The following is a 40,496-nucleotide window of genomic DNA, read 5'->3' as shown; positions in this document are numbered from 1 at the left end:
AGGCGAGTAGTCGCGATTTCGTACTGATTTAAATACTCATCCCCTCCACCATCAAAATTGACGTTCACCGTTGCAAGCGTATCTTTAATGGTCGTATCGACGGCGTTCAGGTTATTGCCATAAATGTCAGAAACCACAGAAGTCACCGTAAGCGGCCCTTCAGCAAGAGAAGACAGATCAACGCCTGATAGGGTATAAGCCTCATTCTCTACGGTCGTTGTAACAGTAATGGAATTATTGAGGCTGTCGGTAATGGTGATAGTAACAAGCCACTCATCGCTTATCTTGAGTGCGTCACCTTGAATCGTGACACTAGGAACTTCAAACTGGTTTTCGTATCCATCGCCGCCATCAAGAATATCCACCGTTAATATAGCATCGGGATTCAACCGCTCAGGAGCCTGAGTCTCAGAAGTTGGGTTTTCTCTTTCTTGCACTGCTGGCCTAGTAACATAGCCATTAGAAACGAGTTGCTCAGGTAAAACAGCGCGAATATAGGCAACAGAACTTAACCCACCAGAAGACTCACTAAAATCTCGAACGCTCTGATTAAAAGTGGATTCAATACCGTTTTGAGAAGCAATTAAAAGATCATTCGAACTCGATTCATCCTCACTTGTTGTATCTTCATTAAATGCAATATCGAGAATGTCAGTATTAAGAACAACCACCTCTACTTCTGGAACTAATTGTTCGTTAGGCAACATTTGGATCCAAGAACCGTCACTTAAAACCGCCCAAAGAACATTACCGACTTGAATGTAGAGTATTGGCTGCATAATTCGCCCCATATGAAACAACGAACTTTAAGTATGGTCGACGAATGTGACTGTTCAAATGAAACTAGAAAAAACATGGCCCTAAATGGCTCTAATGAGATATTGAACCAAAAACATACCTCATGTATGCGAGAAAGAGCCATTGGGGTAAATTACTTCTGGCGTAACCCATCCACTGGAAATTGATTGAAATTCCCCTTGCTACAATCGGGCTTATATCCAAATGGAGCAGGGAAAGGAATCGTATCGCAGCTTGTTGCAACGGAAGATTCAAACTTTACTCTCTTTCCTATCATGATAGGAAATAACCATGTGGCATTATTTCTTAAATCAAACTCCTCTTTAGGGTCATCAATCAAATTGTATATTTCAGGGATCTGTAATGGGCGCCCTTTCTCCGGCATGATATCTTGATCAATAAAGTGCATCTTGTAATTTTCCCACTTATAAGCGTAGGTTTCAGAGCCATTGTTAACGATAAAACCATCTCGATTAGACTTTTCACTATCTCCCTTTAAAAAGGCCCACTGATCAATACTATCTATTGTTCTATCGCTTGGTAATTTGTATCCACCGACATGAGAAAGTGAGGCAAATAGATCCACAACATGGATAATTTCATCACTCACTCTGCCCGGTTTGATGTGGTTAGGCCAAGAGGCAATAAATGGTGTTCGGAGAGAGCCTTCAAGAGCCGTAAAGTACGCACCACGCCATGGTCCGCTAGAGCCTTGGTATGGCATATGCCACTCTGGACCGTTGTCAGAAAACCAAATCACTAGTGTATTGTCTTTAATTCCTGCTTTTTCTATTGCACCAATAACTTGCCCAGCTCGAAAATCTATCTCAGCTAACACATCTGAGTAATTTCCTTTGCCTGTTTTACCAATAAAATCAGGATGAGGTAGCGTCGGTAAATGTGGTTGAGTAAAAGTAATTACAGAGAAAAATGGCTTATTCTCTTTCACATTTCGATTTATAAAATCTGTGGCATGTTCAACTAGCTCACTGTCAATCGTTCTACGTGAGTCCAAATTATATTCTTTGACCCCTTTAGGATCCTGCCCTGCTCTAGCTGAAAGGATTTGAGGTTTAGGTAATATAGCTTTATAACCGGGTTGAGAGCTATATTCTGACTCATCCGTCGTATTTGCAATGCCATACCATTCATCAAAGCCTTGATCCGTTGGAAAGCGTCCTTTTTGGTCTCCCAAATGCCATTTCCCGTAAAGGCTCGTGTTATATCCTTGTTCCTTAAACTTCTCTGCAATGGTTATTTCCCAGTTCACCATACCGTAAGGCACTCCCCAAACAACCTTATCTGTCCCAGATCTAAGCGCTCGCCTCCCCGTCATGAATGAGGAGCGAGTTGGTGTGCATTGCGGTTCCACATTAAAATTAGTAAGGCGTACACCTTCTCTAGCAAGTTGATCTAAGTTTTTGGTTTCAACACCTCTGGTACTCCCATAGGAACTTAATTCCCCCCACCCAAGGTTATCAACCAACATTACTACGACATTTGGTGTCTCTTCCGCAACCACTTCTAACGGGATACATAGAAACAGGATAGTTGCTAGTTTATTTTTCATAGTGTCGCCTTTCATTGAAATTTAATCCTGTAAGTGCGTCTTATCACACTTAAAACACACTAAAGTCTAGTTCATGTTAATTAACATTTTTGAAAAACAGGGATTACTTGGAAGCAACAAAAAACCTCTACTATATTCAACTAACTACATTGTCTCATTTGGTGTCATCTCACTCGACTTCGCCATGATGAACACAATTAGTAACGTTATATAACGATAATGGATTCATTTATCGCGGAGGATTTTCATGCGAAACTCGATTAAAAAGGTAATGGCATTGGTCGGTACATTAGCTGCGTCCACAGCCTTTGCTGCCGATAAGCCCAACATCCTTGTGTTCTGGGGTGACGATGTAGGTGTATACAACATTAGTGCGTATCACAATGGTATGATGGGAGGGAAGACTCCTAACATTGATAAAATCGCCAATGAAGGTGCCATTTTCACAGACGCTTACGCACAACAGAGTTGTACTGCCGGACGAGCCTCATTTATTCTGGGTCAACATCCGTTTCGTACCGGTCTATTGACTATTGGTATGCCCGGCGCAAAAGAGGGTATTCAATCGAAAGATCCTACTATCGCAGAGTTACTTAAAAATCACGGCTATGTGTCTGGTCAGTTTGGTAAAAACCACCTTGGTGATCAAGATGAGCACCTACCAACTAACCATGGGTTTGATGAGTTCTTTGGTAACCTATACCATTTAAACGCGGAAGAAGAGCCTGAGTCTGAGTTTTATCCAAAAGATCCAGAGTTTCGTAAAAAATTCGGACCTCGAGGCGTGTTGAAGGCGACTGCGGATGGCAAAATCGAGGACACAGGCCCCCTTACTCGTAAGCGTATGGAAAACGTAGACCGAGAGTTCATGGATGCTAGCTTGGCCTTTATGGAAAAAGCAGTAAAAGAAGACAAACCATTCTTTATTTGGCATAACTCAACCCGTATGCACGTCTGGACACATTTGAGTGAAGAATATCAAGGGAAGTCAGGTTACGGCTTATACGCCGATGGCATGATGGACCTAGATGATCAAGTAGGTGTCATGCTTGATAAACTTGAAGAGCTAGGCGTAGCAGATAACACCATTGTTGTTTTTAGTACCGATAATGGCGCTGAGAAATTTACCTGGCCAGATGGTGGTACTACACCGTTCAAGGGCGAAAAAGGTACGACTTGGGAAGGCGGATTCCGCGTTCCGATGATGGTACGCTGGCCTGGATACATTAAAGCAGGAACGGTTATCAACGATATCTTTTCACAAGAAGACTGGATGCCAACTCTACTCGCAGCTGTGGGCGAACCTGATGTGAAAGAAAAACTATTGAAGGGTCATAAAGCAGCGGGCAAAACCTTTAAAGCACATTTAGATGGCTACAACCAACTTGATCTGCTGACTGGTAAAGCTGATGAAGGCGCACGCAAAGAAATCTTTTACTTCGATGCTGGTGGTAATTTAAACGCCGTTCGTTATAAAGACTGGAAGATCCACTTCAGTATTATGGAGGGTGCCATTAATGAGGCATACCGCAAAACACCTAGTTGGCCTTTGATTGTAAACCTTCGTATGGACCCATTCGAGGTCGGTCCAGATGCAGCACTTTACGTCAGACATTTTTACGCTGATCAAATGTGGATGTTCGTTCCTGCTCAAGCTATCGTGCGTAAGTTCCTAGAGACATTTAAGGAGTTCCCTGCAACGAAAGGTAGCTCGTTAAGTATTGAAAAAGTGGTAGAAACAATGACACAGCAACCTAGAAACTAGACCCTAGGTATCGAAGCTACTGTGGAATTAACTAAGGCCTCAATTGTGAGGCCTTTTATTTCGTTGCAATTGTTTGGTTGCAGCAAGTTATGGTCAAACAAAGATTATCATTTAGTGCTCTCTTTAAACACTTGATTCCAATCTTGTTTCATATCGACAAATAGCCAACCTTGCTCTTCACCTACTTTAAACGATTTATCTAACTTACCAACATGAGAATCTTTATCATACGCCCATTCGCGCTTGTCATCCGTGTGATGGATAATCGCAGAAAATCTTGGACCTGAACCTGCTTTCGTCCACTCTAGCATCTGTAAATCACCATCAGAATTACCAAACGCCATTACCGGACGTTTGCCAATGAAGTTTTGGATCGTCACAGGCTTTACTGCTTTGTCATTGACAAAGTCTATTTCCGGCATACGTTGGATGGTAGGTTTTCCATCAACACTTTGATATTCCGCCTTTAACGTCGTTCCCACGATGTTTTGCGTTGGAATGCCGTATACTTCCGGCGCCCAAACGCGCATAAATTCAATTCCGCCTCCAGAAACGATGTAGGTCTGATAGTCGTTCGCTCTTAAATAGTCGAGCAGTTCGAGCATAGGTTGATAGACCATTTCAGTGTATGGTCTACCCGTTGTTGGATGGACAGCCGTTTTCAACCATTCCTTAACTTCTTGATGAAACTGTTCAGTAGACATTCCAGAATGGGTTGCCATAACAAGCTTCATTACACCTTCGAGTCCTTGTTTACCAATCCCCTCCATGTCGCCTTTTAATGCGGAAGCAAAGGGTTCGGTTATCTTCCAATCAGGATGCTCAGAGGCCATTTCTTTTACTCTATCGATCGCAAAAAACAACTGTAGATAAACAGGCTTTTCTGCCCAAAGTGTTCCATCATTATCAAACGTCGCGATTCGTTGGCTTTCAGGCACATAGGAATCCGAACCTTGGGTCGTTGTTTTCGTAACAAACGCCACAATAGCTTGCTTAGCGTCAGTGTTGTTCCATGACGGAAGTGGATCTTGCATATCAGCAGCAACAGCGTAACTAGACAGAGCAAAACCTGTTGCTAAGACAATCGCCTTTAACTTTATAGCCATCTTAATTCCTTATATTGAGGTGCTAGGTGCGAATCCAATCAAAAGTATAGTTCAATTGAAACAGGCGCATATTGAACTGAAATATGCAACGGCCACCAGAAAGTGACAATGTCACCAATCTAATCCACTATTTTATTAAAATAGAAACATGGAATTTAACGATTAGAGTTTAAATTCATTGGCTTCAACTGATGTAGGGGCACTTTTACGTCCCTTTTTCTGATTGAGCTCTTCAATAACATAGTCGGGAGCGACCTTCGTTAGCTCTGTTAAACAGTCATCCGTTTTAGGGTTGCCGTATCTAACATAGATGTCACACACGGCATACAATTGTTCTGGAGCACCGGATATCAAATACGCTTGCTCAAAAGCGTTGACAGACTTCTTCAAGTCTAACTCTTCTTGCAGAACACCATTTAAATACCAAAAGTAACTGTTCGTCTTTGCCATCGTCGCAGCTTTGTCTATTTCAAACGCCGCTTCTTTCTTTTTGTCTAATCTAACCAAAGCGAGAGATTTAGAATAATGCAGCGAGGCATCTTCTGAATTTAGCTTGATACCCTCGTCAAGCACGTTGATAGCTTTTTGGTCTAGCTGTTGCGCTCGGAAGTTGTCTGCATAGCTTAACCAAACTTGAGGGTTGTTTGGCTCAAGCTTAGTTAACTCTGGGTATATCAGCGCCGCTTTATCCCAATCACGATGCCAACGGTAAACGTCTGCAAGTAATAACTTGGAAACATTATCGTTCTTACTGGACAAGTGTGCTGTCAGCTCTGAAACAGGCCCTTCAAGTGACTGCTGTTGCTCTGAACTCAAATTGGCGTAATCTCGAACGAGGTTAATCGCTGCTGTAATTCGCACCATGGCGGCGTCATCACTCAATAATGGTGAAATCAAACGCCAACGGTGCTCAATCATATATGGCTGTGCTCCCACAATCGCAGCTTCGCGAATACCTGCATCTTCATCCTGCAACCCACGCGCAACTGCAACCAACGCATTTTGGCTTGGATAGTTGGCTAACTCACGTAAAGCATCAATACGTTTTTCTGAAGACAACTTTTTATTTTGCGCATCATAAGACAGCTTTTCGACTCGTTGCGCCGGTGTCATTTGAGCTTCTTGTGGAGTGACAACCGTTGTCGGCGATACCTGGTCTGGGTCTAGCAATGTTGTTTCTTGTGCCACTGTTGTTTGACTCGCAGCAATGCCGATCGAGATCACGAGTAATGATTTAGAGAGCAGCTTAATTTTTTGCATTCAATAACCTATATTCTTTCATTTCCGGGCCTGTAGCAGGCGTAGTGACTATCTTAAAACTTCATTTCAAACACAGTCTGTGTTTGAGTAGCTTGCTGGCGTAGAATCTGGTCACTGTATTTACCGTGAACCACTGGGTTACCTGTCGCTCGTAAGATGTACGCCATCGACTGATCAACATGGGTAAAAAACTTCTTCCAACCCGCGCAGAGATAATTAAGACCAGGCTCACCTTGCCTAGTACGGATAAAACGGTTTTTGGGACATTCTCCAAAACATGCAAATTGATAATCACATTGAAGGCACTGTTGGGGCAGCGTACGACTTTTAGCAAACCCAAATTTCTGCTGCTCAGAGCTATAAGCGAGCGTATCGAGCTTTTCGTGATGAATGTTTCCAACCTTATATTCTGGGTACACGTAATGATCACACGCAAACACATCACCATTAGGCTCCATTGCTAAGCCCTTCCCGCAGATTTCACCTAACGTACACAGTGGGTTTTTTCTGCCCATCCAGGTTTCGATACTGGCTTCAAAGTACTGCACAAACACGTTGCCGATATCGTGTAAAACCCATTCATTGAAAATCGCGATCAGAAAATTTCCCCATGCTTCATCCGCAACGCAAAAAGGCTCAACAACGGCATCTTTATGACCTGGGATCAACCGTTTATCTCCTTGCTTTAGTTGCTCGTTTGGCTCCCAAGTTTGAGGGGCGGTTGTTCTGAATGTTTTCTGTTCAACTATTGGAATAAACTGCATTTGAGGGGAGCGTACTTCATCTCGCAAGAATCGGTACACTTCAAGTGGGTTACGGCTGGTCAAGTTGTTAACACAAGTGAGCGTAGCAAACTTTACTTCGTGCTTATGTAATAATTCAACCACATTCATAACTTGCCGGAATGTGCCTCTACCAGCTCGGTTTGTTCGGTAAGCGTTGTGCATCATTTCTGGGCCATCAATGCTTAAACCGACGAGAAAGTTGTTCGCCTTTAAAAACTCACACCATTCATCGTTAAGCAGTGTGCCATTAGTCTGGAGATCATTGGAGATCGTAATGCCATCGGGACGGTATTTATTCTGTAGCTCAACAATTGTCTTGAAATAATCCAAACCTAGCATTGTCGGCTCACCACCCTGCCAAGAGAAAATGATTTCAGGTGTATTCTGTCCCGCTATATATTGACGGATATAGGTCTCTAGCGTTTCCTCATCCATGACTGGTGAGCAGCCTGGCTTGTACTCAAGTAAATCTTGTTTGCTTAGGTAATAACAATAGGTGCAATCGATATTGCACACTGCACCGATAGGTTTCGCCATGACATGTAATCGCTTGGATGCTTTTCCATTGAACTGCGGACCTTGAGTTATGTGCATTCATCACCTTCTTAGTTGCTAGCCTGTGCCCAACGGCGTTAAGACTAATTATTAAGTTAATCGCCTAGTGTGATGATAATGTTCAATTATTCGTGGCGCTTGTTATAGTGTGTATAACTGTTTTTCATAGACTTGCCTGATAAAATTCTTTGATCATAAATGTTGATGGAGCTCCCCTATGAAGCATTCCAAAAGTAATACTCTTTACCTTGGTGCCGCTATTTCGATTTCGCTAATTATGACTGGATGTGCAACAACACAACCTAGCCCTCTTGCTCAAAAAATCGATCAAGATATGGTTCTTATTGAAGGCGGACAATTTACGATGGGCTCGGATAATCCATCAGCAAATAAATCCGAGCGCCCGGCCCGCACCGTTCGCGTGGAAGATTTCTATTTGGCAAAATTTGAGGTAACCCAAGAGTTATTCGAATCGGTTACAGGCTCTTCTCTGAGTTATTTTAGAAACCCAAATACGCCCGTGAATAACATTAGCTGGCAACAAGCCAATTATTTTATAAAGAAATTGAATGAAAAAACGGGAGAGCACTATCGTTTACCCACAGAAGCAGAATGGGAGTTTGCAGCGAAAGGGGGGAATCTAAGTCAAGGATTCACTTACGCGGGGTCTGATGATATTAACGACGTTGCCTGGTATGCCAGTAACTCAAACAATAAGGCACACAAGGTAGGTCAGAAAAAACCGAATGAGCTTGGCTTATACGATATGACGGGTAATGTTGGTGAGTTTGTTATTGATGCGTTTGATGAAGGCTATTACAAATCAGCACCAAGTGATAATCCGGTAAACGCAAAAGATGAAAAAGAAAGCCTTGCACACAAGTCTGTACGAGGTGGTAGCTTTGCCTATGATGCTGACGAATCCGAAAACTATCGTCGCGATTTTGCTAGCCAGTCAGTCATCATGTCCGACATGGGGCTGAGATTAGCGAAAGACGCTGATTAAACTAAGCAAGAAAAAAGTGGAGCGATAAAAGCTCCACTTTTGGTAATTAGCTCCTATTGACCCCGACAATAGAGGCTTTAAGCTGATCAATAGCTTGTTTAGGTGCATAGTGACTAAGCTCTTGTATGCACCTATCGAAAGCAAAAGCGACAGCACCTTTTTTATGATTTCTCGCTAGAACCTCGCATTGAGCATACAAGTGCTGTGGATTGCCACCGACTTCAAATGCTGTTTGCAACGCTTTACTGGCTTCTAGAACATCGCTTTTTTCTAGGGCTAGACCGTACACGTACCAATAATGAGCATTAGTTTCACCAATTTCTGCGGCGCGTCTAAGTAGCTTTTTCGCATCATCAGCTTTGCCTTGACGCAACAAAGAAAGACCTGCGCTGTATGGTAACGTGCTGGATTTAGGTTGAGCTTTCATCCCTTGTTGTAGCACCGTGAGCGCAGCTTCTTCTTTACCTAGGTGACGATACAAATCTGCTAGGTTAACGTAGCTATTTTCGAAATAGGGTTCGATGCTGATCGCTTGTTTATACAGCTCGGCCGCTTTGTCGATTTCACCTAAGCTGCGGTACACATTCGCCAAATTGGTTCTTCCGAAACCACGATCGGCATTAAACTCTTGAATTTCCATGTACTCTTCTAAAGGTGATTTAATGATATCTTTTTGTAAAGGGGTCATTTGTGCGTAGTTCGCTACCAGCACCGAGGCAGCTTCCGCTCTCACTGAAAGCACCGGGTCACCAAGCAATGGCTCTAGAATCCGCCACCGATCATGAAATTCATAACCAGACGAGCCTGAAATTGCCCCTAATCGAACCATTTCATTCTCATTCTTAACGGCCCTAGCCAAAGATACTGTTGTATTTTGGTCAGTGTTGCCCCCCATTCTCTCCAGGGCTGAGGCGCGAATAATGTCTTTTAAAGACGAATCCTGAGCAGAGTATGCCAACGCATTTGCTGCTCCTTGATGACCAATTGAATCCGCATAAAATGCGACAGCAAAATGTTGCTGATTACGATACTTCGAATTCGGGTACCATTCTGCTATCTGTTCATCGGCCCATTGATTGCTTTTATCTTCATGGCATGACATGCAAACATTGGGCGTTCCAATATGTTTGCTCAAATCCGGTCGTGGAATATGCCAACTGTGGTCTCTACGAGGATCGACTTGCATGTAAGTCGTTTCTGGCATGTGACAGGTCGTACATTGCGATGCTTCAGATCCAGCCTTATGAAAGGTATGCTTTTCAGGTGTATATTCAGATGCAATATGGCATTGCGAACATACTGCCTCTTCTGGGATCGTTAATTCTGCCGTGTGTGGATCATGGCAATTAGTGCACGTGACCCCCTTCTCCGCCATTTCAGATTGAAGAAACGAACCATAAACATAATCTTCGTCGTAAATCTGTCCATCATGATAGTAGAGTTCAGGTGTTATAAGACTTAAGCGATATTTATCAAAAAAGGAACCTTTAACATGATCACCTGTTTCATTTAACTGGGTTCGGCGACTATGGCATTGAGCGCATGTTTGCACTTGATTGGTTGCTTCAATTGATTTCGGCTGTAACGTACTATGGCCTTCCTCAAACACCCAGTCCGACACTGCTTTAGACAAATTTCGATCAAAGCCATAATGGCTGTCATGCTCAAAAGAAGTGCCAGCATTTTTGTATTTCTTGGCCAGTTCTATGTGCTGACTAGCGGGACCATGGCATGCTTCGCATCCCACATTAATCTCTGACCATGAGCTGTTGTAAGTGTTTTTGTCAGCGTCGTAATTCTTCTTTAGGTTCGTTGAATGGCAATCAGCACACATGAAGTTCCAATTTTGCCCGGTATTGGTCCAATAGAATTCATCCGTTGTTGTCGTTTCTGGATAAAGATGAAACCAACGCTGTCCCCCTTCAACTTTAGCTCTTGTGTCCCAAGCAAAAGGAATAAGCTGCACGCGGCCATCTTCAAACTCGACCATGTACTGCTGTAATGGTTCCCAGCCAAATGTATAGCTGATCTTATAGTCATGCCATTGCCCGTCAGAGCCTTGAATGTTGACCCAATATTCGCCGCCTTTTTTAAAAAAACGATTAGGCATTCCTTTGTGTGTTACAACATGGTTATCAAAATTACCACGCACAGAGGTTGTACTTGCATGCTTCATGGCCATATCGTGATGTGACCCTTTCCAGGCCTCCACCTCGTTTTGGTGGCAATCTATACAAGCTTGTGTGCCAGCATATTCTGGATTTAAGCCTAAAGGAATATTTGGTTTCTCTGTTAATAACTCTTGAGAAAAAGCCATAAAACTGACAACAACGTTGACCAGCAATAAAATGCGAAACCGGCCTGCCCACTGACTCATAGATATCCTTATATTTATAATGTACAACCTAAATCAATATAGACACTAAATCACTGGTTATACAAATAATTACAAGCAATACATAACGACTTTAGTATTGCTTTAGGACCGTAAAACAAGCGAGCATCCTATTGCTTTTCATTTCCATCCCCTCTTCTACTACGCAATAAAAATAAGGCTCTTAAGTGATCTAAATCTACTTTACGAATCTCTACAAACTAATAGAACAATCCTATTTCTTCTTAATTAACAAATGGTTACAACCTAGCAATAACTTATGGTTATATCGAGTATAAGAGGATTTTTCTATATACATCATTAACTTATGCAGCAACTAAGCATAAGGCTCACTTGTGCTTATCTTTACTCTCAACAATCTGGAGTTTTTATGGCAAATCAATTGAGCAAAATCGCTGTGGGCGCAGGACTGTTAGCGGCGTCCAGTGCTGCTATGGCAGCCGACAAACCGAATATTCTGGCAATTTTTGGTGACGATATCGGCTACTGGAATATCAGCGCATACAACCAAGGTATGATGAGTTACAAAACGCCAAACATCGACCGTATCGCGAATGAAGGTGCGTTGTTCACAGATCACTACGGACAACAGTCTTGTACTGCTGGTCGCGCGGCCTTTATTACGGGTGAAGAGCCATTTCGTACGGGTTTGTTAACAATTGGTATGCCAGGCTCTGACCACGGCATACCTGATTGGGCGCCAACCATTGCAGATCTGTTAAAAGAACAAGGTTACATGACGGGTCAATTTGGTAAAAACCACTTAGGTGACCAAGATAAGCACTTACCGACCAAACACGGCTTTGACGAATTCTTCGGTAACTTATATCACCTAAACGCAGAAGAAGAACCTGAAACTTATTACTACCCTAAAGACCCAGAGTTTCGTAAAAACTATGGCCCTCGTGGTGTCATTAAGTCTTATGCCGACGGTAAGATTGAAGACACTGGCCCGATGACACGAAAACGTATGGAGCACGCAGATGAAGAGTTCCTAGAGAGCTCTTTGGCATTTATGGAAAAAGCAGTTAAGGCGGATAAACCCTTCTTTATTTGGCATAACGCCACTCGTATGCACGTTTGGACTCGCTTGCAGGAAAAATACCAAGGTAAATCAGGCGTAAGCATTTATGCCGATGGTATGCTGGAACACGATGATCATGTAGGTGTTTTACTCGACAAGCTGGATGAGCTAGGTGTTGCAGACAACACTATCGTTATCTACTCAACGGACAACGGCGCAGAAACCATGACTTGGCCAGATGGTGGCGCAACACCATTCCATGGTGAAAAAGGTACAACTTGGGAAGGCGGTATGCGTGTTCCTCAACTGGTTCGTTGGCCAGGCGTAATTAAGCCAGGAACCAAGATCAATGAAATGATGGCACACCAAGACTGGTTGCCTACATTATTGGCAGCTGCTGGCGTACCTGATGTAAAAGAAAAACTGGCAGAAGGCTACAAAGCAAATGGCAAAGAGTGGCGTGTACATTTAGATGGTTATAACTTCATGCCATACTTTGAAGGTAAGGAAGAAAAAGGCCCTCGTGAGTCGCTGCTTTACTTTACGTCTAATGGTGAATTAAACGCTGTCCGCTGGAATGACTGGAAACTTCACTTTGCAACGCTTGAAGGGAACCTAAGTAACGCAGTTCGTTTTGCTCCGAACTGGCCTAAAATCATCCACCTACGCGCTGACCCATTCGAAAAAGGCCCAAGCGAATCACAAATGTACTTGCGTTGGATGGCTGACAACATGTGGCTATTTGTACCTGTACAAGACGTTGTGGGAGAGTTCTTTAAAACACTTCCAGAATACCCAATGCAACGTGGCACAGCGATGAACCCTGCTTCACTAAACTACAACTCTCTAAAAATGCAAGAGAAGCTGCAACAACTAGACAAAGTTGAACAAGAAATCAGCAAGTTTAAGTAAACTAAGTTAACGTTAGTTAATCAGTAACATAAGCCAGCAGACCATTCTGCTGGCTTATGTGTATCGCCACATAGGAACTTACTTAAATCGTCTGTTTAGACTATGCAAAAGTACAAACTGAAAAACAAAAAAGGAGAGCTAACCTGCTCTCCTTTGTATTTTAACCGTGGATAAACTAAGCCACATTAACCGATTTAGCTAAACTGCTACTTTGGAAAAACTCATCATGCAATGCGCAAATCGCGTGCTGGTATTCCTTATCACCGACAACAAATTGAACATTTACATTTCTCAATGATGAGTGCAGTGCAACTGGCGTAACGCCATTATTCATCAATGCAAGCACACCTTTCGCCAACGTCTTGTTGGTATCAATTTGAGAACCGATGGCTGAGATAAGCGCGACCATACGACCTTTAATCGAGGCATTCGGATAACGTTTCTCGGCTTTATACAATACTTTGTTTAAGCTATCAGTACTGCCACCTAGATAGTAAGTAATAGAGTTAGCGTTCATCTCTTTACCAACCAAACTTACACGAGCATCGGAGATGATTTCCATCAATTCGTAACTAACGTTATCGGCTTTTCCCACCATTGCTTGGTCAAACAAATGCAGTGCAAATACTTTTTCTTTACCTGCGATAATCTCGACTTTGTCTTCTTCCGGACGATAGCTTGAAGAGATCAAAGTACCTTCGTGTTCAGGTTCGAATGTATTTTTAATCTGTAGCTCAATACCACTTTCACGCAAACCCGCAGCGGCATTTGGGTGAATCGCTTCCATGCCAAGGTTCGCAAGTTGGTCTGCTACGTCATAGTTTGTACTACCAATTGGTAATACTTTTTCAGGGCCAACAACGCGTGGGTCTGCTGAGCTCAAGTGGTACTCTTTGTGAATTACTGCTAAATCCGCTTTTGTTATTGCTGCAATTCGGCTAAATGTCATCTCACTATAACCTCGGTCATAAGTGTGCATTAGGCCCTCTTTACAGTAAGCATAACCTGTCACGATTGGCAGTTCTTTTGATACATCGATATCAGAAAACGCGTCACTGATCGACTCATCAAGGCTTCTTGGCGCTTGATTATCCCAACCAGACAGGTCAACGAACTTAGCGTTAATACCCATATTTTTTAGTTTTAGTGCTGTGTTGTAAGCACTATGTGCCTCACCGATAGACGAGAGAAACTCTCGAATTTGAGGCAAGTACTGGCGCAACGAAAATTGACCGTACTGACAGGTTTCTAAAATATTCGCGATACAGTTTTTCGCTTCAGCAATGCGGGAGCGAATGAATTTATCCGCACGGATACGATTCATTGGGTCCGCAAAAATATTTTCATTGGTCAGCAACATACGGCTTTCAACGTACGCTAACGCTTCTTCCCATTTGTCGTCGCGTTTCGCGATAAGCTGATAAACGCCTGGTTTACTGGTTTTTTTACACTCGAGCAGCGCATCGGTCATACCACCGTATGCAGATACGACAAAAATACGATTGTATGGTGTTTTGGGACGAAGAATAATATTGTCGAGAACAGCATCAAATGCTGTCATTGATGTACCGCCGATTTTTTCTACGGTAAATGTCATGATAAGCCTTTTTTGATTGGTAACTTTAAAAAGAAAAAAGAAGAGATAGTAAAGTGTGGGGTGGCAAAGCACCCCACCATCATCTTTTAGTCAACGAGAGGATAAACACCGTTTTCATCGTGCACTTCAGCGCCAGTAATCGGTGGGTTAAACACACACGCCATTACCATTTCTTTATTCTTATAAGCTCTCAAGTAGTGCTCATCGTGTTTATCAAGGATGTATAATGTACCTGGTTTGATTGGGTACGTTTCTCCACCTACAACTTCAATCTCACCTTCACCACTCATACAAAACACCGATTCAAGGTGGTTTTGATAGTGAATATGAGTTTCTGTATCTTCATAAATCGTTGTGATGTGGAAAGAGAAACCCATGTTGTCGTCTTTCAACAACATGCGGACACTTTCCCAGTTATCTGAAACAACACGTCGTTCGCTGTTGCGGCATTCATCTAGAGTTCTGACGATCATAATTAAAATCCTTATTAAGATGCTTGTTTGAAATGTTTCGCAGCGATAGTCTCTACTGCATTTTCAAAGATGCTTAGTCCTTGATCTAGCTCTGATTCGCTGATGGTTAGTGGACAGAAGAACTTCACAACTTCATCTTCTGGACCCGCTGTCTCTATCACCATTCCATTCTCGAAACAGTTTTTCGCAATTTCAGATGCCATGTCACCATTGATACATTCAATACCAACCATCATGCCGCGGCCTTTTTTCTGCACAAACATTTGAGGAAAGCGACGAACACAACGGTCAATAACTGCACTTACCTTGTCTGAACACTGCTTGATGTGTGTTTCAAAATCATCGTTTGCCCAGTAAATTTCTAGTGCTTTTGCAGCAGTAATAAAGGCGTGATTATTGCCACGGAACGTACCGTTATGCTCGCCAGGCTTCCACTGGTCAAGCTCAGGCTTAAGTAATACGACAGCCATCGGCAAACCGTAACCACCGATCGACTTCGATAGCGTCACGATATCCGGTTGGATACCAGACGGCTCGAAACTAAAGAAAGTACCGGTACGTCCGCAACCTGCTTGAATGTCATCGACAATCACAAGAATGTCATTGGCTTTACAGATTTTGCTCAAACGTTGTAACCACTCGTTTGAAGCAGCATTTAAACCACCTTCACCCTGCACAGTTTCAAGAAGTACAGCGGCTGGTTTATCCATACCTGCAGAGTTATCATTTAGCATGGTTTCGAACAGCGCGAGACCATCTACGCCAGCGTAACCTTCAAATGGAATACGAGTGACGTTACTTAGACTAGAACCGTTACCTTGTCTGTGATGCTGGTTACCCGTTGCAGCCAGTGCGCCAGCAGTACAACCATGGAAACCGTTAGTAAACGCAACGACGCTGTCGCGGCCTTTTACTTTTTTAGCCAGCTTCAATGCCGCCTCAACAGCGTTAGTGCCTGTTGGGCCCGTAAACTGAACCTTGTAATCCAAGTTTCTTGGTTTAAGGATGTAAGTATCCAACGCTTCCAGAAACGATGCTTTCGCTTCTGAGTGCATATCCAAACCGTGAGTAATACCGTCCATTTCAATGTACTCAAGCAACGCTTGTTTTAGTACTGGATTGTTATGGCCATAATTTAGAGATCCCGCTCCAGCAAGGAAGTCTAAGTATCGTTCACCTTGTTCTGTTTCTAGCCAGCAGCCTTTCGCTTTACGAAAAACGACCGGGAAATTGTTTGAATATGAGCGTACGTTGGATTCCTGCTTTTTGAAAATATCCATGATGAGACCGTTTTTAATTCCTATTGTTTGAGGATTATTTGAGAGGAATGCGATACAAATATTCTGTATCGTGTTTGCCTTTAAAGTGGGCTTCTTCATCCAAAAATGTGCTTACTTGGCCAGAATTGCCGTTCATCGCATCTAACTTTTTGAACAGTGCCCAAGAGGCTTTATTATCTTCCGTGATGGTAGTTTCTACCGATTTAACACCGCCTAATTCCTCTCGGGTGAGAAGTTCTTTCAACATGCGGAATGCTAAACCATGACCTCTAAAGCGAGGTGAGACTGCAACTTGCCAGACAAATAAAACGTCTTGCTCGTCTGGTTTCTGATAACCGGAAATGAAACCTGCGATTTCGCCTTTTTGCTCAACCAAAATACTGGTTTTGCTGAAATGCGTAGACTGTAGGAAATTGCAATAAGATGAGTTCATGTCCAATGGAGGACAGTCTGCAATCAAGCTGTAAATGTCGTCACCATCAGAGATTTTAGGCTCACGAAAAATCCATTTTTTACTTGAGTCTTCTCCAATCTCTGGATAAAGGACCCAAGGTGCTGATGTGATCATGTGAAAATACATATCCTTTGAGGTCTAATTAAATTTCCTTTTTATTATGGGCATCCCTCGCGACTAAAAATCAAATAATCCGCCTTTTTATCGGTATTTTTGTGACACACATCACAAAAACAAACCTATTAACCAAAAGTTAAAATAGTTCGAGGTCTAATTTATTAAATAGTCACCTAAATGCGCAGTACAAAAAACAACCAGAATAAGACCGTTTTCCATGCTGTTCATTTCTCAGAGAAAAATAGAAATAAAAAAAAGCGGCATGCTTTCGCATACCGCTTTTATCAATGATTTAACTGCTGATACTAGTTATTTTGATTTCTTAGAAACCGCCTTTGGACGAGGTTCATCCATCAAACCTTTTATCAAAGATACCGTTGCAACAAGCAAAACAATAGTAAATGGTAAACCAGTCGTCACCGCCATTGCTTGAGCAGCAGCTAGACCACCACCCAACATCAATGCAATCGCAACCAAACCTTCAAACGTACACCAGAACACGCGTTGTGGCGTTGGTGCATCGACCTTTCCGCCCGCAGCAATAGTATCAATAACCAGTGATCCTGAGTCAGAAGAGGTAATGAAGAACACCACGACTAAGATAATGCCGACAAAAGATGTTATCTCAGCCAATGGCATAACATCTAACATGGCAAAAAGTTTTAAAGGTAGTTCTGCGTTAAACACCGCCTCGTAGCCATCATTAACGTATTGGCTAATTGCGTTACCGCCAAAAGCCGTCATCCATAACACACAAACTGAAGATGGGATAAGAATAACGCAAATAATAAACTCACGAACTGAACGACCGCGAGACACACGTGCGATGAACATACCCACAAATGGTGACCAAGAAATCCACCACGCCCAGTAAAACGCCGTCCAGCCTTGAGAGTAATTCACATCCTCTCGTCCAAATGGCATAGATAAGGCAGGGATATTAGCCACATAGGAAACGATGTTCTCGAAGAAACCAGTTAAAATCGCAATCGTCGGGCCAACAACAATAACAAATAGCAATAGCAGCGCTGCAAGACCCATGTTGATTTCAGATAAGATTTTCACGCCCTTATCGAGTCCAGCCACAACAGAGATTAAAGCGAGCGCAGTAATACCAATAATCAATATAACCTGCGTGGTATTGGTCATTGGGACATCAAACAGGAAGTTCAAACCCGTTGCGGCTTGAGATGCACCGTAGCCTAGCGATGTTGCTAAACCAAAAACCGTCGCTACCACTGCAAGAATATCGATAATATGACCAGTCCAACCCCATACACGCTCACCAAACAAAGGGTAAAAAATTGAGCGCATGGTGAGTGGCAAACCTTTGTTAAATGAAAAGATAGCCAGCCCAAGAGCCAAGAGCGCGTATATTGACCACGGATGAAGTGCCCAGTGATAAATCGTCGCAGCCATCCCTAAGGCCGAAGCTGCAGTTGCGTCGCCCTCTGCACCACCTAGCGGTGCCCAGTCAGTACGAACACCATTCTCAACGCTCACGCCACCAATCGCAGAACTAAAATGGGACATCGGTTCTGATACACCGAAGAATACGAGACCAATGCCCATACCCGCAGCAAATAGCATTGCCAACCATCCAGCATAGGAGTAATCCGGTGTTGCTTCAGTACCACCGATTCGTACACGGCCTAATGGTGTGAAGATCAATCCGACACAGACAATGACAAAAATATTACCTGAAGCGAGAAAAAACCAGTCTAAATTGTGCAACAAACCCGCTCGTAGGTCTGCAAAAAACGGCTCTACCTGTTCTCGGAATAATAGTGTTATCACAACAAACATGACGATTGCTAAGCCAGAAATTGCAAAAACACGGTTGTGAATATCAAGGCCAAATGGGCCTACCTTTAGCGCAACGTTATCCTGACCAATTTGATAGTCAGTATCTATTGCGTTTACTTTTCCATCGGGGCGTTGAATGCCACCGTTATTATCGGTGCTCACGGATAATCTCCTTAAAAATACGTGACCAAGTTTAAATTACTTTCGTCGGAGTTCGAGTAATGAAACGTCTTCATCACTACCAAGCACATGTTCATAAAACATTGTTCTTATAAGCGGTTACTCAATCCGCCATCATAATCTTAAAGCCCCCTATCTCTCATTGCATTTTATTGTTTTCACCATAAATAACGCCTATTGCCAAACCGAAGATATTGGCATGTTTCGATTAAAGTGATACTGCAGTTGTGCTTGAAACAGCTCCGCAGTTGCTAACGCATCCGTCAGGGCATGGTGAGGTTGATAAGCAGGGAGGCCATATCTTTCACGAGCGTGCCCTAATCGTACAGAACCGGGTTTCTTGCCTTTCAACTTATTGATAAAACCTCTGCATTCACGGCGCTGTATCGCATACTCAATATCTAACGTATCAACAACAGGAAACTGTATCCCCTCTCCGATGCTATTTAGCAAGGCATTATTAAAGAACTGCCTTTCAATGTTCTTATAGTGAACGAGAACCACTTTGCCTGACAACGCATCCAATATTTCACCCAAGATCTGAGACAGCTGCGGCGCGTTTTTAACCTCAGAGTCAGTGATACCGTGAATAATGACAGACTCGTGGTTTAACTCTCTGTTTGGGTTAACGACCCAATGAGCAGAGCCATTACATTGAACACGATCAATAGTAAACGGCACAAGTCCGATCGTGAGAATGACATCCTCTTCCGAGTTCAATCCTGTTGTCTCAAAGTCTACCGAGACAAATGGCACTTGTTCAATTGGTGTTTCCCCATTAACCATTGGTGTCGAATAATAGCGTTTGAGCCTCTGGTCTTTCGCTTCTTTAGCGAGTTGTTTGAACAACATTGACCACTCTGGCGTCTGGGATGTATCCAACAACGGCTGTTCTTTTTCTACTTTTTTTGAGAACCACATTATTTGCTACTTCTCTGGTATCGAAACTTAATGAAGTTCTGAGCGTTACTTAGAATTTGAAATGCTGCTTTTAAGTTTCGACGTTCAAATTCAGACATGTTCTCCGGCTCAATATTGTTGTCTGGCTCTTCTCCATTTTCTATATCAAGGGCTTGGTGACGAATTCGAACCATGTAGATTAGCTCCATCGCATCCCTTAAATCCAAACCTCGACCTTTCGGTAAAATGCCAGCATCATTAATGTCATCTAAACGGTCGAAAGAGTTTTGCGATCGCGAACCGATTGCCAGAGAATGCACCCGTATTAAATCGGCCAACGGAGCCGTCCCCCTTCGCTTCAAGTTAATCGAGTTGCGATGACGACCATCTTTCTCCATCACAAAGTCTTTGAAAAAGCCCAGTGGAGGCGTCCTACGTATTGCGTTATACGCCATACAAGCAAGAAAGCGGTTATTTCTTTTCGCTCGTCTCACAATAAAGCTGCTTAATTGCTCCGCCCATTTCACTCGCCCATGCACACCGAGGAGATCAAAAAAGATATTACTATTTAACAATCTCTCAGGGGTTGGATTGTCTATCCAGTTTCCAAAGCATTCTTCCCATTCTGCACGAGTTTTTCGCCATTCTGGGTTGGTAGCCATAATGCCTCCAGTACAATAAGCATAGCCGCATGCCGCTAAACCATCACAAACAAATTTAGCAAACTTTTCAAAGTACTCTCCGTGAATCTCAACGTCATAACTGTTATCGAGAATAAGCGCGTTATCTTGATCCGTTACAATTAACTGCTCATCCCTCGCCATTGAACCCATTGCGACTAAACAATAAGGAATGGGCGCTGGGCCGAACTCTTGCTCAGCTAATTCAGCGAGGCGTTGTTTGAAACTACTGCCTATAACCGACATGGCTCGACCAATCATGTGCGCGTTGGCATCTTCATTGACCATTCTTACGAAACAGTCTTTTACTTGTTCAGAAACCTGCTTGAGATCCTCGACACTGGTTTGCTGAAAAATAGAGCTCACTAGCAATAGGCTGTTCTGAGATTCGTAACGAACGATGTCCGTCATGCCAATAATTCCTATCGGCTTTTTATCTTTTAAAATTGGTAAATGATGCACGTTGTAACGCAACATGGTTAACATGGCCTCAAACACATAGGCGTTATAATCCAATGAAACCACGTCATAACTCATGACCTCACTCACTGGAATATTGGTATCAATACCTTGAGCTAGTACGCGAATGCAAAGATCGCGATCAGTCAATATTCCAAGCAGCTGTTCGTCATCTTCTTCTGTGAGCTCCTCTGTCGGGCGAATAATGAGCAGAGAGGTGACATTTTCCTCTGCCATTAGTATCGCAGCTTCCTGAATTGAAGCCGTTGCCTCCAGAGTTACTGGATCTCTTGCTAAGATTTTACGTGCCTTAGCGGTGGTAAAGTCATTGCTTTCGGAGCGGCTAGATATTGCGCTTCGCAAACGCGCGCTATCTTCCAGTTCCATGTAGTCCGCAAAGTTTTCAAACTCATCACAAAGTTCATTGAAGATGTTTTCCGGAATACAGTAAACGAGAGTGTCTTCTATCGCTTTGGCTGGCATACGTACGCGGTTGTTCATCAACAACCCCATCTGACCAAACAGTCCACCAGCATCAATCCTGTTGTAAAGTTCACCTTTACGTCGATAAATCTCTACCGCCCCACTTCTCACCATATACAAGTCGCGGATCGTATCTCCGAAGTTAAGGATTTTTGTTCCTTGTTGAAAGTATGCAACCTCGGCATTGAGAGCAATTTTTCTAAGCTGCTCTTCAGGTAGGTCATCAAAAGGTGGGTACTGGCTAATGAAATTGAGCACTTCTAACTGTTCGGCTTCCATTTTTTATTCCATACGTTGCCTAAACTACAGCGATAAATATCACCCTGAGTGAAATCAAGCAATAAATAAATCTAAGGATAACAGTACCTAACCGATTTCACAGGACCAAGCCTTAACCAAAAATTAGAGCTCTAACCTTTTTATATGTAGAGTTCTAAGCTATCACAGCTTATATCTATGCAAGCGAGTTGAGTTGAAATGTACAAAAAAATTCAAAATAAATTCAACCCTACGTCAGGGCAACGTTATGGCGGATAAAAACACATCACAAGCAATTGTTTTAAATATAAAAAATAAGAATTGAACATACCTTGCTCAACGAGTTCTCTATGCACGGCAGAACTAGTTAACCAACCCCCTTTCGTTGAAAGTTGAACTAAAATTAATTAGAGTACAAATCGTTAAACAGTTATAAACACACGAAAAAGGACAGATAACATGGATCCCATACTGGAAGTTAAGGGACTGTATAAAGTGTTTGGAGAAGACCCAGAGAGAGCCTTCTCGCTTATCGACAAAGGCGTCGATAAAGACGGTATTTTTGAACAGACAGGTTTAACAGTCGGCGTAAACGATGTATCTCTCACCATAAATGAAGGGGAAATTTTCGTAATCATGGGCCTTTCTGGCTCCGGGAAATCCACCCTTGTTCGACTTCTTAACCGGCTCATTGAGCCGACTAAAGGTAGTGTTTATCTCAAAGGAAGAGATATCGCCCACATCTCCGAGAATGAACTTCGAGAAGTTCGTCGTAATAATATCTCAATGGTGTTTCAAAGTTTCGCACTCATGCCACACATGACGGTGATTGAAAATGCCGCCTTTGGTTTAGAACTTGCCGGCATCGATGTTAATGAGCGTCAGAAAAGTGCCCTTTCCGCCTTAGAAAGAGTGGGTTTAGACCCTTATGCAGAATCTTTCCCTGACGAATTATCCGGTGGTATGAAACAGCGCGTTGGTTTAGCGAGAGCGTTAGCCTGTGATCCTGACATCCTATTAATGGACGAGGCGTTTTCCGCTTTAGACCCATTGATCCGTTCTGAGATGCAAGATGAGCTTATTCGTCTACAGAACGATGACAAACGCACAATTGTCTTCATTTCTCATGATTTGGATGAAGCAATGCGCATTGGCGACCGTATCGCCATCATGCAAAACGGTGAGGTTGTTCAGGTTGGTACACCTGATGAAATATTACACAGTCCAGCAAATGATTATGTCGAAGCATTTTTCCGCGGCGTAAACATCGCAAGTGTCTTGACAGCAAAAGATATCGCGCGCAAGAAGCCAGCGGCTGTTTTTAAGAAATCGGAAAATGACGGTCCAGGCTCTGCGATGCAGATTCTGATGGATCACGACCGTGATTACGGTATTGTCGTCGATAAATCTAGCCGATATTCCGGCATCGTATCTCTTGATTCACTACGTTTGGCTCATAAAGAAAACCGTTCGTTAGCCAGTGCTCAATTACCGGATGAAGTTACTCTTCAGCCTGATCAGTCAATTAATGACATTTTGGGTCTGGTTGCTGGTGTTCCTTATGCCGTGCCTGTCGTAGATGAGCAAGGAACTTACTTTGGTGTCGTGACTAAATCACGTCTTCTACAAACACTAGATAAGGATTAACACGATGTCTTCAGAGCAAACTAACAATGATCCCTGGTCAAATACTGCTCCTGCGCAAGATGATCCTTGGTCGCAAGGTACAGAGGCCGCGCCAAGTAATGATTGGCTCAACTCAGAAACTGTAGAGCAAGCGCCATTCGATATTATGAACCCATTCCAAGATGCGGTTTTACCCCTCGATAGCTGGGTAGAATCCGGTTTGAACTGGCTGGTGGAACATGGTCGACCTGTTTTCCAAGCAATACGAGTTCCAATCGACTTTATTCTAACGTCGTTTGAAACTGCTTTGGCGTCTACACCTGCGTCTATAATGGTACTCATTTTATTTTTGCTAGCGTGGCAGTTTTCCAATGTAAAACTTGGTTTTTCTACTCTTGTATCCCTTGTTTTCATTGGCCTAATTGGTGCGTGGTCACAAGCGATGACAACGCTAGCACTGGTGTTAACCGCCGTTTTCTTCTGTTTGCTTATAGGGCTACCAATGGGGATATGGTTGGCAAGGAGCCAAACCGCTGCCAAATTTGTTAGGCCAATATTAGATGCAATGCAAACGACTCCCGCGTTCGTTTACCTTGTACCAATTGTTATGTTGTTTGGTATTGGTAACGTTCCTGGCGTAGTAGTAACGATCATTTTCGCCCTGCCTCCCGTTGTGCGCCTGACTATTTTGGGTATTCAACAAGTACCTGAAGAGCTTATCGAAGCTGGCCACTCTTTCGGGGCAAACAAAAAACAGATGCTTTATCGCATCCAGTTACCGTTGGCGTTACCAACTATCATGGCAGGTGTAAACCAAACCTTAATGCTGTCACTTTCTATGGTAGTGATTGCTTCAATGATTGCTGTTGGCGGCTTAGGCCAAATGGTACTTCGTGGTATTGGCCGACTTGATATGGGTCTTGCTGCCGTTGGTGGCTTAGGCATCGTTATTCTTGCGATTTTGTTAGACCGTATCACCCAGGTGTTAGGGGTTAATGCGGGCAACACTAAACTTCGCTGGTATCACACAGGTCCTGTTTCATACCTATTAAAACTGAAAACAAAGACGAACCAAGACGATCTAAAACTTAGGAGAAACATCAATGAATAATTCATGGAAGAAAGCGCTCTCTGTTGGAGCTCTAAGTACTATCGCATTTTCAACTTATGGTGTGGCAAGTGAACTACCGGGTGAAGGTGTCACTGTTCAGCCTGTTCAATCAACCGTTGCAGAAGAAACATTTCAAACGTTGATCGTAAACCGCGCACTTGAAGAGCTTGGTTACGATGTTAAACCGACCAAAGAAGTGGACTACAACGTAGGCTACACCTCTATTGCTAAAGGTGATGCTACTTTCTTAGCGGTTGGTTGGTTCCCTCTTCACGCCGATAAGTACACGATGTCTGGCGGTGATGATAAGTTCTTCCGTAAAGGCCAATACGTAAGTGGTGCTGCGCAAGGTTATTTGATCGATAAGAAAACAGCGGAAAAATATAACATCACTAACATTGGTCAGTTAAAAGATCCAAAATTGGCGAAGCTATTCGATGCAAACGGCGATGGCAAAGCGGACTTAACTGGTTGTAACCCAGGTTGGGGTTGTGAAATGGTTGTTGAGCATCAGTTGGATGCTTTCAAACTCCGTGACACAGTAACACACAACCAAGGTAACTACGCAGCGATTATCGCTGATACGATCTCACGTTACAAAAAAGGCGATCCGATTCTTTACTACACTTGGACACCGTACTGGGTAAGTGGCGTTTTAGTTCCGGGGAAAGATGTTGTGTGGTTAGAAGTGCCATTCTCTTCACTTCCTGGTGAGCGTAAGGACATTGATACAACACTAGAGAACGGTAAGAACTACGGCTTCGAGATGAACTCTATGCGCATCGTTGCCAATAAAGAGTTTACAGAAAACAACCCTGCTGCTGCAAAGCTGTTTGAAATCATCAAACTAAATATCAATGATGTTAGTGCTCAGAATATGATGATGAGCCAAGGTAAGAACAGCTCAGCGGACATCGAGTCTCATGTAAATGGTTGGATCAAAGCGAACCAGAAAAAGTTCGACGCTTGGGTCGAAGAAGCGAAGAAAGCCGCAATGTAATCATGCCTTTATCAACCTCTAGAGCCAGTTGGTGTTATCAACTGGCTCTTTTTTTACACAAACGCCCCTCCCCCTTACATAGACATACCAACACTTACACTACTCGACCATAAACCCACATTATAATTCACGTTTATTTCACGCTTGCTTTGCTAAAAACAACACAACATAACAATTAAACTATTCGAATAAATATGAAAAACTTATCAAGGAGCTCTGTGTGGGGGCCTTTGCAGCCAATTGCTGCCTTTTCTTTGTTTTCGCTTCTATTTCTGTCTATCTCAAGAGTTTTGCTAGCTTTTTGGCAGATTGACCGTATTGACTCTCTAAACGACTTAATTTACATCCTAGGTCAAGGTTTGCGCGTAGATATTGCAACGCTTTGCTGGTTATTTATTCTTCCAGCACTGTTTTCAACCTTCATGCCATTAACCGGTAAGATGGGAGAGTGTTGGAAGCGAATATTACGCATATGGATGGTTTTAGGGCTTTGGGTGCTTGTATACATGGAGCTCGCAACAGCGCCATTCATTCAGGAATACGACCTACGTCCAAACCGCCTGTTTGTGGAATACTTAATCTACCCAAAAGAAGTCTTGAGTATGCTCTGGACTGGCTACAAATTAGAACTGTTTATTGGTGCGTTAGGTACAGTTTTAACCATCACTTTAGGTTGGAAGTGGAGTAAGAAACTGACCGATAAGGCGCAGCAGGTCAACTGGAAATGGCGACCACTATTGGCACTTTTCGTTGTTCTTTTTGGGGTTGCAGGTGCTCGCTCATCTTTAGGTCACCGCCCGCTAAATCCTGCTATGGTCGCCTTTTCTAACGATCCACTGCTTAACGACTTAGCACTGAACTCATCTTACTCATTGTTGTTTGCGGTTAATAGCATGAAGTCAGAAAAGAGTGCTGAGCAGTTCTACGGAAAAATGGACACTCAAAAGATGTTGGAATTAGTTCGCACTTCATCAACAAAGTCCGACTTCACCCCTTCATTACTCCCAACCATGAACAGTAACCCCGCGACTTACCAGGGTAAACATAAAAACTTAGTGATTTTGCTACAAGAAAGCTTAGGCGCCCAATTTGTCGGTGATTTGGGCGGTTTGCCTCTAACACCAAACCTTGATGAACTCATGAAGGAAGGTTGGCAGTTCACACAAATGTACGCCACTGGTACTCGTTCTGTTCGTGGAATTGAAGCCGTAACCACGGGCTTTCCTCCATCTCCCTCTCGCGCTGTAGTGAAGCTGAGTAAAAGCCAAACGGGTTTCTTTACTATCGCGGACTTACTGAAAGCTCAAGGCTATCACACGCAATTTATTTACGGCGGTGAAGCCAACTTTGACAACATGAAAACTTTCTTCTTTGGTAACGGTTTTGATCAAATAGTAGAAGAAGACGATTATAACAACCCAAGCTTTGTTGGCTCTTGGGGTGTTAGTGATGAAGATCTATATAACAAAGCAAACGAAGAGTTTGAACGCCTTTCAAAAAGCGACAAACCTTTTTTTAGCTTAGTTTTTACGTCAAGTAATCATAGCCCTTATGAGTATCCAAAAGGCAAAATTGAGCCATACGATTCAGAATATATGACGCGTAACAACGCCGTTAAATATTCCGATTACGCTTTGGGCACTTTCTTTGAAAAGGCGAAAAAGTCATCTTATTGGGATGATACCATTTTCATTGTAATTGCAGATCATGATGCACGTGTTTCTGGCGCTAACCTTGTTCCAGTTAAGCACTTTCACATTCCAGCATTGATCCTTGGTAAAGGCATTCAACCACGTAAAGATGACCGCATAGCAAACAACATAGACATGCCGCCTACACTGTTATCTCTGATTGGGGTAGATGCTAAAACACCGATGATTGGTCGTGATTTAACGAAGCCACTGGCTCGCGAAGATGAACGCGCAATGATGCAATACGACAAAAACTTTGGTTATTTAACGCGCGACAATCTCGTTGTGCTTTCCCCTGGTGAAAAGATATCGACCCTGGCGTACGACTTTAAAGACCAAACCATGAAGCCGCTAGAGGTGGACGAATCTATTATCGAGCGTGCAAAAGCAAACGCATTATTTGCATCTAAAGCGTATCAAAACAACTGGTATTCTTCCAAACACACTCATTAATACCAATGATTCCGCTGATAAAAAGGAGCTAAACGGCTCCTTTTTCTTATTCTGTCACTTACCTTCGAGAATGTTCTACTGACAACTCCTGTCGTTCCTTTCCGTTAGATTGCCCCTACTATTTCTAATTGATTAAGGAACAAACCATGCTGACTATCAATTCATTCGTTCTCTACGTTGAGGACATCCACATAAGCCAAGTTTTTTATTCGAAACTGTTCGAACGCAAAGTCACGCAGTTGTCTCCAACCTTCGCCGCTATTCCACTGACCGAAGGCTTAACGTTGACACTCAAGCAAAGAGATAATCTTTCACCCTACAGCGGAATTAGAGGTGGTGGCACCGAGTTGTCTTTATCGGTGCCCAATAGTCATATGCTAGAGCGCATTTACAAGCGCTGGAAAGACCTAGGTGTTGAGTTTGTTCAACCACCAGCGACATCAGTGTATGGGTTAAATTTTATGGCTATCGATCCAGATAAGCATCGCATTCGTGTTTTCATAAATGAATAAAAATGCGTTAAAAATGCTTTTTACCCATTCCCAATGTGACTTCAATAAATTAGACTCAAGGAAACATCAAAAGCGGCGTAGTAATAAGAAGGAATGCCCATGAGCTCAAGTATGATCCTTAGCGAATCCCTAATCGAGAGCGGAAGAGATATCCCCCTCAAAGAACTGCTTTATGCAAAGCGCGTGCTGGATAACTACATGGCAGTAGCCAAAGAAAGTAGCCCGCTTGAGCTATTAACTGAGATGAAATCGGCAGCAAAGCAAGTAGAATACTTTACAACGACGAGTAACCCGTGTGAGGCTCGTAATGTCATCAGTCAGATGATTGATAAAATCGACACCGCGGAATCTTTTGATTCGTTCAAAGCATTAGCAGGTAAGCCATCTCAAGCACTCAATGAACTAATTGAAGATCGAGCTCAGCTGATTAAACACGAACGAGAGCTCCTGCTCGCCTCAGGCTATGACGCCTCACGAATCTAATATACGAGCAGCCTTAAAGTCATAGCTAACAACGAAAAAGGAGCTCTTAAAGAGCTCCTTTTGCTTTTCAAAAATCGGATACAAAAGACTTAAAGGCCGATATCTTCCGTTATTGCTTTGATTTGTTTGAGGTCCATTTTATAGACTTCAATCATTTGATCGACCTGACTTAGTCGTGAATTAGCTTCATCATGTTTATCACACGCGTCCGACTTCACGTCCCAAGATTTGCCTTCTAAAAATACGTCACACTCTTTCTTGAGTTTCTCAATCTTAGGTAATAATTTCGACCGTTCTTTCTCGAGAGACTCTAATTCTTGCGAAATTTTCAGCTCTTTCTGGAATACTTCGCGGGACCGCTCAAACATAGTCGCTTGCATATCCGCTTGACGACTCAACTTCTCATTTTCTGACTTCGTCGTGTTGATCTTATCTGCCTGCTGCTTCAATTGAGACTCTAGTGACAAGTTGACCTTCTCGACCTCAGTCAATTGCTTTTGCAACTTCTTAAGTGCTTTCTGGTGCGCTTCGTCTTTCGCGGCAAGTAACTCACTAACTTGGTTTTGTATTTCTTGGTCAAGCGCCTCTTCACGCACTTTTACTTGAGATTCCAACTGGGTTTTATCTTGCGTTAGTGCTTGATACTTTTCTTCTAATACGTGGTAAGTCGATTCCCACTTGTTCGCAGTGACAACCGATCCAACAAGGCCACCAAATGCCAAGCCTAACACCGCAGCGATTGCGATATAGATATGCGTACGTTTGTCACGCTCTTCAATGACAACTACGTCGTCTTGCTCTTCCATTTTGTTCTGAGAACTCACCGTATACTACTCCAAGGACTCTTTTACTTTGCTAGCGGATCAATTCCGCAAACATAATTGATGCTGTATAAATCAGAAATGCGCCAATTAATGTTATAACGGTCGCTTTTTGGACTTTTTCATTGGTTCGATAACGAAACAGCACAAATGCTACTGCAATCAACACCGCAATGGCTAATAATCTGGTCATACCGCCTCCTTGTCCACTCATGAAAAACTGCCTAGGTCCGTAGACTGTTTCACAAAGATTCATTGTAACCCATTTATACGTACCATAAGGTCAACTTAGCGTAGATTTTAAAATAAGTGCTCCGATTTTAATCAATTTTGTGTCCTTAATTGAATAACTTATGTCGTAACGATCGAAACACATTTATCGTTCTGAAGTGTTTTTGGGTTCCATTCCCTAACCCAATAAATTTTATTTATGCCGTGACTCGCACAAAAAGATTGGCAAACATACCTTCATGAAAATAGATAAGGTTATTTCATTGAAAATAAATTGACATAGGGTGTTGAAATGGACCAAAAACATGATAGAGTTCACACGTTAATGATGACCAGCATCATTAACTAACCTTTACTCATTTAATTGAGTAATTGTTCCGATGAAGACTGCAGGAGAGTGGTTATTAATCAAATTTTAACATTTGATTAGCATAACTCGCCGAAGAATTAACTATTTCAGGTGCTACCTAGGTAGCGGGGACTGTAGTTGGAGGAACCTCTGGAGAGAACCGTTAAATCGGTCGCCGAAGGAGCAAGTCTTGCACTCACGCAAGGTGAAACTCTCAGGCAAAAGGACAGAGGAGTGGAAAGTTACAACCTAACTATTTTGCTTGGCCTTCCCGCCTACAGCCAATAGCTTAGTTCTTTTAGAGATCGTTGATCTCGTCCTTTCCCTCTTCTCCTTATTAGTTGTTTTATTAAGGGGAAATCATGAACAACCTACAATCTTTACTACAAACCATCGATAATTTTGTCTGGGGTCCACCGCTGCTTATTTTGCTAGTGGGTACAGGTGTTTACTTCACTTTTAGCCTTGGCTTGATCCAGTTTAAACACCTCCCAACAGCGCTAGCGATGGTATTCAGTAAAGATAAGTCATCTAATACTCAAGGTGACGTTTCTAGCTTTGCAGCTCTTTGTACTGCACTCTCAGCAACAATTGGTACTGGTAACATTGTTGGTGTTGCCACAGCAATCAAACTCGGTGGACCAGGCGCTCTATTCTGGATGTGGCTCGCTGCCCTTTTCGGAATGGCGACTAAATACGCCGAATGTTTGTTGGCGGTTAAGTACCGAAGAGTCGATGATAAAGGCCAAATGATTGGTGGCCCAATGTATTACTTGCAATACGGTGTTGGCTCAAAAGCTCTCGCGATCATGTTTGCAGTGTTTGCTTTGGGTGTTGCTTGTTTTGGTATCGGTACGTTTCCACAAGTAAACGCGATTCTGGATGCAAGTGAGATATCTCTTGGTGTTAACCGTGAGCTATCTGCCTTTGTACTAACTCTTTTGGTTGCTTTCGTAACTTTGGGTGGCATCAAATCCATTGCTAACGTTGCAGGAAAAGTGGTTCCTACCATGGCTGTATTTTATGTGTTGGCGTGTTTAAGCGTGATCATCATGAATGCAGACCAATTGTTCAATGCCGTTGAATTAGTGCTGGTTTCAGCCTTTACATCAACAGCAGCGACTGGTGGTTTTTTAGGTGCAAGCATCATGCTGGCAATCCAATCAGGTATCGCTCGCGGTGTGTTCTCAAATGAATCAGGTTTGGGTAGCGCGCCTATGGCAGCAGCAGCAGCGAAGACAGACTCTTGTGTTAAACAAGGCCTAATTTCAATGACGGGTACCTTTTTCGATACCATCATTATTTGTACCATGACAGGCCTTGCTCTAATCCTGACCGGTGCATGGCAAAGTGACCTAGCAGGCGCCGCGATGACGACTCATGCTTTTGCGGTGGGTTTAAATGCAGATACATTTGGCCCTATGCTCGTCTCAATCGGTTTGATGTTCTTCGCTTTTACCACCATTCTTGGTTGGAACTACTACGGTGAGCGTTGCGTTGTGTTCCTGTTCGGAACTAAAGCTGTGCTTCCATACAAACTGATTTTCGTTGGCTTGGTGGCATCTGGTGCATTCCTTCACCTCGATATGATTTGGCTACTGGCTGATATCGTAAACGGTCTGATGGCAATTCCTAACCTGATTGGTTTGATCGCACTGCGTCACGTCGTACTGGCAGAAACCAAACTGTTCTTTAGCTCAACATCGCAATCAGGTGAAGTTGAAGCAGTGAAAGCTTAGTGAAACGACAGCTGTTCGGTCACAAACTACCAGTAACGGAGAGCAAAGCACATTAGAAATGGTAAAAACATAAAGCCCGCTATTATTTAGCGGGCTTTATTTATCTTCGGTTAAATGGTTAATCTCTCAACCATTGATGCTCAACGTTTTCTCCACGTTCTTCAAAAAACTTCGCATTTTTTTTCTTGAATTGATCCGCTTTCAACTCTGATAGCGGCCAGTCTAAAAATGCTTCTGTTACAAACGAGTCGCCGACACCAACCTCAATCGATTCCAGATGTTTCCCGATGTAGCGATAAAAGTAGCCTTGCCCAAACGCATCGCACACCATAGGTACATGCCTGACACGTTGATGATTGACAGAGACCGAAGCCCAAGTCGTCGTTTTAGGTTCACAGGTTTGCTCTTTTACAACGTCGACCTCAAATTTATTGTCCATAGTTGTCGAAACAAAAACGACAATAGCGTCATGCAAATACACACGCCTGAGCAATAACTGTTTAGTGTCTTGAGTTCGCGTTTGTTGTATTCCATTAGCAAAAGGCTCGAAGTAGCCCCAGTGCCAAGACCAGATCATGCCGCGTTGCGCAAACTGTACTTGTGGCCACGTATGCCAAGCAACAGCGGCACCTATCCCCACAATAAATACAGCGAGTAGTATCAACAATCGATAAATATTACGCATTAAACGGGTTTTTCAATTAATAACTTCACACCAAGTGCGACTAATACTGCGCCCGTCGCGCCTTCCATCCACTTCATAAAGCTTGCATTCTTTAGTAGATTTTTAGCCGAGTTAAGCGCGCCAGCTAAACCACACTGCCAAACCATCGCAATAGCAAAGTGTACAGATGCCATCATCATTGATTGAAGCAAGGGTGAACCTTCTGGATTCACAAACTGTGGCAAGAAAGCCAAATAGAAGACCGCCGTTTTCGGGTTCAAGACGTTAGAAAGAAAGCCCTCTCTAAAAGAGCGCTTACCATTAAACACTTCGTGAATCTGCTCGGTCACGGTCAATCCATCTTTCGACGACATTAGCGCTTTTAAACTGCTCAAACCAAGCCAGATAAGATAAGCTGCGCCAATCATTTTTACGATTTGGAACAACTCTGCTGATTGCGCAAGAATCGCCGAGATACCAACCGCAGAAAAAAAAGCATGTACGAATAAGCCAAAGCAAATCCCTAGACTGGTTGTACATCCATCTTTTAGGCCCGAGCGGCTAGTGTTACGGATAACAAGTGCAGTATCTAAACCTGGCGTTAACGTTAAAATCGTAATGGCAATAATAAATGCCTCGAAATTCAAAATATCCATATTATCGTGATAATTAATTGTCAATCCTTCATCAATACCGCCAATCCACAAGATTCGCAAGCTTCTTTTTTAAGAGAGCTATACAACTGGGTGAGTTTATGGACAATGGGTTGGAGTTAATTGTTAATTATTAGTAAATTAACGCAGGTTGCTTAGTGCAACACCATATGAAGGACCCGTTATCGGGTGTTTAGGGAAAGAACAAAAGAATAAGAGTAGTCACATGAACGCATTTACAAAACTCGTTGAACATTCCAAAAAAGTGGCAAATTTTGAGCATCTATCTGCCATCATAGATTGGGATCAAGCAGCGGTCATGCCACCTGGTGGCGCTGAAGCACGCTCGAATGCCACGGCAGAGCTTGATGTACATATCCATTCTTTAATGACTCAACCGCACTTGGGAGAGCTTTTCGCTCAGGCAGAAGAAGAGACGCTGTCTACAAAAGAAAAATCTATCCTAAGAGAAATGAAGCGTGGGTGGCAGCAAGCTAACTTACTACCAGAATCATTAGTTCAAGCTCAATCTCTTGCTGGCTCCAAATGTGAACATGCATGGCGTACACAACGTGGAGAAAATGACTGGGCTGGTTTTGAAAAGAACTGGGCTGAAGTAGTAAAGCTATCGCAGGAAGAAGCGCAAATTAGAGCCGAAGCAAATGGCACGACTCCTTATGATGCCATGCTCGATGTTTATGAACCTGGCACAACGTCTGCGTCGTTAGACATTCTTTTTGCTGACGTGAAAACCTGGCTTCCTACTTTGATCGATGAAGCGCTTGAAAAACAACAATCAGACAACATCTTATTGCCAACTGCACACTACCCTGCGGAAAAGCAAAAAGCGCTCGGTTTGGAAGTCATGAAGCTACTTCAATTCGATTTTGAACACGGTCGACTTGATGAGAGTACCCACCCATTTTGTGGCGGTGTACCGACAGATGTGCGTATTACGACACGTTATAATGAAAACGAGTTTGTCCAATCATTGATGGGGATTGTCCACGAAACTGGCCATGCTCGATACGAGCAAGGGCTACCAAAAGATTTATCAGGAACACCCGCGGGAGAAGCTCGCTCTATGGGTATTCATGAATCACAATCACTCTTCTTTGAAATGCAAATAGGACGAAGCAGCGCGTTTATCGATCACCTCGCTCGACTGGCTTCTAACCATTTTTCTGGTAGTGAATTCGAAAAAGACAATTTAGCCAAAATTTACACTCGCGTAGAAAAAGGCTTTATTCGCGTAGATGCTGACGAACTCACATATCCTGCTCACGTTATTCTTCGATATGAAATTGAGCGAGATCTCATGAACGGCGTCATCAAACATACAGATGTACCAGAACTCTGGAACGAAAAGATGAAAGCGTACTTGGGGCTATCAACCGAAGGAAACTTCAAAAATGGCTGTATGCAAGATATCCATTGGACAGACGGAAGTTTTGGCTATTTCCCGTCCTACACGCTCGGTGCGATGTACGCTGCACAATTTATGGCAGCAATGAAACAAACCGTCGATGTAGATGCGGTTATTCGTTCTGGCGACTTAGCTCCGATATTCAATTGGCTCTCAGAAAACATCTGGAGTAAAGGTAGCTTATTCACCACTGATGAGTTGGTAAAACAAGCCTCGGGTGAAACACTGAATGCTAAACACTTTCAAGCTCACCTAAAAGATCGCTACTTATAAAGCGAAACGAATAGAAAGTAAAAGCCCAAGGTTCGTATGTTCCTTGGGCTTTTTTAGTCTCTACATGCTATGCCAAGCTAGGGATGAGCCTAGGCTTGTACAAACAGTCCTCACCCTCTGGTCTAGTTTTAAACCGACGATGAAGCCACATATACTGGCTCGGACTTGCCATGATTGATGTTTCAACTATTTGATTCACGAATGCGGCGGCGCGTTGATGATCCTCTTTCGGGAAACCTTCGACGGGCGCACTAATGGTTAGGGTATAGTGTCCGTCTTTTCCTCTTACCATCGTAAAAGGCACAATGGCGCAATCTGTAGAATCAACCAACAAACTTGTACCTGTCGTAGTACAAGCATTTTTAACGGCAAATAACGGTGCAAATGTCGAGCGTCGGTTACCATAATCGTGGTCCGGTGCATACCAAACTCGCTCACCCGTTTTAAGTGCTTCAAGCATGGCTTTGACGTTTTTACGATCAATCAGTGTACGATTAGAGCGAGAGCGTCCTTTATACTGAAAATAATCAAAACACGGATTATTGTTTGGGCGATAAACACCGGTTCCAGACTTTTTAATGCCAAAAGCTCGAGCACCTAACTCTAGATTCATTGAGTGTACGGCCAACATTAATGCACCTTTGCCTGACTTCTCTAAAGCCTCTAGATGCTCCATGCCTTTTATCGTGACGTGTTTGTTTACCCGTTTATCTGACCAAAACCATGCCATTGCGGTCTCAAAAAGTGCGATGCCAGTATTGTCGATGTTGTCTTTTAGAATTGCTTCGCGTTGGCATTTTCCCATATGAGGGAAGCAAAGCTCAAGATTGCGTCTGATCGTAACTTGACGTTTTCTCATGATTCGCATAGCTAAACGACCAATGTTGCGTCCCAAAGCTAGTTGAACTTTAAAAGGAAGGAGGCTAAGTAAGTACATCACGCTAATGATAATTAACGTTCCCCAGTAACGAGGCAAAAGAAATTCGGCCTTGAATGCAGGCTTTTTGTATTTGTTCATGTAAGTATTGTCAGATGTGCCCATCTATAAGTGATAAAAACAATGATAATGGACTGCACTTTTATCATTGATAACGCTAATAACATAAATTAAAGCGCGCGGATTCTATGGTTCTTCGACACACTACACAATAAGAACTTTGCAGAAATATGTAGGGAATGAAAAAGCAGTAAAGATGAGTCGCCACGTTAACATCTATCGGAGTGATTTATCTACTGCCCTTTCCTAAAGTTTGAAGAAACATAACTTTGTATTTTCAATGCGCTAAATAATGCCTGTTTTTCAATCACATAATGCGACCGTGATGAATGCAACAATAAGACATCATATCAATACTCGCCATTAGCGATTGAATTTGCACTAAAAAGCCGCAGCAATTTCTCGCTGCGGCTTCTTATTCACTTAACAAGTCGAGTGGCGTTATTCGTACCCTACTGTTTTGGATAATAAATTTACGATCAACACACCAGCGATAATAAACCCAATACCAACTAGGGCTGGTAAGTCTAGACGCTGTCCGTAAACAAAGTAACTAACCGTCGCAACCAAAACGATCCCAGCACCACTCCATATGGCATAAACAACCCCGACAGGCATTGTTTGCACTGTGACGGAAAGCAAGAAGAAAGCGATGCCGTAACCAATCAAAACGACTGTGCTCGGCATTACTTTCGTAAATTGCTCTGTTTTGGGAATATAAGAAGTGGCAATCACTTCACATACAATCGCTATCGACAGCGCCAACATTGGTGGCATAGAGACAAGCATTTTGAACATAAGGCATTAACGCTCAACAGAAATGTAACCGACAACATGTCCGGATAATTAGGCCGCGCATTATACCCAACTCATCTCACGATGGAATACCACTAACGATGTTTACACACCATCACTTTCGCTTACTTTTTGATGACCAGGTGAAAGGCTGACGTTTTGGTGCTGACGAGAAATTTCAAAGTAGATATGCATATCAATCGGCTCAGGTGTATTGAGTAGCATCTTACCTACTTCACGTTGGAAATGACCATAATTACCTAGCTCATCCGTTAGTTCTAGGAGCTCGTAAGAGGCTTCATCGGCAAACATTCCATACGCATACTGATAATGACTGATATCCTTGCTCTTATCATAACCCAGCTTTTGAAGAGCTTGATCAATCTCTTCCGGCGTATAAATGTCTTTATCACCAAACGAATGCAGTAGCACGCAAGGAACTTCTTGAGCGATGCTCTGAATCTTTGTCTTTCTCTTGAAAATACCGAACATAATGTCCTCCACTGACGATGTTTCCAAATATGCACATTAATGCAAAATGGTGAGCTGATTGTTTTTAGTATGGCTCATTAATTTGAGACTTCCTTACTACGAAGTCACCTTCACATATTAACGTGATCGCATAATTACCAGCAAATAGTACACACTGCGTTTCAAACCTATCTCATCAGAAACTCTGCTTTAGTCACAATTGTGTGACAACCCCGAGTACGGTTTACCATAATGTAAAGAGTAGATTGAAAAGTCGGATTTCGTATCGACATCTAAACTTAATTAAGTTAGCTTTAGAAGTATAGACGTCTAGATTGACTATACTTAGGGAGAGAAAGTCGTGCCAATTAGAATTCCAGATCAATTACCAGCTACCGATGTATTAAGGACAGAAAACATCTTCGTGATGAGTGAAACGCGTGCAGCGAGTCAGGAAATACGTCCTTTAAGAGTGCTGATCCTTAATCTGATGCCAAAAAAAATAGAGACTGAAACTCAGTTTCTGCGTCTACTCTCAAACAGCCCACTACAGGTTAACGTCGAATTACTGCGCATTGATAACCGCCCGAGTAAAAATACGCCAACTGAACATTTAGACACGTTTTATCGCCAATTTGAAATGGTGCGAGATAAAAACTTCGATGGCATGATCATTACTGGGGCTCCATTAGGTTTGGTACAATTTGAAGATGTCATTTATTGGGATCATCTCAAAACCATCATGGAGTGGGCAAAAGATCATGTGACATCCACTCTTTATGTTTGCTGGGCTGCGCAAGCAGGACTAAAGCTACTCTACGATCTACCTAAAAAAACGCGTAAAGAAAAACTTTCAGGCGTGTATCATCACCAAATCCATCATCAATTTCACCCTATCTTACGTGGATTTGATGACACGTTTTTGGCTCCTCACTCGCGTTACGCAGATTTTTCGCCTCACTTTCTAGAAGAGCATACTGACTTAGACATTTTAGCGACATCGGATGTCGCAGGTGTGTACTTGGCCACCACAAAAGACAAACGCAATGTCTTTGTCACAGGACACCCTGAGTATGATTCTCACACCTTACATAATGAATATATCCGAGATTTAAGCGAAGGTATGGAGCCCGCTATTCCTGTCAACTATTACCCAAACAACAACCCAGATAACCCACCAATTGCAAGCTGGAGAAGCCATGGACACCTTCTCTTTTTAAACTGGCTGAACTACTGTGTTTATCAGCAAACACCGTACGACCTCGAGCACTTCAGTGAAGATGCTTTCACTAAAGACGATTAGCTTCAAAATAAGCAAACAAAGCACTCATCATTACCGAAATGTAATATGTGAACCAAGCCGCCATATGGCGGCTTTTTCATAACAGTTTGCAAACCTGATCGCATAGTGTTTTTTCCTCAATAGGTTTTTGCTAAGTAATTCATATCATGCAGAAAGATTCAGGGATGTAGGGATAAAGAATGAAAACAGCAAAGCTCGGTGCACTAATATTATTGTCTCAGTTTGCACTCGTGGGTTGCGTGACGGTGAAAGAAGATGGAAGCCCTGTCGTTAAAGCCGATCCTGTGGCAATGGCAGAATCACGTATCGCACTTGGCTTAGGTTATTTAGACGGCGGTAACATGATTCGCGCGCATGATAACTTACAACAAGCCTTAAACCACGCACCTCAATACTATCGCGCGCAATTATCTATGGCTCACTACTACGAAACGGTTGGTGAAGATATTAAAGCCGAACAGATGTATAAACGCTCTCTACGCCAACACACTAAAAACGGAAATGTGCTCAATAACTACGGTACTTTTCTTTGCAAGCGAGGTGACTTCGAAAAAGCCGATCAGATGTTTAATCGAGCCATTGAGCAGCCTTATTACTACCTTATTCCAGCGAGCTATGAGAATGCAGCTTTTTGTGCGCTAAAATCACAAGATAAAGACAAAGCGAGATACTACTTTACTAGAGCTATCGATCATGACCCCCATAGACCAAAATCGATTTTGCAACTCGCTAAAATAGAAATTGATAGCGGTGATTATACTGAAGCTAGAATTCGATTAATGAGATTCAATCAAATGTATGGCGTGAAGAAGCCCTCTTTGCAACTCATGATTCAACTTGAACGTGCAGCAGGCAATGAAGCTCTCCAGAAAAAGTATCAAAAACAATTGGAGAATTTTTCTTAGTACAAAATAGCGATACAGATGGCGCATTAGCTCACAGCCAATACTGCGCTTGACCAAGAATCCGGTGAATTCAGACTCACGGTGATACATTCATCCTGTACATAAACGTCAAATTCGGTACTATTTGAACGGAATAAGTGACCAAGTCACATTATAAAAAGTGCGCACACAACGAAATTTGTACATCATACTGTTTTTAAGATTGATTTCGGCACATTGATAAATACTAAATATTACTGACATGCACCAGAAGGAAGTTGAAGCCGGATGAAACCTGCCTGCACTCTGTTATTACTCACTTTGCTGAGTTCACCTTTTGTCGTCAGTGCACAAGAAAATATTGAGAAAACATTCACATTTGGCATTGTGTCCAATAAAGCCCAAAGCAAAATCAAAAAAGCGACGCCCCTTACTCAGTATGTAACTGAAAATATGGCTGAATATGGTTACGCAAAAGGGGCGGTAAAGGTATTTAAAAATTATCGTCAGCTCGCGGTTGCGCTTGAAAATGGCACCGTTCAAATTGCAACGGCGACCCCCTTTAATGCGATGACCTTAGAAAAGGAGTCTAATAGCCAAGTTCTTGCTATACGATGGAAAAAAGGCCTGCAAAAATATCATACGGTGTTCTTTACTAATAAAGAGAGTGGCATTGAGTCACTTTCTGACCTGCGCGGAAAAACGCTTGTTTTCGAAAAGCGTACGTCTACCAGCAGCTATTACCTACCTGCGATTACATTGCTGAATCACGGAGAAAAACTGCAATACCTTCCCTCTCCTGATGACAAACCGGCCAAAGACAGTATTGGTTATTTATTCCTTGATGAGCAACTCGCTCAGTCAAATGAAATCAACCTATCTGTATGGGTATATAAACAGAGAGTTGCAGCAGGAGCATTCAGTAACTTCAACTGGAACAATCCCAAAGATTTGCCAGAGAACATGAAAGACAAACTAGCGATTTTTTCTCGTTCTGTTGAAATACCCAGGGATTTGATTCTCGCTTCTCCAAGCATGAGCCTAGAGCAACAGCGTAAAATCACGTCCATACTGCTTGATATGGATACAACTCACGAAGGCTCTCTCGCACTTAAAAAGTTTCAGAACACCAAAAAATTCAGCGCGCTTAC

34 protein-coding genes and 1 riboswitch (1 of these 35 only partly in view) are annotated in these 40,496 nt (G+C 42.8%); of the genes, 14 read left to right on the top strand and 20 right to left on the bottom strand.

The window, feature by feature from the left end:
* Both R8O70_RS16170 and R8O70_RS16165 read right to left on the bottom strand, forming a co-directional pair.
* Window positions 1-779: hypothetical protein (locus R8O70_RS16170; RefSeq protein WP_318184258.1), on the bottom strand; the 779-nt coding region annotated here is incomplete at its 3' end.
* A 152-nt stretch (window positions 780-931) separates the two neighbouring features.
* A complete protein-coding gene (locus R8O70_RS16165; protein WP_225455402.1) occupies window positions 932-2,368 on the bottom strand; it encodes an arylsulfatase in 1,437 nt (478 codons plus the stop codon).
* A gap of 247 nt (window positions 2,369-2,615) precedes the next feature.
* On the opposite strand from R8O70_RS16165, the gene R8O70_RS16160 reads away from it, so the two are divergent.
* Window positions 2,616-4,133: an arylsulfatase gene (locus R8O70_RS16160; protein ID WP_154204626.1), complete on the top strand. Its 1,518-nt coding sequence runs from the start codon at window positions 2,616-2,618 to the stop codon at window positions 4,131-4,133.
* 107 nt (window positions 4,134-4,240) lie between these two features.
* On the opposite strand, the gene R8O70_RS16155 is transcribed toward R8O70_RS16160, so the two are convergent.
* The 3 genes from R8O70_RS16155 to R8O70_RS16145 form a co-directional block, all read right to left on the bottom strand.
* Window positions 4,241-5,239, bottom strand: a complete 999-nt coding sequence (locus R8O70_RS16155; RefSeq protein WP_258624268.1) for an HAD family hydrolase — start codon at window positions 5,237-5,239, stop codon at window positions 4,241-4,243.
* Window positions 5,240-5,401: 162 nt separating this feature from the next.
* Entirely contained in the window at window positions 5,402-6,499 is a 1,098-nt protein-coding gene (locus tag R8O70_RS16150) for a hypothetical protein (protein WP_025766714.1), read from the bottom strand.
* A 53-nt stretch (window positions 6,500-6,552) separates the two neighbouring features.
* Window positions 6,553-7,878: an anaerobic sulfatase maturase gene (locus R8O70_RS16145; protein ID WP_258624266.1), complete on the bottom strand. Its 1,326-nt coding sequence runs from the start codon at window positions 7,876-7,878 to the stop codon at window positions 6,553-6,555.
* A gap of 238 nt (window positions 7,879-8,116) precedes the next feature.
* On the opposite strand from R8O70_RS16145, the gene R8O70_RS16140 reads away from it, so the two are divergent.
* The gene (locus tag R8O70_RS16140) at window positions 8,117-8,845 is read left to right on the top strand and encodes a formylglycine-generating enzyme family protein (protein WP_372034459.1); all 729 of its coding nucleotides are present in this window, start codon (window positions 8,117-8,119) and stop codon (window positions 8,843-8,845) included.
* Window positions 8,846-8,891: 46 nt separating this feature from the next.
* Here R8O70_RS16140 and R8O70_RS16135 read toward each other — a convergent pair whose 3' ends face one another.
* Window positions 8,892-11,222, bottom strand: coding sequence for a tetratricopeptide repeat protein (locus R8O70_RS16135; protein WP_047100659.1), 2,331 nt, complete (start codon window positions 11,220-11,222; stop codon window positions 8,892-8,894).
* Between the two features lie 388 nt (window positions 11,223-11,610).
* On the opposite strand from R8O70_RS16135, the gene R8O70_RS16130 reads away from it, so the two are divergent.
* Complete coding sequence (locus R8O70_RS16130; protein ID WP_138939901.1) at window positions 11,611-13,176, top strand: arylsulfatase; 1,566 nt, start codon at window positions 11,611-11,613, stop codon at window positions 13,174-13,176.
* Between the two features lie 175 nt (window positions 13,177-13,351).
* Here the strand turns inward: R8O70_RS16130 and R8O70_RS16125 are convergent, their stop codons facing one another.
* From R8O70_RS16125 to R8O70_RS16095, 7 genes are all read right to left on the bottom strand, one after another.
* The gene (locus tag R8O70_RS16125; RefSeq protein WP_258624262.1) at window positions 13,352-14,773 is read right to left on the bottom strand and encodes an aspartate kinase; all 1,422 of its coding nucleotides are present in this window, start codon (window positions 14,771-14,773) and stop codon (window positions 13,352-13,354) included.
* An 86-nt stretch (window positions 14,774-14,859) separates the two neighbouring features.
* Window positions 14,860-15,246 (bottom strand): ectoine synthase, encoded by a 387-nt coding sequence (locus R8O70_RS16120; protein ID WP_005377769.1) that lies wholly within the window; start codon window positions 15,244-15,246, stop codon window positions 14,860-14,862.
* 14 nt (window positions 15,247-15,260) lie between these two features.
* Complete coding sequence (gene ectB, locus R8O70_RS16115) at window positions 15,261-16,526, bottom strand: diaminobutyrate--2-oxoglutarate transaminase (protein ID WP_025766718.1); 1,266 nt, start codon at window positions 16,524-16,526, stop codon at window positions 15,261-15,263.
* Window positions 16,527-16,560: 34 nt separating this feature from the next.
* Window positions 16,561-17,094, bottom strand: coding sequence for a diaminobutyrate acetyltransferase (gene ectA / locus R8O70_RS16110; protein ID WP_005393379.1), 534 nt, complete (start codon window positions 17,092-17,094; stop codon window positions 16,561-16,563).
* Between the two features lie 312 nt (window positions 17,095-17,406).
* Window positions 17,407-19,065: a BCCT family transporter gene (locus R8O70_RS16105; protein WP_005377772.1), complete on the bottom strand. Its 1,659-nt coding sequence runs from the start codon at window positions 19,063-19,065 to the stop codon at window positions 17,407-17,409.
* A gap of 192 nt (window positions 19,066-19,257) precedes the next feature.
* On the bottom strand, window positions 19,258-20,004 hold the full coding sequence (locus tag R8O70_RS16100; RefSeq protein ID WP_005377774.1) for a 3'-5' exonuclease: 747 nt from the start codon (window positions 20,002-20,004) through the stop codon (window positions 19,258-19,260).
* On the bottom strand, window positions 20,004-21,884 hold the full coding sequence (locus R8O70_RS16095; protein WP_318184257.1) for a DUF294 nucleotidyltransferase-like domain-containing protein: 1,881 nt from the start codon (window positions 21,882-21,884) through the stop codon (window positions 20,004-20,006). Before R8O70_RS16095 ends, R8O70_RS16100 begins: the two co-directional genes overlap by 1 nt.
* A gap of 438 nt (window positions 21,885-22,322) precedes the next feature.
* Here R8O70_RS16095 and proV point away from each other — a divergent pair, with 438 nt between their 5' ends.
* From proV to R8O70_RS16065, 6 genes are all read left to right on the top strand, one after another.
* Window positions 22,323-23,510: a glycine betaine/L-proline ABC transporter ATP-binding protein ProV gene (gene proV / locus R8O70_RS16090; RefSeq protein ID WP_017633996.1), complete on the top strand. Its 1,188-nt coding sequence runs from the start codon at window positions 22,323-22,325 to the stop codon at window positions 23,508-23,510.
* 4 nt (window positions 23,511-23,514) lie between these two features.
* A complete protein-coding gene (proW, locus tag R8O70_RS16085; RefSeq protein WP_318184256.1) occupies window positions 23,515-24,600 on the top strand; it encodes a glycine betaine/L-proline ABC transporter permease ProW in 1,086 nt (361 codons plus the stop codon).
* Window positions 24,593-25,600 carry a glycine betaine/L-proline ABC transporter substrate-binding protein ProX gene (proX, locus tag R8O70_RS16080; protein ID WP_005385703.1) on the top strand — a complete coding sequence of 336 codons (1,008 nt, stop codon included), beginning with the start codon at window positions 24,593-24,595 and terminating at the stop codon, window positions 25,598-25,600. Before proW ends, proX begins: the two co-directional genes overlap by 8 nt.
* A 194-nt stretch (window positions 25,601-25,794) precedes the next feature.
* On the top strand, window positions 25,795-27,744 hold the full coding sequence (locus R8O70_RS16075; RefSeq protein ID WP_054577882.1) for an LTA synthase family protein: 1,950 nt from the start codon (window positions 25,795-25,797) through the stop codon (window positions 27,742-27,744).
* 146 nt (window positions 27,745-27,890) lie between these two features.
* Entirely contained in the window at window positions 27,891-28,256 is a 366-nt protein-coding gene (locus tag R8O70_RS16070) for a VOC family protein (protein ID WP_005377781.1), read from the top strand.
* A gap of 99 nt (window positions 28,257-28,355) precedes the next feature.
* Window positions 28,356-28,739: a hypothetical protein gene (locus R8O70_RS16065; RefSeq protein ID WP_054576467.1), complete on the top strand. Its 384-nt coding sequence runs from the start codon at window positions 28,356-28,358 to the stop codon at window positions 28,737-28,739.
* A gap of 89 nt (window positions 28,740-28,828) precedes the next feature.
* Here R8O70_RS16065 and R8O70_RS16060 read toward each other — a convergent pair whose 3' ends face one another.
* Entirely contained in the window at window positions 28,829-29,563 is a 735-nt protein-coding gene (locus R8O70_RS16060) for a chromosome partitioning protein ParA (protein WP_033905210.1), read from the bottom strand.
* A 31-nt stretch (window positions 29,564-29,594) separates the two neighbouring features.
* A complete protein-coding gene (locus R8O70_RS16055; protein ID WP_005377784.1) occupies window positions 29,595-29,753 on the bottom strand; it encodes a hypothetical protein in 159 nt (52 codons plus the stop codon).
* A 527-nt stretch (window positions 29,754-30,280) separates the two neighbouring features.
* Window positions 30,281-30,380: riboswitch (glycine riboswitch) on the top strand.
* A 122-nt stretch (window positions 30,381-30,502) separates the two neighbouring features.
* Here R8O70_RS16055 and R8O70_RS16050 point away from each other — a divergent pair.
* Window positions 30,503-31,879, top strand: a complete 1,377-nt coding sequence (locus tag R8O70_RS16050) for an alanine/glycine:cation symporter family protein (protein ID WP_005377785.1) — start codon at window positions 30,503-30,505, stop codon at window positions 31,877-31,879.
* Between the two features lie 118 nt (window positions 31,880-31,997).
* On the opposite strand, the gene R8O70_RS16045 is transcribed toward R8O70_RS16050, so the two are convergent.
* The gene (locus tag R8O70_RS16045) at window positions 31,998-32,564 is read right to left on the bottom strand and encodes a hypothetical protein (protein WP_005377786.1); all 567 of its coding nucleotides are present in this window, start codon (window positions 32,562-32,564) and stop codon (window positions 31,998-32,000) included.
* Window positions 32,564-33,199: a LysE family translocator gene (locus R8O70_RS16040; RefSeq protein WP_017820932.1), complete on the bottom strand. Its 636-nt coding sequence runs from the start codon at window positions 33,197-33,199 to the stop codon at window positions 32,564-32,566. Before R8O70_RS16040 ends, R8O70_RS16045 begins: the two co-directional genes overlap by 1 nt.
* Window positions 33,200-33,422: 223 nt before the next feature.
* Here R8O70_RS16040 and R8O70_RS16035 point away from each other — a divergent pair, with 223 nt between their 5' ends.
* A complete protein-coding gene (locus R8O70_RS16035; protein ID WP_258481164.1) occupies window positions 33,423-34,895 on the top strand; it encodes a carboxypeptidase M32 in 1,473 nt (490 codons plus the stop codon).
* Window positions 34,896-34,962: 67 nt separating this feature from the next.
* Here the strand turns inward: R8O70_RS16035 and R8O70_RS16030 are convergent, their stop codons facing one another.
* The 3 genes from R8O70_RS16030 to R8O70_RS16020 form a co-directional block, all read right to left on the bottom strand.
* Window positions 34,963-35,913, bottom strand: a complete 951-nt coding sequence (locus R8O70_RS16030; RefSeq protein ID WP_170890598.1) for an LpxL/LpxP family Kdo(2)-lipid IV(A) lauroyl/palmitoleoyl acyltransferase — start codon at window positions 35,911-35,913, stop codon at window positions 34,963-34,965.
* Window positions 35,914-36,333: 420 nt separating this feature from the next.
* Entirely contained in the window at window positions 36,334-36,669 is a 336-nt protein-coding gene (locus tag R8O70_RS16025) for a DMT family transporter (RefSeq protein ID WP_258481193.1), read from the bottom strand.
* A gap of 123 nt (window positions 36,670-36,792) precedes the next feature.
* Window positions 36,793-37,179 carry a DUF6559 family protein gene (locus R8O70_RS16020; RefSeq protein WP_005377791.1) on the bottom strand — a complete coding sequence of 129 codons (387 nt, stop codon included), beginning with the start codon at window positions 37,177-37,179 and terminating at the stop codon, window positions 36,793-36,795.
* Window positions 37,180-37,519: 340 nt separating this feature from the next.
* Between R8O70_RS16020 and metA the strand changes: the two genes are divergently transcribed.
* The 3 genes from metA to R8O70_RS16005 form a co-directional block, all read left to right on the top strand.
* Window positions 37,520-38,461 (top strand): homoserine O-acetyltransferase MetA, encoded by a 942-nt coding sequence (metA, locus tag R8O70_RS16015; RefSeq protein ID WP_158159640.1) that lies wholly within the window; start codon window positions 37,520-37,522, stop codon window positions 38,459-38,461.
* Between the two features lie 179 nt (window positions 38,462-38,640).
* Window positions 38,641-39,366 carry a type IV pilus biogenesis/stability protein PilW gene (pilW, locus tag R8O70_RS16010; protein WP_151514736.1) on the top strand — a complete coding sequence of 242 codons (726 nt, stop codon included), beginning with the start codon at window positions 38,641-38,643 and terminating at the stop codon, window positions 39,364-39,366.
* A 267-nt stretch (window positions 39,367-39,633) separates the two neighbouring features.
* Window positions 39,634-40,496, top strand: partial view of a phosphate/phosphite/phosphonate ABC transporter substrate-binding protein gene (locus tag R8O70_RS16005; protein ID WP_005385723.1) — the 5' portion only. Its footprint extends 67 nt past the window's final position; only the first 863 of its 930 coding nucleotides appear in the window; it begins with the start codon at window positions 39,634-39,636; its stop codon lies beyond the right edge, outside the window.

The sequence above is a fragment of the Vibrio sp. 779(2023) genome, assembly GCF_033344285.1.
Taxonomy (GTDB): domain Bacteria; phylum Pseudomonadota; class Gammaproteobacteria; order Enterobacterales; family Vibrionaceae; genus Vibrio; species Vibrio alginolyticus.
Note: the sequence above shows the minus strand (reverse complement) of the source record. Positions and strands in the feature narration are given on the sequence as shown.

What these genes read in the sequence shown, in the direction of transcription:
- R8O70_RS16165 (WP_225455402.1), bottom strand. Translation starts at nt 2,368, where the DNA reads ATGAAAAATAAACTAGCAACTATCCTGTTTCTATGTATCCCGTTAGAA.
- R8O70_RS16100 (WP_005377774.1), bottom strand. Translation starts at nt 20,004, where the DNA reads ATGTGGTTCTCAAAAAAAGTAGAAAAAGAACAGCCGTTGTTGGATACA.
- R8O70_RS16020 (WP_005377791.1), bottom strand. Translation starts at nt 37,179, where the DNA reads ATGTTCGGTATTTTCAAGAGAAAGACAAAGATTCAGAGCATCGCTCAA.
- R8O70_RS16045 (WP_005377786.1), bottom strand. Translation starts at nt 32,564, where the DNA reads ATGCGTAATATTTATCGATTGTTGATACTACTCGCTGTATTTATTGTG.
- proV (WP_017633996.1), top strand. Translation starts at nt 22,323, where the DNA reads ATGGATCCCATACTGGAAGTTAAGGGACTGTATAAAGTGTTTGGAGAA.
- R8O70_RS16040 (WP_017820932.1), bottom strand. Translation starts at nt 33,199, where the DNA reads ATGGATATTTTGAATTTCGAGGCATTTATTATTGCCATTACGATTTTA.
- ectA (WP_005393379.1), bottom strand. Translation starts at nt 17,094, where the DNA reads ATGATCACATCAGCACCTTGGGTCCTTTATCCAGAGATTGGAGAAGAC.
- proW (WP_318184256.1), top strand. Translation starts at nt 23,515, where the DNA reads ATGTCTTCAGAGCAAACTAACAATGATCCCTGGTCAAATACTGCTCCT.
- R8O70_RS16130 (WP_138939901.1), top strand. Translation starts at nt 11,611, where the DNA reads ATGGCAAATCAATTGAGCAAAATCGCTGTGGGCGCAGGACTGTTAGCG.
- R8O70_RS16150 (WP_025766714.1), bottom strand. Translation starts at nt 6,499, where the DNA reads ATGCAAAAAATTAAGCTGCTCTCTAAATCATTACTCGTGATCTCGATC.
- R8O70_RS16050 (WP_005377785.1), top strand. Translation starts at nt 30,503, where the DNA reads ATGAACAACCTACAATCTTTACTACAAACCATCGATAATTTTGTCTGG.
- R8O70_RS16135 (WP_047100659.1), bottom strand. Translation starts at nt 11,222, where the DNA reads ATGAGTCAGTGGGCAGGCCGGTTTCGCATTTTATTGCTGGTCAACGTT.
- R8O70_RS16075 (WP_054577882.1), top strand. Translation starts at nt 25,795, where the DNA reads ATGAAAAACTTATCAAGGAGCTCTGTGTGGGGGCCTTTGCAGCCAATT.
- R8O70_RS16070 (WP_005377781.1), top strand. Translation starts at nt 27,891, where the DNA reads ATGCTGACTATCAATTCATTCGTTCTCTACGTTGAGGACATCCACATA.
- pilW (WP_151514736.1), top strand. Translation starts at nt 38,641, where the DNA reads ATGAAAACAGCAAAGCTCGGTGCACTAATATTATTGTCTCAGTTTGCA.
- R8O70_RS16145 (WP_258624266.1), bottom strand. Translation starts at nt 7,878, where the DNA reads ATGCACATAACTCAAGGTCCGCAGTTCAATGGAAAAGCATCCAAGCGA.
- R8O70_RS16030 (WP_170890598.1), bottom strand. Translation starts at nt 35,913, where the DNA reads ATGAACAAATACAAAAAGCCTGCATTCAAGGCCGAATTTCTTTTGCCT.
- R8O70_RS16055 (WP_005377784.1), bottom strand. Translation starts at nt 29,753, where the DNA reads ATGACCAGATTATTAGCCATTGCGGTGTTGATTGCAGTAGCATTTGTG.
- R8O70_RS16025 (WP_258481193.1), bottom strand. Translation starts at nt 36,669, where the DNA reads ATGCCACCAATGTTGGCGCTGTCGATAGCGATTGTATGTGAAGTGATT.
- R8O70_RS16125 (WP_258624262.1), bottom strand. Translation starts at nt 14,773, where the DNA reads ATGACATTTACCGTAGAAAAAATCGGCGGTACATCAATGACAGCATTT.
- R8O70_RS16160 (WP_154204626.1), top strand. Translation starts at nt 2,616, where the DNA reads ATGCGAAACTCGATTAAAAAGGTAATGGCATTGGTCGGTACATTAGCT.
- R8O70_RS16120 (WP_005377769.1), bottom strand. Translation starts at nt 15,246, where the DNA reads ATGATCGTCAGAACTCTAGATGAATGCCGCAACAGCGAACGACGTGTT.
- R8O70_RS16140 (WP_372034459.1), top strand. Translation starts at nt 8,117, where the DNA reads ATGACTGGATGTGCAACAACACAACCTAGCCCTCTTGCTCAAAAAATC.
- proX (WP_005385703.1), top strand. Translation starts at nt 24,593, where the DNA reads ATGAATAATTCATGGAAGAAAGCGCTCTCTGTTGGAGCTCTAAGTACT.
- ectB (WP_025766718.1), bottom strand. Translation starts at nt 16,526, where the DNA reads ATGGATATTTTCAAAAAGCAGGAATCCAACGTACGCTCATATTCAAAC.
- R8O70_RS16035 (WP_258481164.1), top strand. Translation starts at nt 33,423, where the DNA reads ATGAACGCATTTACAAAACTCGTTGAACATTCCAAAAAAGTGGCAAAT.
- R8O70_RS16095 (WP_318184257.1), bottom strand. Translation starts at nt 21,884, where the DNA reads ATGGAAGCCGAACAGTTAGAAGTGCTCAATTTCATTAGCCAGTACCCA.
- R8O70_RS16065 (WP_054576467.1), top strand. Translation starts at nt 28,356, where the DNA reads ATGAGCTCAAGTATGATCCTTAGCGAATCCCTAATCGAGAGCGGAAGA.
- R8O70_RS16155 (WP_258624268.1), bottom strand. Translation starts at nt 5,239, where the DNA reads ATGGCTATAAAGTTAAAGGCGATTGTCTTAGCAACAGGTTTTGCTCTG.